The 54,161-nt window shown below is 61.9% G+C and carries 59 protein-coding genes and 1 pseudogene (2 of these 60 cut by a window edge); 27 read left to right on the forward strand and 33 right to left on the reverse strand.

Going from position 1 to position 54,161, the window contains the following annotated elements; genetic code table 11:
• A protein-coding gene (locus AC1XDK_RS18945; RefSeq protein ID WP_483351525.1) for a thiamine pyrophosphate-binding protein crosses the window boundary here: on the reverse strand, positions 1-714 show its 5' end (the start). It extends 1,008 nt beyond the left edge of the window; only the first 714 of its 1,722 coding nucleotides appear in the window; it begins with the start codon at positions 712-714; its stop codon lies beyond the left edge, outside the window.
• A gap of 114 nt (positions 715-828) precedes the next feature.
• Positions 829-1,485, reverse strand: coding sequence for a helix-turn-helix domain-containing protein (locus AC1XDK_RS18950; protein WP_483351526.1), 657 nt, complete (start codon positions 1,483-1,485; stop codon positions 829-831).
• A gap of 135 nt (positions 1,486-1,620) precedes the next feature.
• Between AC1XDK_RS18950 and AC1XDK_RS18955 the strand changes: the two genes are divergently transcribed.
• Both AC1XDK_RS18955 and AC1XDK_RS18960 read left to right on the forward strand, forming a co-directional pair.
• Positions 1,621-1,947: a DUF7344 domain-containing protein gene (locus tag AC1XDK_RS18955; protein ID WP_483351527.1), complete on the forward strand. Its 327-nt coding sequence runs from the start codon at positions 1,621-1,623 to the stop codon at positions 1,945-1,947.
• 97 nt (positions 1,948-2,044) lie between these two features.
• Positions 2,045-3,310 carry an MFS transporter gene (locus AC1XDK_RS18960; protein WP_483351528.1) on the forward strand — a complete coding sequence of 422 codons (1,266 nt, stop codon included), beginning with the start codon at positions 2,045-2,047 and terminating at the stop codon, positions 3,308-3,310.
• Here the strand turns inward: AC1XDK_RS18960 and AC1XDK_RS18965 are convergent.
• Entirely contained in the window at positions 3,296-3,991 is a 696-nt protein-coding gene (locus AC1XDK_RS18965) for a helix-turn-helix domain-containing protein (RefSeq protein ID WP_483351529.1), read from the reverse strand. The genes AC1XDK_RS18960 and AC1XDK_RS18965 overlap by 15 nt on opposite strands.
• A gap of 163 nt (positions 3,992-4,154) precedes the next feature.
• On the opposite strand from AC1XDK_RS18965, the gene AC1XDK_RS18970 reads away from it, so the two are divergent.
• Genes AC1XDK_RS18970 through AC1XDK_RS18990 form a run of 5 tightly spaced genes read left to right on the forward strand, consistent with a single transcriptional unit; the run spans position 4,155 to position 10,184 of the window.
• Entirely contained in the window at positions 4,155-5,855 is a 1,701-nt protein-coding gene (locus AC1XDK_RS18970; RefSeq protein ID WP_483351530.1) for an ABC transporter substrate-binding protein, read from the forward strand.
• On the forward strand, positions 5,856-6,809 hold the full coding sequence (locus AC1XDK_RS18975; RefSeq protein ID WP_483351531.1) for an ABC transporter permease: 954 nt from the start codon (positions 5,856-5,858) through the stop codon (positions 6,807-6,809).
• Positions 6,806-7,822 (forward strand): ABC transporter permease, encoded by a 1,017-nt coding sequence (locus tag AC1XDK_RS18980; protein ID WP_483351532.1) that lies wholly within the window; start codon positions 6,806-6,808, stop codon positions 7,820-7,822. Before AC1XDK_RS18975 ends, AC1XDK_RS18980 begins: the two co-directional genes overlap by 4 nt.
• Positions 7,819-8,871 carry an ABC transporter ATP-binding protein gene (locus tag AC1XDK_RS18985; protein ID WP_483351533.1) on the forward strand — a complete coding sequence of 351 codons (1,053 nt, stop codon included), beginning with the start codon at positions 7,819-7,821 and terminating at the stop codon, positions 8,869-8,871. The genes AC1XDK_RS18980 and AC1XDK_RS18985 overlap by 4 nt, the downstream gene beginning before the upstream one ends.
• Positions 8,868-10,184: an ABC transporter ATP-binding protein gene (locus tag AC1XDK_RS18990; protein ID WP_483351534.1), complete on the forward strand. Its 1,317-nt coding sequence runs from the start codon at positions 8,868-8,870 to the stop codon at positions 10,182-10,184. The genes AC1XDK_RS18985 and AC1XDK_RS18990 overlap by 4 nt, the downstream gene beginning before the upstream one ends.
• Before the next feature lie 125 nt (positions 10,185-10,309).
• On the opposite strand, the gene AC1XDK_RS18995 is transcribed toward AC1XDK_RS18990, so the two are convergent.
• A complete protein-coding gene (locus tag AC1XDK_RS18995) occupies positions 10,310-10,714 on the reverse strand; it encodes a DUF5788 family protein (protein WP_483351535.1) in 405 nt (134 codons plus the stop codon).
• 122 nt (positions 10,715-10,836) lie between these two features.
• On the opposite strand from AC1XDK_RS18995, the gene AC1XDK_RS19000 reads away from it, so the two are divergent.
• The gene (locus tag AC1XDK_RS19000) at positions 10,837-11,721 is read left to right on the forward strand and encodes a DUF7351 domain-containing protein (RefSeq protein WP_483351536.1); all 885 of its coding nucleotides are present in this window, start codon (positions 10,837-10,839) and stop codon (positions 11,719-11,721) included.
• Between the two features lie 48 nt (positions 11,722-11,769).
• Here AC1XDK_RS19000 and AC1XDK_RS19005 read toward each other — a convergent pair whose 3' ends face one another.
• Together AC1XDK_RS19005 and AC1XDK_RS19010 are read right to left on the reverse strand one after the other, a co-directional pair.
• A complete protein-coding gene (locus AC1XDK_RS19005) occupies positions 11,770-11,991 on the reverse strand; it encodes a DUF1272 domain-containing protein (RefSeq protein ID WP_483351537.1) in 222 nt (73 codons plus the stop codon).
• 97 nt (positions 11,992-12,088) lie between these two features.
• Complete coding sequence (locus AC1XDK_RS19010; protein WP_483351538.1) at positions 12,089-12,745, reverse strand: DUF1028 domain-containing protein; 657 nt, start codon at positions 12,743-12,745, stop codon at positions 12,089-12,091.
• A gap of 87 nt (positions 12,746-12,832) precedes the next feature.
• Between AC1XDK_RS19010 and ggt the strand changes: the two genes are divergently transcribed.
• Complete coding sequence (gene ggt, locus AC1XDK_RS19015; RefSeq protein WP_483351539.1) at positions 12,833-14,503, forward strand: gamma-glutamyltransferase; 1,671 nt, start codon at positions 12,833-12,835, stop codon at positions 14,501-14,503.
• A gap of 1 nt (position 14,504) precedes the next feature.
• Here ggt and AC1XDK_RS19020 read toward each other — a convergent pair whose 3' ends face one another.
• Together AC1XDK_RS19020 and AC1XDK_RS19025 are read right to left on the reverse strand one after the other, a co-directional pair.
• The gene (locus AC1XDK_RS19020) at positions 14,505-14,837 is read right to left on the reverse strand and encodes a hypothetical protein (protein ID WP_483351540.1); all 333 of its coding nucleotides are present in this window, start codon (positions 14,835-14,837) and stop codon (positions 14,505-14,507) included.
• 130 nt (positions 14,838-14,967) lie between these two features.
• On the reverse strand, positions 14,968-15,216 hold the full coding sequence (locus tag AC1XDK_RS19025; protein ID WP_483351541.1) for a Sec-independent protein translocase subunit TatA/TatB: 249 nt from the start codon (positions 15,214-15,216) through the stop codon (positions 14,968-14,970).
• Positions 15,217-15,481: 265 nt separating this feature from the next.
• Between AC1XDK_RS19025 and AC1XDK_RS19030 the strand changes: the two genes are divergently transcribed.
• Positions 15,482-16,048 (forward strand): DUF7978 family protein, encoded by a 567-nt coding sequence (locus AC1XDK_RS19030; protein WP_483351542.1) that lies wholly within the window; start codon positions 15,482-15,484, stop codon positions 16,046-16,048.
• A 26-nt stretch (positions 16,049-16,074) separates the two neighbouring features.
• Here the strand turns inward: AC1XDK_RS19030 and AC1XDK_RS19035 are convergent, their stop codons facing one another.
• Both AC1XDK_RS19035 and AC1XDK_RS19040 read right to left on the reverse strand, forming a co-directional pair.
• The gene (locus AC1XDK_RS19035; protein ID WP_483351543.1) at positions 16,075-16,413 is read right to left on the reverse strand and encodes a thioredoxin family protein; all 339 of its coding nucleotides are present in this window, start codon (positions 16,411-16,413) and stop codon (positions 16,075-16,077) included.
• A 73-nt stretch (positions 16,414-16,486) separates the two neighbouring features.
• Positions 16,487-17,218, reverse strand: a complete 732-nt coding sequence (locus tag AC1XDK_RS19040; protein WP_483351544.1) for a sporulation protein — start codon at positions 17,216-17,218, stop codon at positions 16,487-16,489.
• A 97-nt stretch (positions 17,219-17,315) separates the two neighbouring features.
• On the opposite strand from AC1XDK_RS19040, the gene AC1XDK_RS19045 reads away from it, so the two are divergent.
• Positions 17,316-17,735, forward strand: a complete 420-nt coding sequence (locus AC1XDK_RS19045; protein WP_483351545.1) for a DUF7988 family protein — start codon at positions 17,316-17,318, stop codon at positions 17,733-17,735.
• 159 nt (positions 17,736-17,894) lie between these two features.
• On the opposite strand, the gene AC1XDK_RS19050 is transcribed toward AC1XDK_RS19045, so the two are convergent.
• The 3 genes from AC1XDK_RS19050 to AC1XDK_RS19060 all read right to left on the reverse strand — a co-directional run bounded on the left by AC1XDK_RS19050 (position 17,895) and on the right by AC1XDK_RS19060 (position 19,290).
• Complete coding sequence (locus tag AC1XDK_RS19050; protein WP_483351546.1) at positions 17,895-18,125, reverse strand: hypothetical protein; 231 nt, start codon at positions 18,123-18,125, stop codon at positions 17,895-17,897.
• A 190-nt stretch (positions 18,126-18,315) separates the two neighbouring features.
• Positions 18,316-18,792: an Lrp/AsnC family transcriptional regulator gene (locus AC1XDK_RS19055; protein WP_483351547.1), complete on the reverse strand. Its 477-nt coding sequence runs from the start codon at positions 18,790-18,792 to the stop codon at positions 18,316-18,318.
• A 57-nt stretch (positions 18,793-18,849) separates the two neighbouring features.
• The gene (locus tag AC1XDK_RS19060; protein WP_483351548.1) at positions 18,850-19,290 is read right to left on the reverse strand and encodes a hypothetical protein; all 441 of its coding nucleotides are present in this window, start codon (positions 19,288-19,290) and stop codon (positions 18,850-18,852) included.
• A gap of 107 nt (positions 19,291-19,397) precedes the next feature.
• On the opposite strand from AC1XDK_RS19060, the gene AC1XDK_RS19065 reads away from it, so the two are divergent.
• Positions 19,398-20,078 carry an MBL fold metallo-hydrolase gene (locus AC1XDK_RS19065; RefSeq protein WP_483351549.1) on the forward strand — a complete coding sequence of 227 codons (681 nt, stop codon included), beginning with the start codon at positions 19,398-19,400 and terminating at the stop codon, positions 20,076-20,078.
• Between the two features lie 436 nt (positions 20,079-20,514).
• On the opposite strand, the gene AC1XDK_RS19070 is transcribed toward AC1XDK_RS19065, so the two are convergent.
• Positions 20,515-21,198, reverse strand: coding sequence for a haloacid dehalogenase type II (locus AC1XDK_RS19070; protein WP_483351550.1), 684 nt, complete (start codon positions 21,196-21,198; stop codon positions 20,515-20,517).
• 103 nt (positions 21,199-21,301) lie between these two features.
• Here AC1XDK_RS19070 and AC1XDK_RS19075 point away from each other — a divergent pair, with 103 nt between their 5' ends.
• Positions 21,302-21,649, forward strand: coding sequence for an SHOCT domain-containing protein (locus tag AC1XDK_RS19075; RefSeq protein ID WP_483351551.1), 348 nt, complete (start codon positions 21,302-21,304; stop codon positions 21,647-21,649).
• A 3-nt stretch (positions 21,650-21,652) separates the two neighbouring features.
• Here the strand turns inward: AC1XDK_RS19075 and AC1XDK_RS19080 are convergent, their stop codons facing one another.
• Both AC1XDK_RS19080 and AC1XDK_RS19085 read right to left on the reverse strand, forming a co-directional pair.
• On the reverse strand, positions 21,653-22,384 hold the full coding sequence (locus AC1XDK_RS19080; protein ID WP_483351552.1) for a DUF4396 domain-containing protein: 732 nt from the start codon (positions 22,382-22,384) through the stop codon (positions 21,653-21,655).
• 145 nt (positions 22,385-22,529) lie between these two features.
• Positions 22,530-23,504, reverse strand: a complete 975-nt coding sequence (locus tag AC1XDK_RS19085; protein WP_483351553.1) for an aldo/keto reductase — start codon at positions 23,502-23,504, stop codon at positions 22,530-22,532.
• Positions 23,505-23,676: 172 nt separating this feature from the next.
• Here AC1XDK_RS19085 and AC1XDK_RS19090 point away from each other — a divergent pair, with 172 nt between their 5' ends.
• Entirely contained in the window at positions 23,677-25,899 is a 2,223-nt protein-coding gene (locus AC1XDK_RS19090; RefSeq protein WP_483351554.1) for a PAS domain S-box protein, read from the forward strand.
• Between the two features lie 23 nt (positions 25,900-25,922).
• On the opposite strand, the gene AC1XDK_RS19095 is transcribed toward AC1XDK_RS19090, so the two are convergent.
• On the reverse strand, positions 25,923-26,963 hold the full coding sequence (locus AC1XDK_RS19095; protein WP_483351555.1) for an enolase-like domain-containing protein: 1,041 nt from the start codon (positions 26,961-26,963) through the stop codon (positions 25,923-25,925).
• Positions 26,964-27,042: 79 nt separating this feature from the next.
• On the reverse strand, positions 27,043-27,828 hold the full coding sequence (locus AC1XDK_RS19100; RefSeq protein ID WP_483351556.1) for an HAD-IIA family hydrolase: 786 nt from the start codon (positions 27,826-27,828) through the stop codon (positions 27,043-27,045).
• A 165-nt stretch (positions 27,829-27,993) separates the two neighbouring features.
• On the opposite strand from AC1XDK_RS19100, the gene AC1XDK_RS19105 reads away from it, so the two are divergent.
• Complete coding sequence (locus tag AC1XDK_RS19105; protein WP_483351557.1) at positions 27,994-29,673, forward strand: potassium channel family protein; 1,680 nt, start codon at positions 27,994-27,996, stop codon at positions 29,671-29,673.
• Between the two features lie 6 nt (positions 29,674-29,679).
• Here AC1XDK_RS19105 and AC1XDK_RS19110 read toward each other — a convergent pair whose 3' ends face one another.
• Complete coding sequence (locus tag AC1XDK_RS19110) at positions 29,680-31,221, reverse strand: stage II sporulation protein M (protein ID WP_483351558.1); 1,542 nt, start codon at positions 31,219-31,221, stop codon at positions 29,680-29,682.
• A 189-nt stretch (positions 31,222-31,410) separates the two neighbouring features.
• Positions 31,411-32,286, reverse strand: coding sequence for a hypothetical protein (locus AC1XDK_RS19115; protein ID WP_483351559.1), 876 nt, complete (start codon positions 32,284-32,286; stop codon positions 31,411-31,413).
• A 98-nt stretch (positions 32,287-32,384) separates the two neighbouring features.
• Here AC1XDK_RS19115 and AC1XDK_RS19120 point away from each other — a divergent pair, with 98 nt between their 5' ends.
• Positions 32,385-32,540 (forward strand): hypothetical protein, encoded by a 156-nt coding sequence (locus AC1XDK_RS19120; protein WP_483351560.1) that lies wholly within the window; start codon positions 32,385-32,387, stop codon positions 32,538-32,540.
• 43 nt (positions 32,541-32,583) lie between these two features.
• Here the strand turns inward: AC1XDK_RS19120 and AC1XDK_RS19125 are convergent.
• Positions 32,584-32,724 (reverse strand): annotated as a pseudogene (locus tag AC1XDK_RS19125) (3-oxoacyl-[acyl-carrier-protein] synthase III C-terminal domain-containing protein); the annotation flags it as partial.
• Between the two features lie 139 nt (positions 32,725-32,863).
• On the opposite strand from AC1XDK_RS19125, the gene AC1XDK_RS19130 reads away from it, so the two are divergent.
• Positions 32,864-33,733: an SDR family oxidoreductase gene (locus AC1XDK_RS19130; protein WP_483351561.1), complete on the forward strand. Its 870-nt coding sequence runs from the start codon at positions 32,864-32,866 to the stop codon at positions 33,731-33,733.
• A gap of 95 nt (positions 33,734-33,828) precedes the next feature.
• Here AC1XDK_RS19130 and AC1XDK_RS19135 read toward each other — a convergent pair whose 3' ends face one another.
• The 3 genes from AC1XDK_RS19135 to AC1XDK_RS19145 form a co-directional block, all read right to left on the reverse strand.
• A complete protein-coding gene (locus AC1XDK_RS19135; RefSeq protein WP_483351562.1) occupies positions 33,829-34,050 on the reverse strand; it encodes a hypothetical protein in 222 nt (73 codons plus the stop codon).
• 562 nt (positions 34,051-34,612) lie between these two features.
• Entirely contained in the window at positions 34,613-34,816 is a 204-nt protein-coding gene (locus AC1XDK_RS19140; RefSeq protein WP_483351563.1) for a hypothetical protein, read from the reverse strand.
• 131 nt (positions 34,817-34,947) lie between these two features.
• Positions 34,948-35,403 carry a cupin domain-containing protein gene (locus AC1XDK_RS19145; RefSeq protein WP_483351650.1) on the reverse strand — a complete coding sequence of 152 codons (456 nt, stop codon included), beginning with the start codon at positions 35,401-35,403 and terminating at the stop codon, positions 34,948-34,950.
• Positions 35,404-35,519: 116 nt separating this feature from the next.
• Here AC1XDK_RS19145 and AC1XDK_RS19150 point away from each other — a divergent pair, with 116 nt between their 5' ends.
• The 3 genes from AC1XDK_RS19150 (at position 35,520) to AC1XDK_RS19160 (ending at position 38,170) form a co-directional block, all read left to right on the forward strand.
• The gene (locus AC1XDK_RS19150) at positions 35,520-36,863 is read left to right on the forward strand and encodes an MmgE/PrpD family protein (RefSeq protein ID WP_483351564.1); all 1,344 of its coding nucleotides are present in this window, start codon (positions 35,520-35,522) and stop codon (positions 36,861-36,863) included.
• Between the two features lie 369 nt (positions 36,864-37,232).
• Positions 37,233-37,562 carry a hypothetical protein gene (locus AC1XDK_RS19155; protein ID WP_483351565.1) on the forward strand — a complete coding sequence of 110 codons (330 nt, stop codon included), beginning with the start codon at positions 37,233-37,235 and terminating at the stop codon, positions 37,560-37,562.
• Positions 37,563-37,885: 323 nt separating this feature from the next.
• Complete coding sequence (locus AC1XDK_RS19160; protein WP_483351566.1) at positions 37,886-38,170, forward strand: hypothetical protein; 285 nt, start codon at positions 37,886-37,888, stop codon at positions 38,168-38,170.
• 23 nt (positions 38,171-38,193) lie between these two features.
• Here AC1XDK_RS19160 and AC1XDK_RS19165 read toward each other — a convergent pair whose 3' ends face one another.
• Positions 38,194-38,676 carry a DUF8108 domain-containing protein gene (locus AC1XDK_RS19165; RefSeq protein ID WP_483351567.1) on the reverse strand — a complete coding sequence of 161 codons (483 nt, stop codon included), beginning with the start codon at positions 38,674-38,676 and terminating at the stop codon, positions 38,194-38,196.
• Between the two features lie 125 nt (positions 38,677-38,801).
• Between AC1XDK_RS19165 and AC1XDK_RS19170 the strand changes: the two genes are divergently transcribed.
• Both AC1XDK_RS19170 and AC1XDK_RS19175 read left to right on the forward strand, forming a co-directional pair.
• Positions 38,802-39,629, forward strand: a complete 828-nt coding sequence (locus tag AC1XDK_RS19170; protein WP_483351568.1) for a phosphosulfolactate synthase — start codon at positions 38,802-38,804, stop codon at positions 39,627-39,629.
• Between the two features lie 66 nt (positions 39,630-39,695).
• Positions 39,696-40,514: an aldo/keto reductase gene (locus tag AC1XDK_RS19175; protein ID WP_483351569.1), complete on the forward strand. Its 819-nt coding sequence runs from the start codon at positions 39,696-39,698 to the stop codon at positions 40,512-40,514.
• A 22-nt stretch (positions 40,515-40,536) separates the two neighbouring features.
• Here AC1XDK_RS19175 and AC1XDK_RS19180 read toward each other — a convergent pair whose 3' ends face one another.
• From AC1XDK_RS19180 to AC1XDK_RS19190, 3 genes are all read right to left on the reverse strand, one after another.
• Entirely contained in the window at positions 40,537-41,460 is a 924-nt protein-coding gene (locus AC1XDK_RS19180) for a phosphorylase family protein (protein WP_483351570.1), read from the reverse strand.
• An 80-nt stretch (positions 41,461-41,540) separates the two neighbouring features.
• A complete protein-coding gene (locus tag AC1XDK_RS19185) occupies positions 41,541-43,118 on the reverse strand; it encodes an acetolactate synthase large subunit (RefSeq protein WP_483351571.1) in 1,578 nt (525 codons plus the stop codon).
• A gap of 24 nt (positions 43,119-43,142) precedes the next feature.
• A complete protein-coding gene (locus AC1XDK_RS19190) occupies positions 43,143-43,721 on the reverse strand; it encodes a twin-arginine translocation signal domain-containing protein (RefSeq protein WP_483351572.1) in 579 nt (192 codons plus the stop codon).
• A 158-nt stretch (positions 43,722-43,879) separates the two neighbouring features.
• On the opposite strand from AC1XDK_RS19190, the gene AC1XDK_RS19195 reads away from it, so the two are divergent.
• The 3 genes from AC1XDK_RS19195 (at position 43,880) to AC1XDK_RS19205 (ending at position 46,887) form a co-directional block, all read left to right on the forward strand.
• Positions 43,880-44,773: a succinate dehydrogenase/fumarate reductase iron-sulfur subunit gene (locus tag AC1XDK_RS19195; protein ID WP_483351573.1), complete on the forward strand. Its 894-nt coding sequence runs from the start codon at positions 43,880-43,882 to the stop codon at positions 44,771-44,773.
• Positions 44,774-44,944: 171 nt separating this feature from the next.
• Positions 44,945-46,675 carry a cytochrome c oxidase subunit I gene (ctaD, locus tag AC1XDK_RS19200; RefSeq protein WP_483351651.1) on the forward strand — a complete coding sequence of 577 codons (1,731 nt, stop codon included), beginning with the start codon at positions 44,945-44,947 and terminating at the stop codon, positions 46,673-46,675.
• Positions 46,675-46,887 (forward strand): DUF6684 family protein, encoded by a 213-nt coding sequence (locus AC1XDK_RS19205; RefSeq protein ID WP_231186965.1) that lies wholly within the window; start codon positions 46,675-46,677, stop codon positions 46,885-46,887. Before ctaD ends, AC1XDK_RS19205 begins: the two co-directional genes overlap by 1 nt.
• 19 nt (positions 46,888-46,906) lie before the next feature.
• Here AC1XDK_RS19205 and AC1XDK_RS19210 read toward each other — a convergent pair whose 3' ends face one another.
• A complete protein-coding gene (locus AC1XDK_RS19210; protein ID WP_483351574.1) occupies positions 46,907-48,109 on the reverse strand; it encodes an MFS transporter in 1,203 nt (400 codons plus the stop codon).
• A gap of 105 nt (positions 48,110-48,214) precedes the next feature.
• Here AC1XDK_RS19210 and AC1XDK_RS19215 point away from each other — a divergent pair, with 105 nt between their 5' ends.
• Complete coding sequence (locus AC1XDK_RS19215) at positions 48,215-48,721, forward strand: DUF3592 domain-containing protein (protein WP_483351575.1); 507 nt, start codon at positions 48,215-48,217, stop codon at positions 48,719-48,721.
• Positions 48,722-48,780: 59 nt separating this feature from the next.
• Here AC1XDK_RS19215 and AC1XDK_RS19220 read toward each other — a convergent pair whose 3' ends face one another.
• From AC1XDK_RS19220 to AC1XDK_RS19235, 4 genes are all read right to left on the reverse strand, one after another.
• A complete protein-coding gene (locus AC1XDK_RS19220; protein ID WP_483351576.1) occupies positions 48,781-49,806 on the reverse strand; it encodes a Gfo/Idh/MocA family protein in 1,026 nt (341 codons plus the stop codon).
• Positions 49,807-49,922: 116 nt separating this feature from the next.
• Positions 49,923-51,548, reverse strand: a complete 1,626-nt coding sequence (locus AC1XDK_RS19225) for an ArnT family glycosyltransferase (RefSeq protein ID WP_483351577.1) — start codon at positions 51,546-51,548, stop codon at positions 49,923-49,925.
• A gap of 287 nt (positions 51,549-51,835) precedes the next feature.
• On the reverse strand, positions 51,836-53,098 hold the full coding sequence (locus tag AC1XDK_RS19230; RefSeq protein WP_483351578.1) for an ABC transporter permease: 1,263 nt from the start codon (positions 53,096-53,098) through the stop codon (positions 51,836-51,838).
• A gap of 182 nt (positions 53,099-53,280) precedes the next feature.
• The gene (locus AC1XDK_RS19235; protein WP_483351579.1) at positions 53,281-53,709 is read right to left on the reverse strand and encodes a universal stress protein; all 429 of its coding nucleotides are present in this window, start codon (positions 53,707-53,709) and stop codon (positions 53,281-53,283) included.
• Between the two features lie 151 nt (positions 53,710-53,860).
• Between AC1XDK_RS19235 and AC1XDK_RS19240 the strand changes: the two genes are divergently transcribed.
• Positions 53,861-54,161, forward strand: the start of a protein-coding gene (locus AC1XDK_RS19240; RefSeq protein ID WP_483351580.1) for a cytochrome ubiquinol oxidase subunit I. The gene runs 1,097 nt beyond the window's last position; 301 of the gene's 1,398 nt are visible here — the first part of the coding sequence; it begins with the start codon at positions 53,861-53,863; its stop codon lies off the right edge, out of view.

Genomic DNA, 54,161 nt, shown 5'->3' on the forward strand with positions numbered 1-54,161 from the left:
GTCGTAGGCCCCTGCCGAGTGAACGCCGTTTCCGGCGACGATGACGGGTCGTTCCGCGGATTCGAGCGCATCGACCGCCGCGGTTACGTCCCGGTCGGTCGGCTTGGAGTCCCAATTTCGAACCTGCTCCTCGCTGTCCCAGACGGGCGGCATCGGATTTTCGGGGACTGTCCCCGTTATCGCGCTCCCGTCGAGGATGACGGCGGTCGGCCCCGACCGGCCCGCCGTCGAGTGTTTGAACGCTAGTTGGACGCTTCGTACGGTTTCTGTCGGCGTGCGCGGGAACCAGTGTTCCTTGGTCACGCCGTCCAAAATCTTCGGGAGCGAGAGGCCGCCGTAGTCGCCGCGCGACTGCTGATACGGGGCGAGCGTCGAGTAGTCGCCGCGCTCGCTCGCCTCCGTCAGGACGACCATCGGCGAGGAGGCGAGTCGCGCTTCCATCTGGCCGATGACGCCGAGGCTTCCTATCCACGGTCCTTGCCCGGTCAGCACCGCGGGTTTGCCGTGGAGACGGCCGTACATTTCGGCCATCACGCTTCCCTCGCGTTCGTCGCGCGGGCGAACCACGTCCACGCTCGATTCCGGAAGGTCGTCGAGCAGTTCGATGACGCGCCCGCCCGGATAGCCGAACACGTACTCCACGCCCAGCGATTCGAGGACCGAAACTAACGCTTCGCTCGTCGTCTCCCCCTCGCTGCCGTCAACGCCTGTCATGTCACTGAAAGCCACCCGCTCCCGTCCCTTGGTTCTGTCGATTATCACGGTCGAAGATGCAATACATCGTTTCCGGTGCGAGTTCGAAATTTCGCACCGGGACGCCGGATGGGACTACGTTCGCTCTTCGTCCGGATACATCGTACACTCGATGAGCGTCTTCACTCCCCGACGGAAGCGTTCCGACGCCGCGGTTTCGGAGATGTCGAACCGGTCGCTCAGTTCAGCGAGCGAGTTCTCCCGCGGAATCTCCAGATACCCACAGTCGACGGCCGTTATCAGGGTCTCCCGCTGGGGGTCGGTCAGTCCGAACTGCGGAGTGTCCAGACTCCCTCGTTCTTCGTAGAATCGGTGTAGCACGACCCCGATTTCGTGGTCCCGACAGTGCTCACAGAAGCGACTAAATCCCTCCTTGGTGGGAAACGCCACGCGAAACTCCCACCCGCGATGCGTCGCGGTGACGTGTTGAAGGACGCTCGCCTCGTCGAGTAGAACCGGGTAGATGCTCGCTCGTTGTCCCTCGTCCTTTAATTCGACGCGGTACAGCCGTTGGTCGCTGATTTCGATGGCGAGTTCCGAGGCCGCGACGGTCGGGTCCGCTTCGAAGCCGTCCTCGAAAGCGTCGAAATCGCCGTTCTCCGCCCAGAAGAGTATCTGATGGCGACCTTCTTCCGTCCGATCCGACCGTTCCCACGTGATCTTCATTTCGGGGACGACGCGCAACGCTTCACGGAGGATCGGGTAATCGAGCCGAAATTCCACGATTATCATGTCGACCACTCCCGATTCCGATGACGGAATCGATGTCTCTTGCTAGCTGCTAGCAATTCGCAATACAGGGTTAAAAAGACTATGAATATTTGTGCGCATTCGTTATCCTACTACACCGAAAAGTGAACGGTGAACGTGAACACGGATTCGAAAACGATAGACGAGATGTTCGACCTCTTCAGCAGCGACCGGCGACGGCACCTGTGGCGCTATATCACCGATGCTGACGGCGAGGTATTCTCGTTCGAGGAACTCGTAGACCACCTCACGATACTCGAGACGAATGCGGGCGCGAGAGGAGATACCTGTCGAACTTCTATCAGAGTCGGTCTTCACCACGTCGACCTGCCGAAACTGGGTGATTTCGGCCTCATCGAATACGACGCGAGAAGCGGAACGGTTCGGTGTGACGACTCCGAGATGAGGCATTTCAGTGAGGACCTGATTCGAATCGGTCGATAGTCGAGTCTCTATTTTCGTGGGCGATGCCCGGAAAGCGACCCGACGCCCGGTTCGATTCGGGCGACGGTTTATGCACGAGAGCGGCTAAAATATCCCAGTGAAGCGAAACGACCGAACCATCCTCGGACTCACCATGCTCGCCCACGGGATGGTCCACACCTACGAACTCTCCCTCCCCATCCTCATCCCGGTTTGGCTCGCGGAGTTCGGCGCGTCGAAAGCCACCCTCGGCGTCATCCTTTCGCTCGGTTACGCGCTGTTCGGTGTCGGTGCGTTACCCGGCGGCGTCCTTTCGGACAGCTACGGCTCCCGACGACTCATCGTCGCGTGTCTGCTCGGGATGGGCGGGTCGTTTCTCCTCCTCTCCTTTGCTCCTTCTCTTCCCGTCATCACGCTCGCGCTCCTGCTCTGGGGAACGGCGGCAAGCGTCTACCATCCCTCCGGCCTCTCCCTGCTCAGCACCGGCATCGACCCCGAGGAACAGGGGAGCGCGTTCGCCTACCACGGTATCGCCGGAAACGTCGGCATCGCGTTCGGCCCGTTGGCGACGACGCTCCTTCTGCTCGTCTTCGGATGGCGTCTCGTCGTCGCCATCCTCGCGGTCCCCGCGCTCCTCGCCGCCGTGGTCGCCGTTCGAACCTCCATCGACGAGACGGCCGCGGTAGAGGAGGAACTCGCGGAACAGGGTGAAGGCGAGGAACGTGTCGCTCGCACCGACGGGGGCCTCGCCTCTATCACGAAACTCCTCGCTGCCTCCCGGTCGCTCTTCTCCGGGTGGTTCGTCGCCGTCTTCTTCGTCGTCATGCTCTCCGGACTGTACTACCGCGGCGTGTTGACCTTCCTCCCCGACCTGCTCTCCGGACTTCCGCTCTTTGCACCCGTCGACGTCGCCGGAAAATCGCTCGAACCGGCCCGCTACCTCTACGCCGGACTCCTCACCGTCGGCATGGTCGGCCAGTTCGCGGGCGGCAAACTCACCGACCGGGTGGAGAACACGGCCGCAATCGCCGTGGCGTTCGCCACGCTCGCCGCCATCGCTCTCGTGTTCGTTCCCGCCGCGAACGCCGGACTCGCTCCCGTACTCGTCGTCAGCTTCCTCCTCGGGTTCTGGCTGTTCGCGGTGCAACCGCTGTATCAGGCCACCGTTGCCGAGTTCACGCCCCCCGACGCTCGCGGGCTTTCCTACGGCTACACCTACCTCGGCGTGTTCGGAGTCGGGGCGCTCGGCGCGGCCATCGCTGGCTACGTCCTCCAGTACTACTCACCGACGACGCTGTTTTTCGTCCTCGCAGGATTCGCGGGTGGCGCGTCGCTCCTCGGCGTCCTCCTTACGCTTCGTGGCCCCTCCTCAGAACGTGCTTGAGTTCACGTGTTTGCCGACTTCCTCCATCACCTTCCGCTCCGCGCGAGCGAGGTGTTCCCACGCCGTCGTGGACGCGATGCCGACCGTATCCGCGATGTCCTCGATGCTGGTTTCCTTTTTCGGGCGGTAGTAGCCGAGGTCGATGGCCGTCCCGAGCACTTCGCGCTGCCGTCCCGTGAGTTCGTGGACGACGCGCGAGAACTCCAACTGCTCCTGTTCGGCGACCGTCCCGAGTTCGACGTTTCGAACGAGGTCGGTTTCGTTCCCTGCGCGTTCGAGCGACACGACGATGTCGTTCAGGTCGTCGTCGTCGGACAGGTACAACGTCCACCGCTCCCACCCCGCATTTATGGTCGCTCCGGTACGGTAGTGAACGCCGAGGTCCGTCAACCGCTGGGCGATGCTATCCCATTGGTAGCTGTCGATAGTGACGGCGACGAGGACGCGTGAGACGTCGAGCGGCGTCAATACGTCTATGTCCAGTACCGGTGAGGCGGCTTCGAACTCGCTGAGAAATCCCGCAATCGACGCTTTCGGGCCGGTTATCTCGATGATGCGCTTCCGTTCCGCGGCGCTTCCGGTCATCGAGGAGACGGAGCGAATCGTTATCGCCGGGTAGTCGGCGCTGATATCGCTCTCCGGCTCGTCGTGATGACGTATCCGAAGCGTCACTTCTCGCATACGTGTAATCGAGGAAACCGAACGTGTTTAACCTTTGTATCCAATCTAGTTACTCTTCTGAATCAAACATGGGATGATTCTATCATTTTCTTCGTCGATTTTTGCCCAACCGAATCTATCCGGGTATACAACGAAGTGGTTTGTTTCTCTGTACCATACTAACATGGGAAACAGTGACAAAATCTCGGACGAGGCCCTCAGCGGGCCGGTTATCGACCGTCGGACGACCGTGAAACTCCTCGGTGCGGCAGGCATCACCGGCTTGGCTGGCTGTACCGGCGGTGGCGACGACAACGGTGACGGTGGCAGTGGCGGAAGCGGCGGCAGTGGCGGAAGCGGGGACGATGGCGGCGACGAAACGACGGAAGTCCCGTCGAACGACCAGCGCGGCGGTCGGTTGACGGCCGGATGGTTCACCGGCAGCATCGACGTGCTCGACCCGCCGTACATCAGCGTCGGACAGTACTTCCAAGTGGCCGCGAACGTGTTCAACGGCCTCGTCACGCTGAAAAAGGACCTGACCATCCGCGGCGACCTCGCCAAGGACTGGGAAGTCAGCAACGACGGCAAAAAGATCACGTTCGACCTGCGTACGGGCGTGAAGTTCCACAACGGTTCGGACTTCACCGCCGCCGACGTGAAATACACCATCAACCGGACGATTTCGGAGGAGGCCCCCGCCGCCTCGAAACTCGGGTCGCTCAAGCCGGTTGACGACGGCGGCGTCGTGGTCAAGGACGACCACACGGTCGAACTCAACTTCGAGGAACCGATGGCACCCGCCCTCGTCTACCTCACGCGTGGTCCGGGACGCGCGGCGACCATCGTCAACGAGGAGGCCATCGAAAAGATGGGCGCGGACCAGTACAAGGTGACGCCGGTCGGGACGGGTCCGTTCGAGGTCTCGAAACACGAAATCGGCTCCGGTATCACGCTCGACGCCTTCGAGGACTACTTCGAAACCGACAGCGACGGAAACGCGCTCCCGTACTTGGACGGCATCGACATCAAGCCGATACCCGAACCCGCAACGCTCGTGAACGCGCTCCGGAGCGGCGACATCGACTTCGCGAACCTCGTGCCGCTTCAGAACGTGAAGAAGGTCGAGTCGGCGAGCGACGTGACGAAACTGGAAGCGCCGGGAATAAACTGGTATGGGTTCGCGATGAACGAGCGCCGAAAGCCGTTCGATTCGAAGAAAGCCCGCATGGGTATCGCGAAATCCATCGACAATCAGGCCTACGTGGACGCGGCCTACTTCGGCAACGCGCTTCCCGACACGGGTCCCATCAACAAGGCGACGAACTGGGTCTGGCGGGACGACAAACCGACCGACCAGCAGTACGACCCCGAGACGGGCAAACAACTCATCGAGGAGGCGGGTGCTGACGGGGCGTCCTTCTCCATCCTGACGACCGAAAGCAGCCTCCGCGGCGCGAAGGCGATGCGCCAGCAGCTGAACAAGGCCGGGTTCGACGTGAGCATCGAGCAGGTGACGAGTTCGTCCTACTGGGAGCGCTACGAGAAGGGTAACTACGACACGACCATCAGCGGGAGCGTCGGCGACCCCGACCCGGAGCAGTCGCTCTGGAACTTCTACCGCAAGCCCGACGACGGGGGTGCGTGGAACTGGGTGAACTTCGAGGACGACAAGGCACACGACCTGCTGGCCGAACAGCGGAAAGCGCTCGACCGGAACGAGCGCAAGAAGCTCCTGCAGGAACTCGAAGACCACCTCATCAAGCAGGTCCCGCACGCCTACCTGATGCACCAGAACGACATCGCGGCGAAACGCTCGAACCTGAAGGGGTTCGTCCACATCCCCTTCATGCGTAACTTCCACACGGCGTGGGTCGAGGAATAGATGCGCCGGTACGTCGTCAAACGGGTCGCACACGCCGCGTTCATCATGTGGTTGGTGGCGACCACGGTGTTCTTCGGCCTGCGGCTGATTCCGGGCGGTCCGGTTCGGACCATGCTCGGACAGGAAGCGACGCCCAAAGCGGTCGCGGCACTTCGAGCGAAACTCGGCTTGAATCAGCCGCTGTACGTCCAGTACTTCGACTGGTTGAAGGAGATGGTCACCCTGCATTTCGGCCAGAGTCTGAGCACGGGCCAGCCGGTTTCGACGTTGGTTTCGCAAGCAGCACCGAAGACGCTCTCCATCGCGATTCTCGCCATCGTCATCGGTCTCGGCGTCGCCGTACCGACGGGCATCCTCAGCGCGACGCGCAAGGGTGAACCGATGGATTACCTCGCGACGGTGACGGCGTTCCTCGGCGTTTCCATGCCCGCCTTCTTCGTCGGCATCCTCCTCGCGCTGGTGTTCGGCGTCTGGCTGAACCTACTTCCGGTCTTCGGTTACACGCCGCCCAGCAAGGGCATCCGTCCGTGGTTGGAGAGCGTTCTCCTCCCCGGCATCGCCGTCGGCCTGCCGTACGCCGCCGTCGTCATGCGGATGATGCGGTCGTCGTTACTGGAAGTGCTGAACGAACCGTACATGCGAACCGCCCGCGCGAAGGGCGTCAACGGACGCGTGATGTTGTTCAAACACGCGCTCCAGAACGCGCTCATCCCAGTCATCACCGTCGCGGGGATTCAACTCGCGTTGGTCCTCGTCGGCAGCGTCACGGTCGAACTCGTCTTCGGCATTCAGGGACTCGGCAGACTCCTCGTCGATTCGATGCTCGACCGTAACTATCCGGTGACGCAGGCGGTCATCCTCATCGTCGCCGCGGTGATGGTGTTCACGAATCTCGCGGTTGACCTCGTATACACCGTCATCGACCCGCGTATCGGCTACGGAGGGAACCAATGACGGAACACTCCGATTCTGGAGTCGGCCACAACGCGGCCAACGAACCCAACGCTCCCGCGGATTCCGGTCCAATCGACGTTCCGCCGGAATATCGAGAGGAGGAACACTACGAGGAACACAAATCGACGCGCCAGCGCCTCGTCGAGGGCATACTGGCCGACAAGATGGCGCTGTTCGGTGCCGTGGTCGTCGTCCTGTTCGTTCTCGTCGCAGTCTTCGCGCCGGTCGTCGCGCCGCACGACCCCGAGGCCACGTTCGGCTTCATGAAAGCGCCGAACTCCCATTCGGTCGGCAACTACGACGACGCGCCCGGAACCGAGTCCGTGTGGCACCCGCTCGGGACGGACTCGTTCGGCCACGACATCCTCTCGCGCATCATCTACGGTGCGCGGGTGTCGCTGCTCGTGGCCCTCTCGACGGTCGCCGTCGCGTTCACGCTCGGAACGTCCATCGGCCTTCTCGCCGGATTTTACGGCGGCTGGGTCGATAGCGTGCTGATGCGCTACATCGACTTCCAATGGGCGTTTCCCGAACTCATCCTCGGAGTCGGCATCATCGCCATCTCCGGCGGGTTGGGCATCACGAACGTCGTCATCGCCATCGGTATCGCGTACATCGACGACTTCGCTCGCCTCGTTCGGGGCGAGGTGCTGTCGCTCCGCGAGGAGGAGTACGTCATGGCTGCCCGCGCCGTCGGCATGACCGACAGGCGCATCATGACACGGGAAATCCTGCCCAACGCCGTCGCGCCGCTCATCGTGCAGTCGACGCTGATGATTCCGCTCGCCATTCTCGCCGAAGCGGGCCTCTCGTTCCTCGGTCTCGGCGTCAAACCGACGACGCCGACGTGGGGACTGTTGCTCTCGGACGGGCGGCAGTTCATCGGTGAAGCGTGGTGGATCAGCGTCGTGCCCGGCCTCGCCATCATGATGACCGTCCTCGCGTTCAACATGCTCGGCGACGGTCTCCGTGACATCTTCGACGTGAGCGACGGGGAGGTCGAGAGCCGATGACCGTCCTCGAAGTCGACGGGCTTCACACCCGCTTCCCGACCCCGCGAGGGACGGTGGACGCGGTGAACGAGGTGGACCTTCGCATCGAATCCGGGGAAATCCTCGGCCTCGTCGGTGAAAGCGGGTCGGGAAAGAGCGTCCTCGCATCGAGCATCATGGGTATCGTCGAGGAACCCGGCGAAATAGCGGCGGGCGACATCCGACTCCACGGCGAGTCGTTGCTCGACCTGCCGGAGTCGGAACGTCGCAAGATTCGCGGCGGGACGATTTCCATGGTGTTTCAGGACCCCATGAACAGCCTCAACCCGACGCTCACCGTCGGCGAACAGGTCGCCGAGATGGTCCGACTCCACCAACCCGTCGGCGAATCGGTCAGCCTTCCGGCGGAAATCAAGCGCAAACTCGTCGGGTCCTCGAAGAACGGCCCGGCGTGGCGAAAGGCCATCGAGATGCTCGAAAGCGTCGAGATTCCCGAACCGGAGACACGGGCGAACGACTATCCGCACGAGTTCTCCGGCGGCATGCGCCAGCGAGCGATGATAGCCATGGCGTTGGCCGCCGAACCGGACCTGCTCATCGCGGACGAACCGACGACGGCGCTTGACGTGACGATTCAGGCCCAGATTCTCGACGAACTCCGGGAGTTGAAGGACGCCTTCGACACGTCGATTCTGCTCATCACGCACGACCTCGCGGTCGTGTCCGAGGTGTGCGACCGCGTGAACGTGATGTACGCCGGGGAAATCGTCGAGCGGGCAGACGCGGACGAACTGTTCCGTAACCCACAACACCCCTACACGCAGGGACTCATCGCCAGTACGCCGCGTCTCGACGCGCCGACGGATAGCCTCGAACCGATAGACGGGAACGTCCCCGACCTCATCGACATCCCCTTCGCGTGCCACTTCGCGCCGCGTTGTCCCGAGGCCACGCGGGAGTGTTACGAAATCGAACCGGACTTCAGACCGGTCGGCGCGGACGAGCAGTTCGACTCGAACGGCCACGTCGCGGCGTGTCTGCGTCGCGGCCCGATGGAGGAGCGACTATGAGTATGCAGATGACGAGCACCGACGAAACGTCCGCCGCCGAACCGTTGCTCGCCGTTCGCGGCCTGAAAAAGCACTTCGACCAGTCGGGGGGCGTCCTCGACAGACTCGTCGGCGAGACGGCCAGCGTTCGCGCCGTCGATGGCGTCGATTTGACGGTTCGAAAGGGCGAGACGCTCGCAATCGTGGGCGAGTCCGGTTGTGGCAAATCGACGCTCGGGCGGACGATTCTCAACCTCCACGACGCGACCGACGGGACCGTTGAGTACCGCGGCACGGACCTCGCCGACCTCTCACAGCAGGAGATGCGGCCGTACCGGCGCGACCTACAGATGATATTTCAGGACCCCTTGGCGTCGCTGAACCCGCGCCAGACGGTCGGCGAAATCATCACCACGCCGATGGAGGTCCACGGTATCGGCGATAGCGACGAGGACAGGCTGGAGCGGACGAAGGACCTCCTCCGGCGCGTCGGGCTGAAGGCCGGACACATCGAGCGCTATCCGAACCAGTTCTCGGGCGGGCAACAACAGCGCGTCGGCATCGCTCGCGCGCTCGCGCTCGAACCCGAGTTGATAATCGCGGACGAACCCGTCTCGGCGTTGGACGTGTCCGTGCAGGCCCAAATCCTCAATCTGTTGGAGGAGCTTCAGGACGACCTCGGCCTGTCGCTCGTCTTCATCGCGCACAACCTCTCGGTCGTGCGCCACGTCGCGGATCGGGTCGCCGTGATGTACCTCGGTCGAATCGTGGAAACTGCACCCGTTTCGGCACTCTACGAGAACCCGCAACACCCCTACACGAAATCGCTCCTGTCGGCGGTACCCCGCATCGACCCGGCGGACCGCGACGAGCGAATCATCCTCGAAGGGTCGGTTCCGTCGCCGCTGGACCCGCCGTCCGGCTGTCGGTTCCACACGCGCTGCCCGATGGTGATTCCACCCGAGGGGTGGTCCGGCAGCGACGAGGAGTTCCGCGCGGCCTTCGCGTTCAGAAACCGCGTGTTGTCGGGCGAACTCGACCCCGACGCCGCACGGACGCGCCTCGAAGCGGAAGGACGCGGGACGGACGATTCGAGTGTGGCGTCGTATCTCGTGGCGCAGTTGCTTCCGGGCGACCCAGAAGCCCTGCCGTCGGATGCGACCGAGGCCGTTCGTTCGGCGGCGGACGCGCTCGCAAACGGCGACCACGAACGCGCGAACGAAATCGTCGAGAACGCGTTTCCGTCGCCGTGCGAGCGCGAAACGCCGCAAGCGACGGACGCGGGTGACGGCCACGCCGCGGCGTGTCATCGCGTGATTCCGCGGGATTCCTGACGAAATCGTGGAGTCACACCGTCGTCCCCGACCGGACTCATCTGTCATCCATCCGTCCGGTCTCACGGTCGTCGTGCCGGACCGGGGACGGCGACGATTCAGCGAACGTACTCTGCGGTGTCCCGCTACTGACTCTGTCTGATGAGGGAGAGGAGTTCCCTCGCGTCCTCGAGCTTTTTCAGTCGCATCTCCTCCTCGATGTTCGGGGTGTCCAATCCCTCCAGTGCGGTGAGGGCGCGGTCGATGCCGTGGATGCTCCGAACGAGTCGCTCTCCCTCTTCCTCCGTTATCTCTTCGCGTTCGATTCGCTGTTTTCTGGCGAGACGCTCGCGCTTGAGTTTCGTCTTCATCTCCTCGATGGCGTCGCGTTCGCTCTTGGGAATCGATTCGAGGCGCTTGCACTCGAAGACGAACTCCTGTACGTCTATCGTCGTGCCTCGTATCGTGAGTTCGTCGACCATCCGTTTCCCGACGGTCGCCGAGGGGCGCTGAATCCGGTCGAGGAGTCGTCGTCGTTGTCGTTCGTTCATGGCTTGGGTGGTTCGGCCTCATCTGTCAGTTCGACTGACGGAGAAATATTCGTTCGGAGCAACGAACTCCTCTAGATTAACTGACACTAACGTTTTCATTCCGAGGGCCGAACCTGCGAACGATGACCGACGGCGAATCGAACTCGACCGCGGCTCTCGACTCGGTGAGCAACTCGACCCGGGTCAAAATCCTGCGAGCGCTGGCGGACGCATACGGCGATTCGCTGACCGACCCGTGGCTCGCGTACAGCGAGCTTCAGGAGGCGGTCGGTATTCGTGACAACGGAAACTTCAACTACCACCTCGACCAGCTCGGCGGCCTCGTCGTGAAGAGTTCGCCGGGGTACAGACTCTCGCGTATCGGGATGTCGGTCGTCTCGGCCATCTCCTCCGGCGTCTTTGACACCGAACGGACGTGGGGTCCGGTGGACGCACCCGGTCACTGTCGCCACTGTGATGACCCATGGCAACTCCGCTACGAGGACGGTATCCTCTGGCTCACCTGCGGAACCGACGAGCATTCCGTCCCGCTTTCGATACCGCCGAGTCTTCTCGAATCACACCCGGAGGGAGACGAGGAGGAAATCGTCGAACGAATCGCGTTTCTCGAAAACAGATGGGGGTCGCTCACTCGCCGTGGAATCTGTTCGGAGTGCCAGGGGTACGTCGAGGGGGAAATCGAGACCATACCCGACGACCCTGACCACTACCATTACCACGGCCTTTGTCGTCGATGCGGATTCCACCACGGGATTCCGGTCGGGATGTTCCTCGCCAGCCATCCCGCCGTGACGAGTTTCTACTACGACCGCGGCGTCGATGTCCTGACCGCTCCGTTCTGGACGTTGGAGTTTTGCACGCCCGGCCACGAGACGGTGCTATCCACGGACCCGTTCCGGCTGAAAGTGGACGTGAATCTGGACGGTGAAACCCTCTCGCTCACGCTGAACCGGGACGGCACTGTCGTCTCGACTGCGATAGCAGGGACGTCCGCCGAAAACCCGTGAAACCGTTAGCGCGGCGTCAGGACTCTCCAAACCGACTGCTGGCGGCCCCTACTCGTCGTCGGTGGTCGCGTCCTCGTTGCTAACGTCGGTCGTTTCCGACTCGTCAGCCAATGGAACTACCGTTCCACCACACTCCGGGCAGGCGTCGTGGTTCGTGTAGAGGGACGTTCCGCACTCCGTACACTCGTAACTCGCCTCCTTGGCCGCGACCGCCTCGGAAGTCTGCTTGAACTCCTCGACTTTCCGGCCGATATTTTTGAACAATCCCATCGTTACTCGGACAGAGGTGCATCGGACGGTTAAGTCTTGGTGAGCCGAGAGCTATGCGATACTCGTTCGAACGACGAACCGAATCGCCGCCGCCGATTCAGTCGAAAATCCGTTCCTTCGAGGACTCGCTGAAGCCGTCGCTCGCCTCCCTCGCCGTCTCGTAGACGCGCCGGAGTTCGACGATGGGTTTCTCGTGGGCGTCGACGCGCAAGTCGTGGAAGGCGGTCGTTCGCGGCGCCTTGACCATCACCGCCGCCGAGGTGTGCCCGCGTTTGTCACCGCCCGCGTCCTTTCCTGCCGCGAGGGCGTCGATGAGCCGGGACACGAGGCCCTCCTCGTCGTCACCCGCCGCGAACGTTTCGGCCAATGCGTCCAGCGTTTCCTCGCCGACGAGCATGTTCCCGGCCACGGTGAGGTCGTTTTCCTCGTGGACCTGATGTCCGAACCAGCCGTCACAGCCGTCCCCGGAGTGAGCGAAGGCGTTTCCACGCGCGTCGAGTCCGTGTACCTGCCGGAGGTGGCTGTGGTCGTCCTGTTCGAGCAGTCCCGACAGCGCGTCGTCCACGCCGAGGTCAGGGAGGAGCGCGACGCCCCGACGCCCGAGACGGACGTTGACGAAACTCTGCGTGCTGATAACCCCGTCGTGAGTGACACACGGCGCGAGCGCGCCGACGGCAGGTGCATCCGTGGCGACGGCGACGCCGAAACTGGTTCCCTCCGCTCGTTCCTCTCTGACACAGATGGAGAACGTCATTGGTATGTCATTCGTTCACATACGCATAAGACGCACCCCGGACCTATTTGGTATGTATTTTAGGCCCGCTTCTGAGTATGACATGGTATGACGCAACCCGATTTGGACAGGTTTACCTCGCGACGTTCGACCGTTTACGCGCCGAACGGCGTCGTCGCCACCAGTCAACCGCTCGCCTCGCAGGCGGGCGTCTCGATTCTGCAGCAGGGGGGGAACGCCTTCGATGCCGCCGTCGCCACCGCCGCCGCGCTCAACGTCGTCGAACCGACGAGTACCGGACTCGGGGGCGACGTGTTCGCGCTGTATCGTACCGCGGACGGCGACGTCGGTGCGATGCGGAGCTGTGGCGGTGCGCCAGCGGAGGCGACCATCGAAAACGTCCGCGCGTCGTTGAAGGAACACGACGACTCGACGGCGTGGTATCCGGAAAACCGCGGCTACGCCGTAGACGGAACCGAGGACACCGACGACCTCGGCATGCCGTTTCTCGGACCACACGCCGTCACCGTCCCCGGAACTGCTCGCGGATGGGAAGCGACTATCGAGCGGTTCGGAAACCTCTCCCTCGATGACACGCTCCAACCCGCCATCGACTACGCCATCGGTGGCTATCCCGTCTCCGAAGTCATCGCCTCCCACTGGGTCGGCGCGGAGACGCTCTTCAAAACGGACCACGCCCGCGAGGCGTATCTGAAGGACGGCAAGGCACCGAAAGCGGGCGAAACCATGACGCTTCCCCGCCTCGGCAAAAGCCTCCGTCGAATCGCGGAGGAGGGCGCGGACGTGCTGTACGAGGGCGACATTGCGGAGAAAATCGCGGCGGAAGTCCAGTCGCAGGGCGGCTTCCTCACCGTGGACGACCTCGCGTCGTTCGAACCCGAGTTCCCGGACCCGGTTTCGACGACGTACAACGGCGCGGAAATCTACGAACTGCCGCCGAACAATCAGGGGCTCATCGCGTTAGAGGCGCTCAACATCGCCGACGAACTCGGCGCGAGCGACCACCCCATCGACTCCCCCGAACGCGTCCACTACTTCGCGGAGGCGATGAAACTCGCGTTCCACGACGGCCACCGCTACATCACCGACCCCGAGTACGAGGAGGCTCCGCCGCTGGCGTCCGACTCGTGGGCGGAGAAGCGGGCGGCACACGTCGGCGAGAGTGCGAACCACGACGTTTCGTTCGGCGTCCCCGACGCGAACGCGGAGGACGCGGACACCGTCCTCCTCTGTGTCGCGGACGACGAGGGCAACGTCGTCTCGTTCATCAACTCCCGCTTCGCCGGGTTCGGCTCCGGGCTGGTCGCCGGAGACACCGGTATCGCGCTCCAGAACCGCGGCGCGTCCTTCTCGCTCGACCCCGACCACCCGAACCACCTCGAACCCGGAAAACGTCCGTTCCACACCCTGATTCCGGCGCTCGCAAAATTCGACGACGACGACTGGGCCGCCTTCGGCGTGATGGGCGGGTACATGCAACCGCAGGGTCACGTCCAAGTCGTCTCGAACATCGTGGACTACGACCTGCCGCTACAGGCCGCACTCGACGAACCTCGCTGGCGCTACCGTGAGGACGGCACCCTCGCCATCGAGGGGAGGATGGACGGCAACCTCGCCACGAAACTCACTCGAAAAGGACACGACGTACGCGTTCTCGCGCCGGTGCTCTTCGGCGGCGCACAAATCGTGAGAAACGATAACGGCGTCCTCTCCGGCGCGACCGAACCGCGGAAGGACGGGAACGCGTCCGGCTACTGAACTACTCTTCTTCTTCTTCGTCTTCGTCGTCACTCTCCGCATTCGCCGTCTCTTCCTCATCGCCGTCTTCGTCCGCCGCTTCCTCCGACTCCTCGGCGGCGTCTGTCGTCGCGCCCGCGTCGGTGTCGTGAATCTCGATTTCCATCGGGCCGGTTCCCGACTCGCCCAGTTCCTCTAACTCTTCTTCGAGGCTCGATTCGCTCTGGCTCTTCCCGACGATGTAGCCCGCGATGAAGGAAACTCCGATGAGGGCGAGCGTTTTGAGTCCCGACCCGGAACTCCCCGCGTTCTCGGCTTCGGCTTCCGCTTCCTCGTCTGTCGTGTTCTCGGACATACCATCCGGTTTGCGGGTGAGTGACTTTTCCGTTGTGGTCAGAGATAGAGATTCGACTGCCGTCGCTCGATATCGAGCGCAGAAAAAATCCGGTTCGGGCCGGGTAGTTCCCCGAACCCCCCAAAACGCGTTACTGTGCTTCCGCTTCGGTTTCGACCGTCGGGTTCTGCTCGGTTTCGCTACCGGACTCCTGCATCTCGGCGAGTTCCGTCTCGACTTCCTCGCGGCCTTTCTTGAACTCGCCCATGGCTTCACCCGTGGAACGCGCGAGTTTCGGAATCTTGTTTGCACCGAACAGGAGGACCGCGATGAGCAAAATCACCGCGAGTTCCATCCCACCGGGAACCGGCCCGAACAGCGGAATCATTTCGACTACCATCTGTGTTAAACGATACCGGACGGTTATTTATAGGCTTTTTGCCTCGTGCTAACTGTTACCACGACTCTGTTCGTGGCGTGTCGTGGACGGCTGATGAGTATGTATCTGTATGGTTTCATTTCTCGCCTCCCCGTCTCTCGTTTTCTCTGAAACTGCAATAGATGGCTCTTTCAAACGGTCTGTACGGACCATTTCCCATCAACAATCCAATCCCTATACGGACAAATAAAAATATTTATATATCTTCTCCGGCGCGAAACTGGATATGGAGTCACCTACTTCGTCGGAAACGGGTACGCAGAACTTACAGTCGAACACCCTCGCGTCGTTTTGTACTCGCGGGGTCACGTTCGGTCTCCTCTCGTATCTCGTCGGCTACCTCCTCGTCGCCGCGCTGTTCGTCGTCGGTCCCGCGAACGTCGAGGGAACGCTCGATGTCCAACTCAAGTGGTTCGGGTTCGCCTTCTACAACGCTCACTTCATCCCGATAGTCGTCGGGAGCCAATCGTACAACTACATCACCGAGGCCACGAACCCGGCAGTTCCGTCGTTCGTGTACTTTTTGATTCCGGTCGTTTCGCTACTCGCGGTGAGTGCCGTGTTCTCCTCGCGCAATCAGTTGGGTGAGACGGTCGAAACCGTCGTCTACTCCGGCGCGAGCGTCACCGTCGGTTACGCAGTGATTGCCGTCCTCGTGGCGCTCATGCTCACCCTTCACGTCGACTCGATCACGGCGCAACCGGACCTCCTCAAATCGGTCGTCATCGGTGCGGCGTATCCCGTCGTGTTGGCGACCGTCGCGGCATTCGCGGTCACGTTCCTGCGGCGATAACTTCCTCGAACTCTCACCGCTCGCGGTTACGCACTGCTCTCTTTTTCGACGAACTCGACCACCGCTTCCGTCCCCTGAAACCCGTCCGCCATCCGAGCGACGAGTTCGCCCTCCTCGAACAGTAGAAGGGTTGGTACGCTCCGAACGTCGTACTGCTCGACCAACGAGAGGTCGTTGCCGGGATTGACCATCGCGACCGTGGCGTCGGTCACGCGAGCGACGTTCCCGACCACGGGTTCGATGGCCTGACAGAGTGCACAGCCGTTCGTGTAGCAATCGACCAAAAGGAGGTCGTGGTCGTCGATTACCCGGTCGAGTTCGTCGCCGTCTTCGACCCGCAGCGGCTTCGTGTCGTCCTCGTTCACGGTCGAGCTAAGTGTGCCGCGCACTTGGAGGGCTCGTTTCCGGAATCCCGTGCTCCCTGTTCTCGGTCGTCGCTTACGCGTGGCGTTCGATTTCCGAACGGAGTTTCGTTTCCATCTCCCGCGCACCTTCGCTTGCGAACGAGAGCTGTGACCACCGCTCGTCGATGTCGGCCATCTCGGAGAGGAGACTGCCGCGGCGGTCGATTTCCAACTTCACGTCGAGACCCGTTTCGGTTTCGGTGGCGATGACTTCGAGTTCGTCGAGTTTTCCGGCGAAGGGTCCGGCGTGGGGGACGAACTCCAACTCCTGGACGAACTTCCCCGAGAATACCGAACCCGGTGCCTGCTCGCACTGAGCCTTCCGGAGCCTGAATCCGAGCGAGTCGAGCGCGTCCATGAACGCGCCGAGTTTCGGGCCGGGTTCGACCTGAATCGGGTCCCGGTCGTCGGGGTCCACCGACCAGTCGATGTCGAGGCCGGTTTCGAGCCACACGTCCGTCCGACCGGCCGTGATGGGCGTATCGAGGGGGACGTCGATGGTGACGTGGAACGTCCGCTCCTCGTCCGGGCCGACGGTGAACGGGTCGGCAACGTGGAACTTGTCGATGACGCCGGTCCGTACGTTGTCGTCGGTTTCGTACCGGGTCAGTAGCGCGAAATAGATGGCATCGACTTCCTGTTCGGCGGAGCCACCTTCGATGCGGACCTCGGCGTCGACCGACTCACCGGCCGTGACCGTCGTTTTCGGGAGGACTGTATCGACGCGGGCGGAACCAATGCCAACGCGGGAAAGGATTCGTTTCATTCCACCGGACACTTGCTCCATTTCCGATATAAGCTTTCTCGATGTGGGTCGGTGCCGTTCGACACGGCTTTGTGTCTCGACACCGCCCTTTCGAGCGATGTCCATGCCGGAACGCGCCGTCCGGGAATATCTTCATTCCGAGGGGAGGGAAACGATTCTCGCTACGCTGCGCTGTGCTGACCGGGTTGCGAAAAGATGGGGCGGCGACTCGACCACGTCTCGGAACGCTGTCGTCGGACCACTCTCGCGGGAACTTCGGGAAACAGGGTTGCTGTCTCGATTCCCGGACCTGCTCTCGGCGGCAGTCGCGGCTGCCGGATTCTCGCTCCCGGCTCGGCCGGTCCCTGCGCCGCCGTACGTCGTCGTTACCAGTCGGGGGCCGGTCCTCCGCGCTACGCTCACGGAGGGTCGTCTCGTCATCTCCTTTTGCCTCTTCGACGTGATTCGTGGAGGTGAAACTCGGTACGTTCGGGCGACGAACGACCACCGGTCCGCTATCTCCGTCGAACTCAAATAGAACGTTTCGGTGGGCTGTCGATACCTGAATGGACTTTCCCCCATCGAGTTGACTGTAGGAGTCGGTTTATGTCTCTTCCTCGTCGCCTTCGAGGAGAGCGAGTAGTTCTAGCAGTCGCTCCGAATCCCCTGATAGCCGAACCACGTCGTTCTCCCGTTCTTACTCCACGACACCGTGGTCCACCATCCGAGGGATATCGTTGTGGTAGAGATTCAGGTAGACGGATATAACCTCGTCGTCGTCGGTTTGGGGAAGCGCTACATCGTGCTGATTCAGGCGTTTTACGATGAGGCGTCGCCGTCGCTCCTCGAACAGGCTCAGTACCGTATCGACCGATAGCTCGTCGGGCAGCGGGTCGGCCAGCTCGTCAATTCTGGAATCCGCAACCATATCTCTAGTAACGCCCCCGAACTGGAAAACGTCATTGCGGAAACCACACCTCAATTGGTACGGATTCAACAGAACAACTCCGATTTCATGCCGGTTTTCACAATCCGAGTTACGGACCGACTCGGACGAAATCACGTTCGGTTCGAGGGGGCGGAACGAGTCCGCGGAGGTTCGCGGCCGCTGTTACGGATTACTCCTCGGTAGCTTCCTCACCAAAGTGGTCGAACGGTTGGACGCGTTCCGTTTTCACGATATCCGTACTCACGATGTCCATCCCGAGTTCGTGTATCCGTTCGGTTATCGAATCGACCGTATCGGAGTCGACGGCGACAGCTTCGACGTGCAGGTTTTCGGTTCCGGTCAACAGTTCCCGGACGGTGACGACTCCGGCCACTCCCATCACCCGGTTGGCGAGTTCCGACCGCTCGGACGGGGGCGCGCGGCAGACGATAATGACGTACAACTGATAGTTGGCCCGCTCGTAGTCGATATCCGGGTTGTACCCCTTGATCACCCCGGCCTCCTCCAATCGCTGGATGCGGTTTCTGACGGTGCTCGCCGACATGCCGACCGTTTCCCCCATCCCGGCCGCCGTGCTGTTTCGTGCGTCCTGTTGAAGTGCGTGAAGTATCCCCCGGTCAACGTCGTCGAGTCGAATCGGGCCCATGAACGGGACAACAGCGTTTTGATTGATGAGGCTTGTGTCGGTTTCGCCGCCCGATTCCTACGGCGGTTCGACGCTCACGGTTCCCGCCGCGCCGCCCGCGATTGCGCCTTCCACTGCAACGATTGCCCCCGCGAGGAGGGGGAGAGCGATACCGAGTTGCGCGTCGTACGCGGCCACCCAGAGCGGGATGCCACCCGTCGCTATCAGGTAGTTCATGCCCCACAGCGCGCCCACTTCGCTCCCCGGTGTCGCCATCGTATAGCCGAGGACGACCGCGAGCATCGCACCGCCGATTACTCCCGAAACCAGGCCGTGGCGAAGTCCGTCGCGCCAGTTTCCTCCCGCGAACCATCCGGCGATGTACCCACCTGCGAGACCGACGCAGAGGAGAGCAACCGCTGCCGACGTACGGACGCCTCGTGGGAGCGGTATCGTTGCACCGACGGCGACCGCGAGCAGGTCGACCAGCACCCCCGCACCGACCGCTTCGAATCGCATGCCCCACACTGGGCGTTTCGCGCGGGAAGGCGTTTCGGCTTCCCTCGGCCCGATTCGAACGCTCGATGGGGTTCGAACGTTAAGTGTTCCCGCATCGTCGTTCCGGTATGGTCCGGCAACTCGCGCCCGGCGTGTGGCTGCTCGAACTCGCGGTCCCCGTCGTCGGTGCGAACGCCTTCCTCGTGGACGACGGCGAGGTGACGCTCGTGGATGCGGGCTTGCCGCGATTCGGGTTGCGCCGTGAACTCCGCGATGCGGGCTACGACGCCAGCGACATCGACCGCGTGCTGGTCACCCACTACGATATCGACCACATCGGCGGCCTCCGTGACCTCCCCGTCCGCGACCTTCCGGTGTTCGTCGGCGAGCGGGATGCGGACCTCCTCGCCGGGACGTACGACCCGCCGCTCTTCCATCACAAGGGCGCATTCCACCGTCTCGCCCGTCGGGTCGTTTCCATTCCCGCCCGCTTCGACATGCGCCCCGTCTCGAACGGTACGCGAGTCGGCGGGTTCACGTCTTACCACACGCCCGGCCACAATCCGGGCCACACGGCCTACGTCCACGAGGAGTTCGGTCTCGGCCTCCTCGGCGACCTCGTCTGGGAGCGCGACGGAGCACTGACACCCCCCGAATGGTGGGACTCCTACGACACCCGCGAAATCCGGCGCAGTATTCGGTCGTTCGCCGGTAGCGTTCCTCCCCTCGACCTCCTCTGTATGGGACACGGAACGCCCATTCTCCGCGGTGGGTCGGACGCGCTCGCGTCGTTGGTTCGACGATTGTGACGCATTTTTCCATTTCTCGCCTCCAGCGTACGTTCTGCCGTTCGAAACTATCGGTTCCTCTCAGCCGCAACTCCGACCGCTAAGGTCCGTCCGCCCCGATTCTCGGCTTTGCTCGGGACCCCGCGTCCCTCACTCTGTCTCGTCTCCCGCTTCGCTTCGGTCGGGAGAGCAATCGTCCGATATCGGCATACGGATTTTCGGTCTCTCACACTCGTCCGCTTCACTACCGGGGTGGTACGCCGGGCGGACCGAGCGGACGCAAAGCGTCCGCGAGGGGAGCAGGCGGTGGGGTGGGTGGTCCCTAGCGACTGCAATCACCATCGTCGTCGTTGGGCAACTTCACTCGACTCCTCCACTTCTCTGACCGACCTCACCACTTCTCGGAAGGGGGATTCCCACTCCATCGTTCCGAAGGGACTCTCGCTCACACGACCGCTTAAACGCCGAGTTCATCGGCGACGTCGTACAGCGAATCGGCGGTCAGGTCGGGGTCACCGTCGAACGGTTCCCACGGCATGTCCTTCCGATTCAGCCACACGCCCTGCATCCCGGCGTGACGTGCCCCCATCACGTCGAACCACCCCGCGGTGACGTGGGCGAGTTCCTCGATTGGGTCTCCGATTCGGTCCGCGGCGTGGCGGTACAGTTCCGCGTCGGGTTTGAACGTCGCCACCTCGTCGGCGCTGATGGTATCCGAAATCAGGTCGCCGATGTCCGCGTGCTCGACCATCGATTCGAGCATCTCGGGGTTGCCGTTGGAGACGACGTAGCAGTCGTACCCGCCGTCTCGCAATCGCTGGACGCCGTCCCGAACGTCGTCGAACACGTCGAGTTCGTGGTAGACGGCGAGGATTTCGTCGCGCTCCTCGGCCGAGACATCGGCGTCGTGTACTGATAGGGCGTATTCGAGCGCGTCACGATTCATCTCGTAAAACGGCTGGTAGGCGTCCACGTGGTTCGCGACGAAGGTGTATTCGAGCGACCGAGCGCGCCAGAGTTTCGAGACCGGTTCCGGGTCGGAAACGCGCTCGGCAAGCGCTTTCTCCGCGGCGTCCACGTCCACTAACGTGCTGTACGAGTCGAACGTCACCGCCGAAACGCGGTCGGGGTCGAAGGTCATGTGTCGAGTCGATTTGGGTGGCGGCGAGTTAACCGCTGGGGCGCGGGAGCGGTGGGAGAGGGGGCGACAGTACGATTATTCTCTTCCCCGTCGTACAACGCTCATGACCACGACAACAGGCGATTCGCTCCTTCGGCTACTCGTCGTTGCGGTTCTCGTCCTGCTGTTGGTACCGATGTTAGTGATGGTGTTCGCGTTCCCGATGATGGGCGGGTGGATGATGGGCGGTCGGTACGGCGGATACGGCGCGATGTCCGTCTGGGGATGGTTGATAGTGTTTCTCCCGTTCGGCCTCCTCGTCGCCCTCGGCGTTCTCGTCTACCGAATACTTCGTGACGGCGAGTTCGGAACCGACCCCGCGCTTTCCGAACTGCGGATGGCGTACGCTCGCGGCGACATCTCGGAAGAGGAGTTCGAACGACGCCGGGAGCGACTTCGCGGTGAGGAATGACGATTAGTCGGCGGCGTGGCCGCTTTCGTCCCGCATCTTCTTCGGGTTCATCATTCCCTCCTTGACTCCGAACCGGACGAGCGCGGCGTTTACGGGATACGCGAACAGGAACCCGACCGAGAGCGAGAAGACGAGCGACCCCCAGAAGAGGGGTTCGCCGAACGTCGCCCCCCCGGCGAGCAGGAGGTCCGTACCGATGGCGGCGATTTCCATGACGGTTATCGACGGCGTCTCGCTGTAGAAAGCGTCCATGAACGCGGACCGGAACCCTTCACCCTCCTGCATCAGGGGACCGACCGTCAGGGCGTAGCCGAACACGTATGCGAGCGCGAACGTGCCGACCGCCTGTACGAGCGTGCTTCCGATGGCAAGCGCGCCCGCGATGGCGACCAACCCGACGACTTCCCCCGCACCACACCCGGAGTAACAGTGTGCGGTGGAGCGGAAGCCGCGACGCCACAGCGAGTCGTGGGATATCTGGGTTCGTCCGGCGAACCAATAGATGGCCAGACCGAACGGCCCGGAGTACAGCACCACGAGCGTCCAGACGAACTTCATCAGCGACGGAAGCGCTTCGTTTCGCTTTCGGATGTCCCACCAGAGGACGCCGACACAGACGAGGAGAAGAAGTCCCCACGCACCGAGTATCGTCGGACTCGACAGTATGGGCTTCAACAGCTTTCTCGCCGGTTCGAACGCGTGTTCCACCTGCTTTAGGGCGTGTGTGAGTTGCATTCGATGGACACCTCTCTTTCCCGCGGTCGGATTCAAACGTATGTGACGGCGCTTTTATACGATTCTGGCTAATAAAGGTGAAAAACGGGCCGTCGAAACGCCGGAATCCAACCCCACACCCGATTCGTGGCTCCTGCCGTCCTTTTTATTGGTGGCCGGACACGCGAACCGGTTCGTAGGGCTCTTCGAGATACGCCATGTCGCCGGATGAGAGGTCGATGTCGAGCGCTTCGACGGCCTCCTCCAAGTGCTCGATGCTGGTCGTCCCGACGATGGGGGCGTCCACGGCGTCCTTGTGGAAGAGCCACGAGAGCGCGATTTGGGCCATCGTGACGCCCTTCTCGGCGGCGAGTTCCTGCACGCGCTCGTTGATTTCGTCGCCGCCGCCTTCGGCGTACGGGTGTTCGTGTGCGTAGTCGTCCGTCTTGCCGCGGGTGGTGTCCTCGAACGCCTCGTGCGGGCGGGTGAGGAAGCCACGGGCCAGCGGACTCCACGGGATGACGCCCATCCCTTCCTTCTCACAGAGCGGCAGCATTTCGCGCTCTTCCTCCCGATACGTGAGGTTGTAGTGGTTCTGCATCGTGACGAACCGGTCCAGTCCGATTCGCTCGCTGGTGTACAGCGCCTCGGCGAGTTGGTGTGCCCACATCGAACTCGCGCCGAGGTAGCGCACCTTCTCACGCCGAACCGCATCGTCGAGTGCCCGCATGGTGGTTTCGATGGGCGTGTCGGGGTCCCAGCGGTGAATCTGGTAGAGGTCGATGGTGTCCATCCCGAGTCGCTCACGGGAGTTGTCGAGTTCCTGTTCGATGGCCTTCCGCGACAGCCCTCCGGAGTTGGGGTCGTCCTCGTTCATCTGGAAGTAGCCTTTCGTGGCGACCACCATCTCGTCGCGTCGGCCCTCCAGTGCCTTCCCGAGGATTCGCTCGCTTTCGCCCCTCGAGTACATGTTCGCCGTGTCGAAGAAGTTGATACCGAGTTCGATGGCACGGTCGATAATGGGCATACTTTCCTCCTCGTCGAGAACCCACTCGCGCCAGTCACTCGACCCGAAGCTCATGCAGCCGAGACAGATTCGGCTGACCTCCATTCCGGTGTCACCGAGCGTCGTATACTCCATGTACGCTCGCTCGTTTCCGCCGAGCAAAAAGCTACGGGCAACGGTGATTCGTTCGCATAGACGCTCGACTTTCCTGTCGGAAATTTAACAATTCGGGACGGACGACGCCATTGATTTCGATAATACTAATTATTAGACAACGAATACGATAGTTGACAGGCTAGTTGAAACAATGATCGATGACATCCGCGTACTATCCGTTAACCCTCTCTCGGACGCGGGTGTTTCCTCGGTCCATCTCGCTGACGCCGCCGAGAATTTCTCCGTCTTGGAAGCACAAACCGCCGATGAGGCACTCGATATGCTGGACGAGTGTCGTATCGACTGTGTTCTCAGCGCGTACACGCTTCCAGAATCAGACGGTATCGAGTTACTACACGCGGTCAGAGAGACGCGGGCCGATCTTCCGTTCCTCCTCTACACCGAATCCGGAAGCGAACGAATCGCCAGCGAAGCTATCTCCGCCGGTGTGAGCGATTATCTCCGTGCCGAAGAGATGGACGCGGAGACGCTTGCAGAGAGAGCAGAACAGTTGATACATCCGTCCGATACGAACGGAACGGACCGACGATTCAACCATTATCGGTCTATCGTGCAAGCGATGGGTGATGGGGTGTACATGCTGGATACCAACGGATACATGACCGCCGTCAACGATACGCTCGTCGACATCTCCGGGTACGAACGTGACGAACTTCTCGGCCGACACGTTTCGGTCCTGCTGGCCGCGGAGGACGTGAGACGTGGGACACGCCTCATCAAGGACCTCCTCGATGGCAGCGACGACGTTGGCCAGTTACAGGCGATACTCCATACGGCGGACGGGCGGACCATTCCGTGTGAGGCCCGTATCGGGTTGCTCGTTCACGACGACGTGTTTCGCGGGACCGTGGGCGTCTTCCGCAGTATCGAGGAACACGAACACGTCAAGAAGGAACTCCGCGATGAGAAACGACGAATCGAGGAACTGCACGAGGTCGCATCCGAGATGGAGACGTGCCAGACGACGACCGACATCTGTGAGTTGACCGTCGAGGCAGCGGAAAGTATTCTCCAATTCGATATCTGCGGCGTTGACCTCGTCAAGGACGACCACTTCGTCCCGGCCGCGATTTCGACCGGCATGACGGACGATGGATACACCAAACTCCGCACCGATGAAGGAATCGCCGGGAAGACGCACCGGAACCACGAAACCTACGTTCTCGACGACGTGCGAACGGTGTCGGATGCGGTTCCGGCACAGGCAGAATATCGGTCCCTCCTCAGCGTCCCTATCGGCGACGTTGGCGTCTTTCAGGCGGGTTCCCGCGACGTCGCTTCGTTCGACCGAGACGACGCCGAACTGGCCGAACTGCTGCTTTCACATACCGTAGAGGCGCTTCGGCGAATCAGCTCTCAGACCGCGCTCCGCGAGAGCGAGGAAAAGTATCGCACGCTGGTCGAACAGAGCCACGACGCGATTTACATCTATCGCAACGATATGTTCGAGTTCATAAATCAGCACGTGTGCGAGCTGTCCGGGTACACGCGGGACGAACTCATGGGGATGGAGGTTTGGGACTTGATACACCCGGACGACCGCGAGGAGGTACAGCGCATCGCAAGCGTTCGGAGTCGGGGCGAACACTTCCCTCACTACGAAGCGCGTGTCGAGACCAAAGGAGGCGACATCCAGCACGTCGAGTTCAGCGTCCGAGTCATCACGTACGACGGCGAACGGGCGTTCCTCAGTTCCGCCCGCGACGTGACGGAGCGAAAACAGCAAAAGCAGGAGCTCAAGCGGCAGAACGAGCGGTTGGAGGAGTTCGCCAGCGTCATCTCTCACGACCTGCGCAACCCGTTGAACGTCGCACAGGGGCACCTCGAACTCGCCAGAGAGCGCGGGGAGGACGTCCACTTCGAGAAATCCGAAAACGCCCTCGACCGCATAGAAACCCTGATCGCCGACCTCTTGACGTTAGCACGACAGGGCCAGGTCGTCAACGAAACGGAGTCGGTCGAACTCCCGAGAATAGTACGACAGGCGTGGTCCAACGTCGATACCTGCGAAAGCGTACTCGTGGTGGACAAACTCGGCTCTCTCGATGCCGACCCCGGTCGTCTGCAAGAACTGTTCGAAAACCTGTTTCGGAACGCCGTCGAACACGCCGGGGACGAGACGACCGTTCGCGTCGGCGAACTCGCGGACGGCTTTTTCGTCGAGGACGACGGTCCCGGAATTCCGCTCGAAGACCGCGAGGCCGTGTTCGAGCACGGGCACACGACGACAAAGAGCGGGTCGGGATTGGGGCTGTCGATAGTCAAGACCATCGCCAACGCCCACGGGTGGTCTATCGCCGTGCGCGACGGACCGGGCGGCGGGGCTCGGTTTCGGATTTGCGAGACGCAGTAGTCCCGCAACTCCCGTTTATCGACCTACACCCACCGGAACCCTTCCACGGTCGGCGCTGGCAGCGGACTCGATTGTAACCCGGCGCTCGGTTCCGGGTCGTTGTATCCCCGGGGAGCCACGTCGTTCGGCCCGTCGGGGTAGAACAACGACGCCAACAGTTGAATCTGCCCGCGGCCGACGCCGAGTTCAAACTGTCCGCCGCCGTACAGGCGAACCCCCCGTTCGGTACAGTAGTCGAGCGCGTCGAACAGCGACTCCACGCTCCCGAAGCGCGACGGCTTGATGTTCAACCATCGGGGTTCGAACGGGCGCGATTCGATGCTTTCGACGCCCGTAATCGGTGCGTCCCACGACACGCGCTCGCTTACGGAATCGAGCACGGCCGCCGTTTCGTCGGTGTACGCGGGGTCCTCGATGACGGCGTCCGGTAACGTGTCCGCTACGCGCTCGTACAGCGCCGCGTTCGGAGATTGACCGACCTCAGCCTCGCCGTACTCCGCTTTCATGTCCACGATGCGGACCCGCTCCGTCGCGGCCAGTTCCGAGACGAGTTCGTCGTCCCACTCCGGCGTGGCGTCGAGTTTGAACCCCGTTTCGGGGTCGATATCGAGCCACTCGCGTACCCGCTCGGCGCTCGGCGGGTCTCCCAACCGCGTACTCACGACGAACCGCACCTGTCCGGGCGTACGGTCGAGGAGGGATGCGAGGTCCGTATCCGCCTGCCGAAGTGCGAGGTCGAGCGCCGCGCTCTCGAAGGCCCACTGACGGTAGTGTCGGAAGTCCTCCCGAGACGGTCCGACTGGGAACAGGTCGACTTTCGATAGCTCCGTCGAGAACTCGTCGAGGGTGAAGGAACCGGTCAGACCGAACTCCAACTCCTCCAATCCGTACTGGTCCTCGGCGTCGTACGTTACGTCCTCGCCCTTGCCGACTTCGTCGCCGCCAGCGAGCGCGATTTCGGTCGTGACGCGCGTGAAGTCACTCGACGTCTCGCGTTCGTGCGGTTCGAACGAACAGGAGTCTATTTCGAGCGGTAAATCTGCGACTGACTCGTAGAGTGTCATCGTACGATAAAACGAGCGGAATGGGGATAACTTCCGGGTCGGGGTCGTAATCCACGAGTGCGGTTTCCATGCCGTCAGTTCAGTCCGCGAGCACTTCGCCTATATCCCTAACCGAGTCGAGTACGTAGTCCGGCGTTACGTCCGATTCGGCGAGGGCCGCCGCCGTCGTCACGCCCGAACGCACCAGCACCGTCGTCGCCCCGATTCGCTCCCCGAGTGCGATGTCCGTGTCGAGTCTGTCGCCCACGACGAGACACTCCTCGGGCGACACGCCGAGGTGGGACAGTGCGGCCTGCCCCGCGTCCTTCGACGGCTTTCCGAGGACGTGGTCCGGGTCCCGCCCCGCCACGCCCGCGATAGCCTTGAGGATGGCACCCGACCCCGGAACCAGTCGTTCGCGGGCGGGTATCGTCACGTCGGGGTCCGTTCCGACGAACCATGCTCCGTCTTCGAGCGCCCAGAACGCCTCGGTGAGCGCCTCGTAATCGAACTCGCGGTCGATGGACGCGACGACGACGTCGGCGGCGTCTGGGTCGTCGCGAACCGCGAACCCGCGCGCTTCGAGCAACTCGCCGAGATACGCCTCTCCGACGACGAAGACGTCTTGCCCGGCGTGTTCGGCTTCGAGGAACTCGGCCGTGACGAGCGCCGAGGTGAGTACTTCCTCGGCGTCGATGGCGATGCCGTTAGCCGCGAGTCTGTCGACGTAGTGTTCCGGCGGTCGGGTCGGATTGTTCGAGAAGAAGAGGGGCGTGATTCCCGATTCTCGCAGCGCCCTCACGGCGTCCGCCGCACCGGGCAGGCCGTCGTCGCCGCGAACGAGCGTTCCATCCACGTCCACAACCGCGCCGCGATAAGTCGCCATTGCCGGGGTAGACGAACCCCGAGGTGTTGAGTCGTCCGGTGGAGTGATGGCCGACGGACGTGGCGGTTCAGCGCAACTCCGCCGTCCGGAACTTCGTGTGACTCCCGCGACGGATTCCATCCGAGGACGGCAGAATGAAGTCATCCGACTTACAGTCTTACGATAATGGCCGACCGACCCGGGCGCGTTCCGTTCACCGTCTTTCCGTCAGTCTCACGGCAGCGACGTCGGGCGTTTCTCTATCTCGCCTCGTTTGCGGGGGTACTCGTGCTGTACACCGTCGCGTACATGTGGGGGATGGCGATGTTCGAGGATGCACCACGGACCGTTCTACAGGCGTTTTCCGTCGTCATCGAGACGTTCACGACGACCGGCTACGGCGTCGATGCGGGCAATTGGACGACCCCACAGATGCGCCTGCTGATGGTGACGATGCAGATATCCGGAGTCGTTCTCATCTTCATGGCCCTCCCCGTGTTCGTCGCGCCGTGGGTTCAGGAGGCGCTTCGAGTCAGTCCACCGACGGCCCTCGACGACGTGGAAGACCACATCGTCATCTGCGGCTACTCGCCGCGCGCCGAGACGCTCATCGACGAGTTTCGCTCGTGGGACCGCGAGTACGTCGTCGTCGTCCGGGACCGAGAGGAGGCGCTCGATTTGTACGAGCGGAACATCACCGTCGTCCACGGCGATCCCGAATCGGCGGATACGCTCCGGAGCGTCCACGTCGAGGACGCGGATGCCGTCGTCGCGGACGCGACGGACGAGCAGAACGCCAGTATCGCGCTCGCGGTCCGCGAGGTGTCCGACTCGGTTCGCGTCATTACCCTCGTGGAGAACCCCGATTTGACCAACTATCTCCAGTACGCCGGTGCGGACCAAGTGATATCGCCGCGCCACCTCCTCGGTCACAGCCTCGCGGAGAAGGTCACGGCGTCCGTGACCGCCGACCTCGGCGAAACCGTGACCATCGGCAAGGACTTCGAAATCGTCGAACTCTCCATTCAGGCCGGGTCGGAAATCGACGGCACGAGGCTGGACGAAAGCGGCATACGGGAGCAAACCGGCGCGAGTATCATCGGCCTGTGGCGGCGCGGGGAGTTCCAGAGTTCGCCCTCCCCGGAGACTGAACTGGACGGAAACACGATCCTCCTCGTCGCCGGTCGGGAAACCCAACTCGAACGGCTCAAGGAGATGACCCTCTCGGAGGGCCGGGGGCCGATTCGCGGGTCGGTCATCGTCGCAGGATACGGCGAAGTCGGTTCGACGGTGGAGGAGGCCATGGAATCGAAGTCCATGCGAACGACGGTGGTGGATAAAGCCGACAAGGACGGCGTGGACGTGCTCGGCGACGTCACCGACGAGAACGTCCTGCAGGAGGCCGGGGTGAAGTACGCCAACGCGCTCATCCTCGCGCTCGCGGACGACACGACGACGATTTTCGCCACGCTCATCGCGCGCGAACTCGCGCCGGGGGTCGAAATCGTCGCCCGAGCGAACGAGACGGACAACATCGGAAAGCTGTACAGCGCGGGTGCGGACTACGTCCTCGCGCTCGAAACCGTCAGCGGGCGGATGCTCGCCTCGACCATCCTCGAAGGCGAGGAGATAATCTCCCCCGACAAGCAGATAGAAATCCTCAGGACGACCGCACCGCGGTTGAGGGGTCAGAGTTTGCGGGACGCCGCGGTCAGAACTCGGACGGGGTGTACCGTCATCGCAATCGAACGGGACGGCGAGGTCATCACCGACTTGGGTCCTGATTTCGTGATTCGCCGCGACGACCAACTCATCATCGCGGGAACCGACGACGACACGAACGAGTTCGCGGAAATCGCACAGTGAGACTCCTCAGACGACCGCCGAGGCGACCCACCACGTCACGAACGCCTCGATGAACGCCGCGACGATGAAGACGGGGAGCAATCCGAGGAGGACGTAATACGCGCGGACGAGTTCGGTCGCGAACCCGTCGGCCGACGACCGACCGCGAACGTAGGACCACGCCACGCCGCCGAGGTGGAGGCCGAGCGCACCCGCGACGGACAGGCCGGGGATTTCGATGATTCCGTGGGGAAGGATGAGCGCGAGGGCGAACGTCGGGTCCGGGAGGAGGCCGATGACGGCACCGACCACCGCGCCGTTGAACAGGAGCGCGACGAGCGTCGGGACGCCGAACCCGAGACCGGCAAACGCCGCCGAGATGGCGACGAACCAGTTGTTCGCGGCCAGTTTGACGAACACGTCCAGCGGGAACGCCCCGAACACGTTGGTCGTCAGGTCGGGGCGAACGCTTTCGAGCGTGAACGGTCGCACGGCCGCCCACCCACCGAGACCACCGACCGCGAAGAGCGAGAGAGCGGCGAGAACGAGCAGGGGCTTGCGTGCGATGAACGCCCGCAGTTCGTTGATGCCCCGGCCGAACGCGCTGCGGACCGACCCCCGACCGTGGGGTACCGTTGCTTCCGAGTCGAGATACAGCGCCGTCTTGAGCACGGAAAGCGCGGGTAACACCCCGAAGAAGAGAAGGATGGCGGCGATCCGACTGATTCCGAGGAAACTCAATCCGGCGGCCACGGCACCGAACACGCCGAACGACGCGACCACGACGACGATGTAGCCCGCGACGCGGGCCTTGTGACGTCGGACGAACCCGCCGCTTCGCCGCAGTCCGCCGCGAACGTCGACGCCGTCGACGACGATTGCCTGCGGGACGAACAGGAACAGCAGATAGACGAGGAGGCAGGCAACGAAGAGCGCGACAGCGACCACCAACGTACCGAGAATGCTGACGATGGTGCCGGCGCTCAACACCGCGGCCTCCACGACGCCGAACGCGACGAAGACGAGGAGCACCGCGACTATCCGGGCTAACGAAAGCAGGACGAACGTGACGCCATCCGTTCTCGTTCCATCGACTCCGGCCGCAACCGCTCGTTCGGTCCGAAGCGTCGTCGGGAGGGGAACGGTGGCCACGTCGTGTCCGTCGTCCGCACCCGTGCTTGCGTTCCGCAGGGCCGCCGTCACGGCGTGTACTTGGGACGCGCCGACGAGGGCACGAGCGACGAACACGACGACGAGACTGCACAGGAAGGACGCGACGAGGAGGACGATAACTTCGGGCGTAAATGCGCCCATAATCGCGTCCCGCAGTCGCTCCACGGCGGCGGGGTTCGTCTCGACTCCGTTCAAATCCGTCCGTCGAAGCGCGGCGAACACGGCGTCGAGTCGTCCGGTCCCGGCGAGGAGCAGAAATGCCAGCGCGATTCCCACTATCGGGAACGTCTGTGCCATCAGGTTGATGCTCGCACCGGCGAGGAACAGCGGGAGGACCGACGCTGGGCGGCCGAGGAGGACTGCTCGTACCGACGAGCTAGCGTCGCTGAACTTCATACGGGGAACCTCTCACTCGAATTAGATATGTGTGGCGGTGGTGATTGGGGTGGGGGAAGGGTGTCGCGGCGGTTGTGAGCGTGGTACTGGTAGTGAACGTACTGATGGAACCGATTGTAACGACGGCGGTGATACGACCGACCGTTCCGATAGTAGCGATAGTACGAACGCTAACGGACTGGACGTAGGCTAGCGGTTCGTGTCGTACTCGATGGTCAGGAACTGCTGACCGAACACCCACATCTCGTGTTCCGCCTGAATGCCGTCGCCGTCGGGAGACACCCGGAAGCGCTGGTTCATCGGAAGGGAAACCGCGCCGAACGGCGTGCGAAGATACAACCCCTCGTCGCCCGTTTCCGTTTCGGTCGTCAGTTCGATGCCCGCGTTTCCGTTTTCGTTCCTCTGCCCGTTCGCACGTTCGTTTCTATCCGACGTGTCGAGCGTCCGAACGTGCAGGACGGTGCTCAAATTCGACCACGGCAGCGGGACGGCGATGTTGACGTAGCGAATCGCGTCCCTGACGTGACTGGCGTAGATGGCGACGAAGACGGCGGTCCCGGAATCGTCCGTTCGAATCCACGCCCGCGCCCCGTCCCGCGGGTCGTCCTCCGGGTCGATGGCGACGAGTTCGCTCGTGAGGGTTCCGCCGGACGACTGCCCCGGGCCGGGCAGATTGAGTTGTTCGATTCGGCTCGTGAGTCGGGCGGCGAGCGCCGCACCGACTCGAAAGCCGCGATGCCAGCGCACCCGATACGCGATGTCGTAGTCGGCGGTGTGTTCGTAGAACCGGCGGACTTCGGGATGCACGTCGTCGGGGTCGAAGTCGGGGCGGGCGAACTCCTCCATGTCGTCCATCTCACCCGGCAAGTTCACGCCGGTCGTAACGTCGTATCGTTGCAGGTAGTCCGAACCTACCTGCGTTCGGGCGACGAGCGGACTCAACGGAACGTCTCGTGTTCGGTGGAATACCGACCGGACGCGCTGGCCGACGACCACGAGGAGCACGAGAAACGCGACCACGAACGCGACGAGACGTCGGCGTGAACCGGCCGACCATACGGACATGGTATCGGATTAGTCACCTCGGTATTTCAATTCACTCCCGTCCTGTCTCGCGGTTATCGACCGCATAATAAAGTCATCTGAGGTATTTTATTGGTGATATGAGCACCTTTAGAATCGATTGGAAACGAACGGCACGCCGCGAAGCGGGACGGCCGGACGCGACCGAACAACAGGACGACGAGAAACCCCCGCGTCGGTCCTATTCGCTCCGTGCCCTGCTTCCGGGTCCCTACGTGCGCTACCCGAAGGAGTAAGCCGGGTCGGCTACTCGCCGTGCCAGTCCAACACCGTCGCCGCTCACGTGTACCCGGTTCCGGCGGCGAGGAAGCGGACGACGTCGCCCGATTCGACTAGTCTGTTCTCGATGCCGGCGTCCAGCGCGAGGAGTCGGTCCACGCTCTGGACGTGACCGAATTCGTCTAGGTAGTAGTTCGCCGTGCCATCCCGGTTCGTCATACCACCCATCCGGGTGTTACGAGCGGCAAGTACTGCTGGGTCGATATGTGAACTAATCCGAAACCGAGCGGTTCACATATCAACCGGGGATTTTTCCTCGCTACCGCCCGCGTTTCGATGTATGGCAGACGATGCGGCAGACGACGCGGTGACGCCGCCGACGTTCGACCTAGAAGAGGTACTGCTCGTCGAAGACGACCACTTCCGACCCGAAAACGTGGCTATCGTCACGGGTGCGGCCTCGGGAATCGGGCGAGCGACGACGTTCGCGCTCGCCGCGAACGACCTCACGGTGGTCGGGACGGACGTGGACGAGGGCGGATTAGCCGAGACGACCGACCGCGCCGAGGAGTTGGGACTCGCCGAGGACATCGAAACGGTCGCGGCAGACCTCACGGACGAGGAGGAAATCGACCGAATCGTCTCGCACGCGGCAGACGCAGGCACGGTGAAATTCCTCGTCAACGTCGCCGGACTCCAGCACATCGACCCCGTCGACGAGTTCCCGGCCGAGCAGTTCGATCTGCTCCACGACGTGATGGTTCGCGCACCGTTCCTGCTGGCGAAAGCCTGCCTCCCCCACATGCGGGAGAGCGACGACGGAACGGGTTGCATCGGGAACATGGCGTCCGTTCACGGCCACTACACGACCTCGGATAAGGTCGCCTATAACGTCTCGAAGTTCGGCCTTCGCGGCCTCACGCAGTCGATCGCGGCGGAGGGTGATGGCGACGTTCGCGCCTTCTCGGTCAGCACCGGTTACGTGAAGACGCCGCTCGTGACGAACCAGATACCTGACACCGCCGAACAGCGCGGTATTTCGGTCGACGAAGTCGTCGAAGACGTGATGCTCGGACAGGCGCGCACGAAGGAGATGATGACGCCACAGGACGTGGCGAACCTGTTCGTCTTCGGCTTCTCCAAACACGCGAAACATCTGAACGGCGGCGACCTGCTGTTCGACGGCGGCATGACGCTGACCTACGACTGAACGCTCCCATCGACGACGCGCAACTCACAAAAAACCGATACCGCGACGATTTATCGGGCGATTCTCCAGCGACGGTTCTTCGGTGTTCGTCCCGCTTAGCCCCATAGCCAGTCCGAGAACCACACCGCGAGGCCGAGGAATATCGACGCGATTCCAATCGGTTGAAACGGCGGAACGACCATCATGACGACGCCGGCGGCGATCAGGATTATCGCCAGCTCTTCTTCGGCGTACTCCTCGGCGAATTTGACGAACAACGACCGGTTGTCTTCCCGTTCTTCGGAAGTCGTTCTCTGTTCGGTTTCTTCTGTTGCCATATCTGTATTCCTCCGATCGTTTTGCCAGCTCGAGGTCGTCTTCCGTGTCCGTGTCACGGTCGAACTTCTGAGCATGACGAGGCAGGTTCGGATGGGGCCGAGATAGCGCAAACCGTCGTCGTCAGTTTGCGCCATGCTTCGTGCCCTTCCCTCTGGACGGAGGCGTCGTCGTTACTTACCGCCGTTGTTGGTTCACGAAATCAGATGCTATCTGACTCGGTCATCCCTTCGTTACTTTCCTTCGATAACTGTCGATTCCAACGAGGAACGGAGTATGCTCTGATACCGATTTTTGCCCGATGTGTTCGATTCGGCTACCTTCCCGATGTACGTACTTTTCGTCGGTGACGTGGCCGGAAGTCACCGCTACAAAGGCAGTAGTCGTCGGAGGTGTCGATGAACGGGCAGTCGTACTGCTCCGTGTCCATCGTGAGGTCTATCATTATCGTTCGCTCTGTTACCGAGGAACAGACGTAAAACGATTTAAGATAGTTTCCTTATCGCTCGTTGCTAGCTGATTTTCCTCTGACGAGGGTAAGGAAAAAGGCGGAGACTCCGGCGTTCATGGACCGGTTGTGTTCTCCTCGTTTCGCCGCAGATACTGAAAGACGAGTGCGAACGCCAGTCCACCGAAAGCACCCGTAATCGCCGGAACGACTGGACCCTCACCGAAGACGAATTCACCGAGTACGCCCCATATTACCGCCCACATCACGACTATTATGGTCGAGTAGACCCACGGATTTTCGAGGTTGATCATATCCATGACCAAAATTAATTTTCCACTGATATATTTGTGTTGGAAATATTGGTCGCTCACAGATTTTCTTTCGTAGCTATCGAATCTCCCGTCCGACCGGGCGGGACGACGGTTCTGTCGTTGCCGCACGAATAGGGTCACCAAGCGTACCGACCGGTTTCTCCGCCACAAACCTCACAGTGGAACACGACTTCGCCGTCCCTCTCTTCGGGGACTGCCGGCGTCCGCTCCTCACACGACGGGCACGTTCGGCGGAGGTCCATCGGTTCGTCGTCCCGCGGCGCACCGAGCGCGAGGACGGCGAGTCGGTCGTTCCCGCCGTTCCTCCCCTGTTGCCATTCGCCCGGTGCGAACCGTATCAGTTCCCCCGTGCCGACTTCGACATCCCCCTCCTCGGTTTCGAACGTCGCCGTCCCCGAGAGGACGTAAAACACCTCCTCCTGTTCGAGGTGGCGGTGATAGCAATTGCCGATGTGTTTGCCGGGAGCACGTTCGAAGTAGTTGATAGCGAGGCCGTCCGTCTCGAGGTCCCCTGCCAGCGGTTGAAATACGCGAGCGCCCTTGTCGGATTTCTCGATTGCGACTTTCTTCATCCCGTGTGCGTTCGTGATGGTGTAGATAAGCGCTTTCCCGCGCGTCGAAAGTGTCGCCGAACCACCGACCCGCGTCGCCGCTGTACTTTTACCCGTGCCCGTTGCCCACATGACACATGACGACCACAGCAGAACTCGCGGAGTTCGTCGCGGAAACGACCTACGACGACCTCTCGGAGGACACGGTGGACGAACTCGAAAAGCGGGTACTCGATTCGGTCGGAATCGCCGTCGGTGCCATGGGTGAAGAACCCGCGGAGGCGGTACGGGAGACAGTCGAGGAGATGGGCAAGGGGGACTGCACCCTGTGGGGTGGCGGCAGCGCCTCCCCGCCGGATGCGACGATGCTGAACACGGCCTACGTCCGCTACCTCGACTACATGGACTCGTTTCTCGCGCCCGGCGAAACGCCGCATCCGAGCGACAATATCGCCGCCACAATCGTCTGCGGGGAGTACGAAGACAGTACGGGGAAGGATTTCCTCACGGCCATCGCCATCGCCTACGAGGTGCAGGCGGAACTGGCGTGGAACGCGCCGGTTCGGAACAGGGGGTGGGACCACGTCACCCACACCGTCATCTCGGCGACGGCGGGCGCGTCGAAACTCCTCGGTTTGGACCGCGAGGAGACGCGTTCGGCCATCGGCATCGCGGGAACCGCGCACAACGCCCTCCGTGTGACCCGAACCGAGGGGATTTCGGAGTGGAAGGGACTCGCGTCCGCGAACGCCGCCCGAAACGCCGTCTACTCGGCGATGCTGGCGAAAAACGGCGTCGAGGGACCGAAGAACCTCTTCGAGGGACAAAAGGGGTGGAAACAGATAGTCTCCGGCGAGTTCGACGTCGATCTGTCGCCCGGAGAGCGCGTTCACGACGTGATGACGAAACGGTACGTCGCCGAGACGTACGCCCAGTCGGCCGTCGAGGGAATCATCGAGTTGGCGGAGCGCGAGGACATCGACCCCGGCCGCGTGGACTCGATTCACCTCGACACGTTCGCGGGCGCGAAACTCATCATCGGCGGCGGCGAGGGGTCGCGCTACGAGGTGGAGACGAAGGCACAGGCAGACCACTCCCTTCCGTACATGCTCGCCGTCTCGCTCATCGACCGCGAGATGACGAACGCACAGTACGACCCGGAGCGAATCCGGCAGGACGACGTGCAGCAACTCCTCCGAACCGTCGAAGTGGAGGAGGACGAGGAGCTCACGGAGCGTTTCGAGACGGGCGAGATGCCCGCCACCATCGACGTGGTGATGGACGACGGCACGACGTACCACGTCGAGAAGGACGATTTCGCGGGTCATCCGAACAACTCCATGTCGTGGGAGCAGGTCGAATCGAAGTTCGAGCGGATGACCGACCGACGATACGACGAGGAGCGACAGGGGGACATCATCGAGGTGGTATGCGGACTCGAAAACCGCGACGTTACCGACATCGTTCGATTACTCGACTGACGGCGATGTATCAGTCTCCCACTACTCGGGGGGTATGGTGACAATGGATAGCATATAACTGGGATGACAGTCCAATCATACCGATATATCAGCGACATGTTCCGGTTGGTCGGCCGTGCTTTATGCGGTAAGCCCGCTCAGCATATTTGGACCGAAAGGCCTGAATTCGGGCGCTTCGAGCGGTTTATCGTGATTATACCTCGTCGTCGTGGATACTCACCGAGTAACGGACGATGGGGTCGATAGAACAGTCCCCTCCATTGAAATACAGTTGTGGCGACACGAGAAAGTGGACGATGAACACACGACGACGTGTCGGTGTCGTCCATGGTAGATACAATGAAAAAAGGATTCAGAGTTCTCATCGCAATGAGTCTGGTCGCCAGTCTCTTCGTGATGGGCTTCGCCGGAAACGCAGCCGCAACAGATCGACATCACAAGAAAATGAATGGCGACACCAACGTACAGTACAGCGAACAGCACGCGTGGTCTGGAGTGCACCAGGACCAGTACGTCGCTCAGGGCAACGCCAACCACCAGGACGACAATTACGCGGTTTCGGCCTCGGCAGCCTGGAACGGTGGCGAAGCCGAATCCGGTGACGCGTACGCCGTCCAGTACAGCGAGCAGGAAAACAACAACGCACAGGCTGCTTGGTCGAACGCCGAGAACGACAACGAGCAAGAGCAAGAAGACTGACGACGCACGTCGGCCTTCGCGCTTAGAGGGTTATCCCTTGAACCATTCAGATTCGATTTTTTCTGTACCAAACGACGAGTGACGACGCCACGTTCGACGTGGATTCGGTCACCGTCGGAACGCCGAACGAACTGGAACCAGATCCGAAACTGAAACTCGTTTCGATACCGAGACTATCCCGTTCAATCGCCGTTATTGACCTGTTTCAGGGGGACGCGACTCGTCTCCGAACGTCCATCGAACGTGCCGCATAACCGTCGTTATCCCACGACGGGCGGCCGAATAACAAAGAACGAGGGGCGCGTCACCGTTTCCGACCAGTCATGAGTGTCCGACCTTCGTCGCCGAATTCTCGAACGGCCGTGGGCGTTCTCCTCGTCCTCTCGTTCAGCGTGTTCGGTGTCTTTGCGGGCGGGACAGCGAGCGCAACCGACACACGAGTTGGGGACACCCGGACCGCCGCGTGTCCTACCGATGCCACTGAAACACACGGCGTTTCGTGGCATCTTCAACGCTATGGCGCTGGCTGTCACGGAAACGACTACGTTCGATTCCCGGAAGGCGAACAGATAGACCACGTCGGCGAGCCACCGTGGGTTCCGCTGTAGCGAGCCGGGGTTGAACGACCCATTCAGTGGCTTTCGTGTTCGAGTTCTATCGTGCGATTGCGGTCTTTTCCCGAGTTCGCGCTTGGTTCGAATTCGGTATCCGATTCGGGCGACAGACAGCCCCTGCAGTACGCGTTCTCACCCCAGTCGAGCGTCCTGAGCGGGACGCCGAACGCCACTTGCTGTTTCGCGTATCGTCGTCGTTGTCCGTTTTCGGCCGGTTTCCGACAGCAGTCACAGCAAACCCCCTCGTCTGTTTCGATGGGACGCGTGTCCGTGCGGTGTTTCGTCCCGAATGCCGTGGGCGAGTAGGCGACCCGTCCGCGGGAGAACGCCCACGCCATTCCCAGCAGGGTTAATCCCCACGCAACCGTCCCGTCGTCGATTCCGAAGTACGTTTCCGGGCCGATGAACGAGACGGCGAGGACGGCCATCGTCGTGAGCAAGAAGATGTCGTCGAAGCTCATCGACCGCAGTTCCGATGCGAGGGATGGTGGCGAGCCCATCTATATTCGTTTTCCAACTGTTCTCCTTCAACGTTTGGCGAACGCATCTTCTATTGGTAAACTGTCATCCACTACGTCGCCCAACTCCTTTTGTATCTGTTCGTCGTACCCTGTCCGGGGGTTTCATGACCGACAGAGCATTCGACTTTCTGCACGTCAACGAACGCGAATCGAAACCGCGCGACAAAGGGATTACCGAGATGCGCGGGCCGTACTACGACCCGATGGGACCGCGCGAACTACAGGACATCCTCGACACGATGGGCGAGTACGTGGACATCTACAAGTTTTCGGGCGGGTCGTTCGCCCTGATGCCAGAGGACGCGGTGGAGGAACTCATCGACATCTGCCACGACCACGACGTTCAGGTTTCGACGGGTGGCTTCATCGAGAACGTCCTCGTCCGCGACAACGACAAGGTAGAACAGTACATCGAGGAGGCCGGGAATCTCGGCTTCGACATCGTCGAAATCTCGTCGGGGTTCATCGCCATCGACACCGACGACCTCGTGGAACTGACCCGACTCGTTCAGGACCACGGCCTGAAGGCCAAGCCGGAAATCAACGTCCAGTTCGGCGCTGGCGGGGCCTCCTCCGTCGAGGAGTTGGAGAGCGAGGCGGCCATCGACCCCGCGAGCGCGATTCGGGAAGCGGAGCGTCACCTCGACGCCGGGGCGTACAAAATCATGGTCGAATCCGAGGGCATCACGGAGCGCGTCCGCGATTGGCGGACCGACGTGGCCTTCGAAATCGCGAACGAAGTCGGCATCGAGAACTGCGTGTTCGAGGCCGCCGACCCGCAGGTGTTCGAGTGGTACATCAAGAACTTCGGACCCGATGTGAACCTGTTCGTGGACAACTCCCAAATCGTGGAGTTGGAGTGCATGCGTTCGGGTCTGTGGGGCAAGAAGAGTTCGTGGGGCCGCGTGGTGTCGTACAACGAGGGAGGGTAGACCGCCCGTCAGGTACCCCATCAGTCCGCCAGTCGATATTTACCGCCGCGCGCCGACACGAACGATATGGAGTACGAGACGATTCACGGGGAAGAAATTCCGAAAATCGGCCTCGGGACGTGGCGAATGGAGGGTGCGACCTGCCGCGATGCGGTCGAAACCGCACTCGACCTCGGCTATCGACACATCGACACCGCGCAGGCTTACGGCAACGAACGACAGGTCGGCCAAGCCATCCAACACTCCGATGTGGACCGCGAGGAGATTTTCTTGACGACGAAGGTGTGGCCGATGCACCGCAAACGCGCCGATATCGTGAACTCCGTCCACGAGAGTTTGGCGCAGTTGGGCACCGACTACGTCGATTTACTCCTCATCCACTGGCCGAACCCGCTCGCCTCGACGGGCGAGGTGATGCGGACGCTCTCGGACGTGCAGACTGACGGGTTGACACGCCATATCGGCGTGAGCAACTTCGATGCGGAGCAGTTGGAAACGGCACAGAAGGAGGCGACGGTGGACGTGTTCACCGATCAAGTGCAGTTCCACCCGTTCAACCCGCAGGAGGAGTTGCTCGACTACTGCCAGCGAAACGACGTGCTGTTGACGGCCTACAGCCCATTAGCCCACGGCGGAGCCATGCGCGACCACATCCTCACCGAACTCGGGAACAAGTACGACAAATCCCCGGCACAGGTCGCGCTTCGATGGGTGACACAGCAGGACGACGTGGTGACGATTCCGAAGTCCACGAGCGCGGACCATCTGGCGCAGAACCTCGAAATCTTCGACTTCGAACTGACGGAAACGGAGATGTCCCTCGTGGGCCGTCCGTCGCGGCTTCAAACCGGAATCTCGATGCTTCGCGGTCGGTTGGGTCGGTAGACGGCTGCTTTCCCGTTTCACTTCAATCGTCGCGCAGTTCCTCCACGATGGCCGACCCGACACGGCGAACGTTCTCCAGCGTGACGTCGAAGGTTTCGGCTTGCACGCCGTCGTCGAGGCTCTTTCGAATCGACTGTCCGTCGTAGGGTCGGTCGAAGTTGACGACGCCGCGGACGCTCAGATATCTGTCCAACAGTCCGAACCGGTCGAGTGCGGTCGCGGTTCCCATCTCCTCCATTTCGGTCGTCGCGTAGGTTCCGGCGTCGTACCGGTCCACGAGCCATTGTGCCTGCTCGGCGACGGTTTCGCCGTGCCAGAACTCGTCGCCACAGAGCGTCGTTCCGACGTCCACGCTCGGTTTTTCCCGCGCCGTGGCCTGCGAATAGCGATTTCGGTACTCGTCCGTCGCGTCGGAATCGAGGAGTTCGACGGACTCGGCGGCACGGCGAGCGTCCGCCACGAGCCCCTCGTTCAGATGATAGACGTAATCGTAGGGGCGATAGGAGAGCAGTTCGAGCGGCATCTCCCGGTTCCCGTCTTCCTCCCGCTCCCCGTCGCGTTCCGACCAGCGATGTTTCCGGTCCCAATCGACGATGCTGTCCGCGACGAACACCGACCCGAGCGTTCCCACGTCCGGTGGTGCGCCCGCGACGCCGACCGTGACGAAGTACGCTCCCGAGCAGTCGATTTTCGATGTGGCGAGGATGGCCGTCACGGTGGCAGCGGCGTCCGCCTTCCCCATTCCCGTGGACGTGATTCCGATTCCGTCGTCGGTGTGATAGACGGGCATGTTCGCGCCCGGTATCGACATCGAACTCTCGAACTCGTAGCTCTCGCGCCACAGTTCGAACTCGTCCGGTAAGTCCTTCTCCACCTCGAAGTCGTCCGCCGCGAAGGCCGGAAGCAAGAGGACGTCGAGGGCCATCGGCTCCGTCGTACCAGTCATCCGAGAACTCGTTCGACGGCGTTCGTATAGGTGATTTCGGTCGGACCACCCGTCGACACGATTTCGACGCGGGTTCGCGCTTACCGCACCGGTATCTCGACCAACGTCATGCCGTCGCTTTCGACCGCATCGGTCAGCGCCGCGTCGATTTCGTCCCACGTCTCGGCCCGCGTGGCGTCGATGCCGAAGCTTTCGGCGAACGTCACGAAGTCGGGGTTCGTCAGGCCGGTCCCGAAGTGTTCGCCGAACTCCTCCTCCTGTTCCTCGGTGATGAGCCTGTACTCGTCGTCGTTGAAGACGATGATGGTGTACTCACACCCGAGTCGGGTCGCGGTGTCGATTTCGGCCGCGTTCATCAGGAACCCGCCGTCTCCGGTGGCGACGACGACGTTGGAATCGACGGCGAGGTCGGCGGCGAGGCCGCCCGGTACGCCGATTCCCATGCTCGCCAGTCCATTAGAGATGATGACCGTGTTCGGTTCGTACGTCGGGAAGTTCCGCGCGATGGCCATCTTGTGACTGCCCACGTCGGAGACGAGGACGTCGTCGTCGGCCATCGCTCCTCGGAGGAACGGAAGGACGTTCTTCACCGTCACCGGGTCGTCCTCCTCGGGGTACCGTGCCGTCTGCTCCGCGATGGCCTCGCGCTGGTCGCAGTACCATCCGGCAGGGCAGGCAACGTCTAATCGCGCCCGGAGCGCGTCGAGTCCGGCGGAGAGGTCACAGACGAGTTCCACGTTCGGGTTGTAGTGTTCGTACACCTCGGCGGGTTCGGAATCGAGGTGAACGATGTCCTTGTCGCGGTCCGGATTCCAGTTCTCGGGGTCGTGTTCGGCGATGTCGTATCCGAGCGTCAGTACGCAGTCCGCCTGTGCGATGGCGTCCGCGGCCTCCCCGTTTTCGCCCGAATCGAGCGTGAACAACGAGTGTTCGTTGGCGTCCGAGAGCGCACCCTTGCCCATGTACGTTCCCACGACCGGAATCGCGGTTTCGGAGACGAATTCACGGAGACCCTCCGCCGCCCGCTCCCGAACCGCGCCGTTCCCGGCGATGACGAGCGGTCTGTCCGCCGCCTGGAGGAGTTCCGTTGCGTGTTCGACCGACTGTTCGTCCGGGTCGGGTCGCCGGATTCGTCGGGTGGATCTGAGCGGTTTCGCGCTGGTCTCTTCTGCTGCGACGTCCTCCGGGAATTCGAGGTGCGTCGCGCCGGGTTTCTCGTACTCCGCGAGTTTGAACGCCTTGCGGACCGACTCGTTGATGGTCTCGGGGTCGGTCATCTGCGTGTTCCACTTCGTGACCGACCGATACGTGTGGAGTATGTCGAGGAGTTGGTGGCTCTCCTTGTGCTGTCGTTCCAGACCCGCTTGTCCGGTGATGGCGACGACGGGACTCTTGTCCACGTGGGCGTCCGCAACCCCCGTCAGAAGGTTCGTCGCGCCCGGTCCGAGTGTCGAGAGACAGACACCCGCACGTCCGGTCACGCGTCCGTGTACGTCCGCCATGAACGCCGCGCCCTGCTCGTGCCGGACGGGGATGAACTCGATGTCCGAATCGCGGAGGGAGAACAGCACGTCGCCCAACTCCTCGCCCGGCAGACCGAACACGTACTCGACCCCTTCCTGTTCCAGACAGTCCACCAGCAAGTCGGATGCTTTCATCGGTCGAAATACGGTGAAGAACGATTAGTGCCTGTCGGCGGTTCCACAGCCCACCGGCTTCACGCTGTCCATGGCGAGGAGGCGACACCCGCTTCCCGTCTCGGCCTCGAGGAGCAGGGTTCGGTCGGTGGAACACAGTTCGAGGTCACAGCTACAGACCTTGAGCACGGTGTCCCCGTCGCCGTCGCCGTCCACGTCCCTGACGTTCACGCGACACGGCCGTGCGAATCGTCCGTCCGTTTTCGAGAGCAGGTCGTCGATGTCCGCACAGGAGACGTGCTTCCATCTCGGGTTTCGATACTTCTGGCAGTTCCGCGTTTCGAACATCGGCGGGGCCGGCGACGGCACCAACCGGATGCTCTCTGGTTTCACGTTCGGCCATCCGACGTAGATGGTGACGAGTCGGTTCTTCCGCGCGTGTATCGGGTTCGGGCAACAGCCGGGTTTCACGTCCATCCAACAGGTCTTACAACACTCCTGCGCGCCGTCCCGTGCGCTCGCCGCTCCGGCGAGCGACGGAACGCCAAAAGCTACCCCCGCGGCGGCGAAGGCTCCTCGTTTGAGGACGTCTCGTCGGGTTCGTGTGTGTCGTTTCGATTCCATGCGAGTCGCTCCGAGATGGTCGTGCGACATGTTACCATTTTTGTCGGTTTCGTGGAGATGTCCCCTTTTCCCATCGTTTTCGCGGTTCGACGAAGGTCCATACCGACGACGGGATTTATCCTCGTTCGGCCCGTGATACGGGTGAACGGGGGTTTCCGATGAGTCAACAGGAAGGGGATGTAGGGCGGTCGGATTCAGAGGGTGTACAGGAGGGCGAGACGCAAGCGGGAAGCGATATTGCGTCGCCACAACAGGACCGATTGGACCGTAAAGCGCGGCGGCGTGAGCGTGCGGCGGAGGTCGAACGCGAGACGGAACCGGAGAGCGAGCGTATCCACCTCAAGGTGTTTCGCTACGACCCGGAGGTTCCGGAAAAACGAAAGCCGCGCTTCGACCACTTCTACGTCCCCGCCACGCGAGGGCTGACGGTCCTCGACGCGCTCATCTACGCCCGCGACCACTTCGATACGACGCTCACGTTCCGCCACTCCTGCCGGCAGGCCATCTGCGGGAGCGACGCCGTGTTCATCAACGGGTCACAGCGACTCGCCTGCCAAACGCAGGTGTCGGAACTCGACAGTCCGGTGCAGGTCGAACCGCTTCCGCATCAGGACGTCGTCAAGGACCTCGTGGTCGATATGGAACACTTCTACGACCAGATGGCGGCCGTCGAACCGTACCTCCAGACGGACGAGAAACCGGACGATGACCTCGAAGAACAACGTCAGAGCCGCGAGAACCGGGAGGAAATCAAGATGTCCACGCGCTGTATCTGGTGTGGTGCGTGCATGTCCTCGTGTAACATCGCGGCGGAGGACAACCAGTACCTCGGCCCGGCGGCCATCAACATGGCCTATCGATTCGCCATGGACGAGCGCGAAGGCGAGTCCATGACGGACCATCGACTGAATCAGATGGACCAAGAACACGGCGTCTGGCGCTGCCAGACGCAGTTCTCCTGTACGAACGTCTGTCCGAAGGACATCCCGCTGACACAGCACATTCAGGAACTCAAGCGGGAAGCGGTGAAGAAAAATCTCTCCTTCTGGTGACCTGAAACTCCTCTCTTTTCGCAGAACAGTTCACGTCGTACACAAATCAGGTCATAGATGGGACCCGAGTCGCCCCGCAAATAATGACAGACGACCGAAACGAATTACTCCCTCGCTCCCGACCATTGTATGATGGCAGCGCTTACCACATCATTGGCGCTCACCGTCCTGATGGGTGGGTTCCTCCTCGTCGTCCTGTACTTCATTCTACAGGTCGAGGACTGGCGGTCGTACACACCCACGGGTGGGGGGGTGGGTCGAGGTGAAGAGCAGCGGTCCGTCTACGAGCAAAAGCCCTCGGGGGTTCTTCGGTGGCTGACGACCGTCGACCACAAGGACATCGGGATACTGTACGGCGTATTCTCGATGGTCGCGTTCGTTTGGGCCGGTATCGGCGTGCTGTTGATGCGAATCGAATTGCTCTCTCCGGACACGCTATTCCTGCAGGCACAGGCGTACAACGCCCTGCTGACGACACACGGCATCAGCATGCTGTTCCTGTTCGCCACGCCGATGATAGCGGCGTTCGCGAACTACTTCATTCCGCTGCTCATCGGCGCGGACGACATGGCGTTCCCGCGCGTGAACGCCATCGCCTTCTGGCTGTTGCCGCCCGCCGCAATCCTCATCTGGATCGGCTTCCCGCTCGGGGCTATCGGGTCGGGAATCCAGCCTGCACAGACGAGTTGGACGATGTACACGCCGCTTTCCGCCCAGCAACCGAGTCCGGCGACCGACTTGATGCTTCTCGGACTCCACCTTTCGGGCATCAGTACCACGATGGCGGCGATAAACTTCATCGCGACCATCTTCACCGAACGCGGCCCGAACATCGGGTGGGAGAACCTCGACATGTTCTCGTGGACGGTCCTCACGCAGGCGGGGCTCATCCTGTTCGCCTTTCCGATGCTCGGCAGTGCGCTCATCATGCTCCTGTTGGACCGGAACTTCGGGACGACGTTCTTCTCCCCACAGGGGGGTGGAAGCCCGATTCTGTGGCAACACCTGTTCTGGTTCTTCGGCCACCCCGAGGTGTACATCATCGTCCTCCCGCCGATGGGGCTGGTCAGCCTCATCCTCCCGCGCTTCGCGGGACGGAAACTGTTCGGGTTCAAGTTCGTCGTGTATTCGACGCTCGCAATCGGTGTGCTCTCGTTCGGCGTCTGGGCCCACCACATGTTCGCCACCGGCATCGACCCGCGTATCCGCCTCAGCTTCATGGCGGTGTCGTTAGCCATCGCGGTGCCGAGCGCCGTCAAGGTCTTCAACTGGATTACGACGATGTGGAACGGGAACATACGCTTAACCGCACCCATGCTGTTCTGTATCGGCTTCGTTCAGAACTTCATCATCGGCGGTATTACGGGCGTCTTCTTGGCCGCGATTCCGGTGGACCTCGTGCTCCACGACACCTACTACGTCGTCGGCCACTTCCACTTCCTCGTGATGGGTGCCATCGCCGTCGCGCTGTTCGCGGCGGTGTACTACTGGTTCCCCATCGTCACCGGACGGATGTACCAGAAAACCCTCGCTCACTGGCACTTTTGGCTCACGATGATCGGGACGAACGTGACGTTCTTCGCCATGTTGTTCCTCGGCTACGGCGGCATGCCGCGCCGGTATGCGACCTACCTTCCGCAGTTCACGACCTGGCATCAGGTGGCGACCCTCGGGGCGCTCATCCTCGGATTGGGCCAACTCATCTTCGTCTGGAACATCGTCCAGTCGTGGCTCGAAGGTCCGGCGGTCGAGAGCGGCGACCCGTGGGCGTTGGAGGAGGAGGGCATGCTTTCGCCCGAATGGGCGTGGTTCGAGAAGCGACGCGAAACCGCACTCGCCGACGGTGGCGATGGCGACGGATTGACCGACGGCGGTACGGAGGAAGCGGGAGGCGATACCTGATGTCGTACTCCCCGTTCGACCGCGAGACCATGCTCGACATCGTGGTGAACATCGTCCCGATGCTCATCCTCCTGTTCTTCATCGTCTTGGCCTTCGTCTGGACGCCGTGGCACGGAGAACCGCTTATCTCCGCGATGGCGCACCTCTTGACCATCATCCCGTTCGTCCTGCTCGGACTGTTGACGTGGATAGCAGCACGGTACGTCGGGTAGGCGAGACGACGTTCCCGCCTTACCGTTCGATGAGTTCGGTGAGTACGGCACAGAGCACTGCACCCGCCATTACGATAGCGAGGAATCCGAACGTGGCGGCGAATCCCGCCGCATCGGAGAGGACGCCGACGACAGCGGGGGCGAGCGCGCCGACACCCATCAGGAGGGTACGCACCAACCCGAGGCCGCCGCCGGTCACGTCGTCGGGAATCGTCTCCGCGAGGTACGTGCCACGAATGGGGCGGAATCCGTGACTTCCGACGCCGAACGCGACGACGATACCGCCGAACACGACCGGACTCGCCGTCCCGACCATCGAGAGCGCCCCGAGCGCACCCGCCGCGACGGTGAGGACGGCGATGGCGAGTGGAAGTCGTCCGATGCGGTCCGACAGGTCGCCGGTGACGACCTGCACTAAACTCACGGCAAACAGCGCGCTGTAGACGAACGACGCGTTCGACTCCGACAGACCGTGGTCAGTGAGATAGAGGGGGAGGAACGCGACGACGCCGTTGTACGCGAAACTGAAACAAAACGTCGCGCCAACGAACGCCGAAAGTCGGCGGCTTCGAAAGAGCGCGAGATACTGCCGAAGCGCGAGCAACTCCGTCGAATCGTCGCCGTCGTCCGCGGAGTTCGGCGTCCGTCGTGGAACGAACGCGAGGACGCCGCCGGCGAGCGCGAACCCCATCACCGTTCCGACGAGAAAGAGGAGGTGCCAGTTTCCCACGTCGGTTACGAGGACGACGGCGGCCGGCGCGGCCACGCCGCCGAACGCGCCGAGAGTGTCGAACAGGCCGAGCGCTCGTCCCGTTCTCGTGGGGTACACCCGCGACAGCAACCTGATGGAGACGGTCTTGTGGATGCCCGTCCCGAGGCCGACGAGGAGCATTCCACCGACGAGTACCGTCAACGGCGCGCTGATTCCGAGAATTAGTGCACCCCCGCCCGCGATTACGGCACCGGCAGCGATCACCTGTACCGCGCCGAACCGGTCGGCGAGGACCCCGCTCGGAAACTGCATGAGCGAATAACAGAGCATCGTGACCGTGAATATCGTTCCGAGGAAGGCGTTCGAGACGCCGAACTGGGTCCGAAAGGTGGGAAACAACGCCGGAAGCGCGTACCGGAGGAACTTCGCGAGAAACCAGAGCGCGGCCGTCAGCAGGAGCGTGTCGTACTTCGACATCCGCGGGAAATCGCTCCGAACTCGGGTTCTCATTCGAATGTTGGTCCTCGATGTACCGAGAAAAAACGGAGGGAACCGGCGAAGTTCGACCCCGAGTCGTTCACAATAGTTATAACTTTATAATTGTCATTTACTGCCGTGTCCCCGGATTCGAACCCCTCCGACGTGTTGAATAAAATCGACCGTACCCACTTCGGGGCGTTACTGCTGGTCGTCGGCCTCGCCGTCGCCGGCTACGGCGTCTACGACTACACCCAGCAATCCGACGCCGTTGCGGAAGCGGTGACGGTAAACGCCACTATCACCGATACGGGTATCGAACGCATCTCGAGGCGTCGTAGTAGCCCTGACTACGAACCCACGGTCACGTTCGATTACCGCTATCGCGGCGAGTCCTACACGGCACACGACATTTACCCCGCTGCTATCACTCCGAGCTACGATACGAAATCGAAGGCTCGGTCGGTCATCGACGGATACGAGACGGGAGACACGGTGACGGCATACGTCGTCCCTTCCTCCCCCGGAAACGGGTTCCTCGAAGACAGAACGACGAACGAACCGCTGAAGTTCGTGTTTCTCGCCGGTGGCGCATTGATTCTCATCGGCGGTACACACGTCGTGAAGGGACTCGGAGGGACCTAATCCGGGCGGAGAGTGTCACGGACGGCGCGAAGTCCACGTTTCCGTCTCCGTCCAGACGGTCAGTCGAGCGAGATATCCACGCGTTCGCCGCTCCGTGCCGATTCGTAGGCCGCCTCGGTCAGTGCGGTCACGGCGTACGCGTCGCGGGCGGTAGCGGGCGGCGTCTTCCCGCTCTCAATACAGTCGATGAACACGGCGGCCTTGTCGCCGCTTCGGTGCTGGTCGATGTACGGAGCGACCGTCGTCCCGTCGGACCGGACCTCGGTCAACTGTCGCGGCTCCCACTGCCGTCCTTCGAGATAGATGGCCCCCTCGTCGTCCCAGATGTGGATGTGTTCGCGGACGCTGGGAGCGTCGCTGAACACCGAAATGCTCGCCGACGCGTCGTTTTCGAATTCGACCGTGAGTTGTGCACGCTCGTCCACCCGATTTTCCTCGTCGGCGAACTTCATATCCGCCTGTACCGACGTCGGCGTCAGGCCCGTCGTCCACAGCACCGCATCGACGAGGTGGCTCCCCGTGTCGTAGAGGTTCCCGCCGCCGGAGAGGTCGGGGTCGGTCCGCCACGCCTCCTCGAACCGGGAAATCCAGTTCTGCGTGATTTCCGCGGTGATGAATCGCGGCGTCAGGTCCGAGTCGGTCCATCGCTCCCGTGCCCGAACGAACGCCTCGTTCAGATGGCGCTGATAGCCGACCATCAGCACTTGGTCGTCGAGTCGCTCGTTGCGTTCCACGAGTTCCCGCGCCTCCTCGGTGTCGATGGTGAGCGGCTTGTCACAGAGTACGTGAAGGCCGTGGTCCAGCGCCGTCGTTATCTGCTCGTAGTGGAAGGCGTGTGGCGTTCCGATGAGTACCGCGTCCAGTTCCTCCGCGTCCAGCATCTCCTCGTACGCTTCGTATCGGGAGCCTTGGCCGATATAAAGCGTGTTTCCGGCTTCCTCGCGCGCCGCCTCGCTCACGTCCGCGAGGGCGACGACCGTCGAACGCGGGTCTTCCTCGAACGACCGACCGACGGTCGTTCCGATGAAACCGCCGCCGATGACGCCGATACGATACTTTTCGGGGGTTGGGGATTGTCCTGCCATAAATTATTCTCTCGTGAAGTAATTCCTACGAACGGTCGATACGCACGCCCCCGTCTTATCTCTCGTGGCGGCTTCCGCCAAACTTGGTTCCGTCGGGTTCACCGTTTCCGTCCCTCTCAAACCGGGACCGGTCCGCTCGTTCCCGGTCCCGGCGGGTACCACCCGTCGGACATCTCGAAGATGGCCACGTCCTCGTTCTGGAACACGAGATGATACTGCGGCGACGAGAGCATCGTCGACATCATCTCCGGCGGTTGGTGGTGGCGCATTCCGCGAATCGTGTACGCGCCTTTCGGGACGTAGACGTACTGCGGATGGACGTCCATCCGCATCAGCTCCGCCGTCAGACAGTTGTCACTATGGCACCGCGACAGCTCTCGGAACTGATGGAGTTGATAGCCATACTTCTGGTCTCCCTTCCACTCGACTCCCCACGGCCCGATGGAAATCGTCCTGTCCGTCTGCTGTGGGAACCACTCGGCGGCGTCACCGAGGACCAAAAACTGTGCGGAGGGGTCCGTGTGGTCGTTCGCCCACGTCATCGCCTCGACGTCGTTGCCGTCGACGAACTGGGGAAGCGATGGGCTTCCGGCGTGGGCGTTCATACCCCCCATCGCGTACAGCATCCCTCCGCTGAGCCCGATGGTCGCTAACAGAACGACGGAGAACGTGACGATTTCGTTCCGGTCGGCGGACGAGGAAGTCTCGCGAATCCATCGAAAGATCCCGTCGAAGACGAACCGTGCGCTGATGAGTGCGCCGATGAGAAACACGAAACGCGCCTCGTCCATCGTCGCCGTGATGACGACCAACCACGCGGGGAGGAAGTATTCGCGCCGTCGTATCAGCCAGAGACACCCGACCGCCGGAAGCAGATGCCACGCCGAGAGGAACGGCGGTTCGTTGATCTGTTTCCGCAGCAACTGCTTCAACGCCGGAATGGCACCGCCGAGGCCGCCGTGGGTGCCCGCCGCTCCGCTGAATACCGACGACCCGTGCATCGACATCACCGACAGCCACCACGGGGCCGTGAGAACGACGCCGCCGAGGCCGACTATCAATCCGTAGGTGAGTCCGCGAACCGACCGGTCGAACCGGACGTAGAGGACGAGGAAACTGATAACGAAGAATATCGTGTACATCGGGTGGGTCAGCACCGTGAGCGTGAACGCGATGAGGGACGGGACGAGGAACCGCCGGTCGTGGTCCCGAAAGAGGTGGAGTCCCGCGTAAATCCCGGTCAGCGAAAAGAGCATCGCGGGAGCGCGGACGATGCCGCCCGCGGAGATGTGCCACTGGAGAATCGGCGGACTGACCGCGACGATGAGTGTGGCGAGCGACGCCTGTGGCCGCGAGCCGAACAGGTCCCGTGCGAGGAAATACAACGGAACGAGATAGGCGATGGAGACGAGTCCGGGAAGAAATCGGGCGATGGTGAACGCACCGAGACGCGTCGTATCGAGGACGAGCGCCAAGATGTAGAACATGAACGGCGGATACGCGAAGGGAACGCCGTCGGGCGTGTAACCGGGAATCGTCTTCGGGAGGACGTATCCGTTCTTCTGTATCTCCTCGGCGATGTGGAAGTACAACCCCGCACCGAAGGACGGGAAGGGATGGCTTCCGACGTAGAGATAGAGGACGCACGCTCCGGCGAAGAGCGCGGGGACGAGCCATGGCAGTTCGTAACTCAAGCCTCTCGATTCCTGTGCCGTCTTCGAATCCGTCTGATGACTAGCCATGGTTGTGTGTGGGGAGCGGCCGCTCCGAGATTGGCAGCGGCAGCGTTCTCGTTCGGACGAAACTATCGCAGGATTCACTCTTTGTTATCCAGTGGCTATCCCCGAGCTAGCAACGAATACTGACTACGAGCGAACGGTAGGTACGAATTCCAGCAGTAGTAACACGGGGTTGTGAGAGCGTCGATTTCGAGACAGCGCGGCGAAAACCGTTCGCTCCGTCGTCCCTCGTTTTGGAACGGACGAAACAGTTCCGTGAACAGTTTCGCCGCCCGAGTCGTCCACCGCGGTCACTCGTAGCGGAGCGCGTCGATGGGGTCCGTGTGGGACGCGTCCCACGCCGGATAGATTCCGGCGAGAATACCGACGAGGACGCCGACCACGACGGCGATACCGAACCATTCGGCTCGGAACGCGACCGGAAGCCCGATGAGTTCGGCCGCGATGTAGCCCCCGCCGAAGCCGACGACCGCGCCCAGCGCGGACCCGAACAGGCCGAGCAACACCGCCTCGAAGAGGAACAACTGGAGGACGTCGGTACTCTGTGCGCCGACGGCTTTCATGATGCCGATTTCACGGGTGCGCTCGGTCACGCTCACCAGCATGATGTTGGCGATGCCGATGGCCCCGACGATGAGCGAGATGAGCGCGATGCCGGAGATGTACGCCGTGAACGTGTCGCTGACCCGCTTGACCTGATTGACGAGTTCCTCCTGAGTCGTCACCTTGAATTTGTAGTTCTCCGATTTCAACTGGTTCGCGTCCGACCGTTCGCCGAGATACGTGTAGACGCGCCCCTGTACCGCGTCCACTTGGGCGGGGTCGCGCGCGAGGACGAGTATTCGCCCGTACACGCGCTGGTTCCGGTTGGTGGACGGACTGTGTACCGTTCGCTGATAGAAGGGGTCCGTCGGCGCGAACACCCGCGGCGTCGGTCCGCTACTGATGCCTAACGAGGTTTCGTCGGACGGTTCGACGATGCCCGTCACCGTCGCGTTTATCTCCTCGCCGTTGACGGCACGCGTAACGGTGATGTTGTCCCCCACGGAGACGTTGCCGCCGCCGAACATCCGCGCCGCCGGCCTGTTCAGGACGACTTCGCGTTTCCCGCTCTGGAACGACCCGCCCTCGACGAACCGTTGATTTTTCACGTCGAAGTACGGCGGCGACGTCACGACTATCCACTGTCGACCCACCGTCGAATTGTTGTACGCCACCGTCGAGGCGGCGATGCCGCTCTCCGGGACGGCGGTCTCGACGCCCCTGAGCGACCGAATGCCGTCGAGGTCGTGTTCGGTGAAAATCGTCTGTCCGCCGCTGCTCCCGAAGTTCGGAACCCCGCTCTGGCTCGGCGACTGTGCCGAGACGTACATGGTCGCCGCGTTTCCGCCGGCGACCGTGTTGACGATATCCGCCTGCAAACTCGCACCGAGCGTGACGAACGTGATGACCGCCGCCACGCCGATGATGACGCCGAGCGTCGTCAGCGTCGACCTGAGTTTGTGTTCGCGGATGTTTCGCCAACTGATTCGAACGCTTTCGAGAACGTTCATCCGCACGTGTCAGTCTGCGTGTCGGTTCGCGTGTCGTTCATGTTCTCGTCTACCCGAAAGCGTCTACGGTTTCATCCGACAAAAGTCTATGACGCGAAACGTCGTCTTAATCGCCTGAAATGCCAAATTATACCGGATTCGACCGTTTCGAAAGTGTTCGGTTTTCCGTGCGAATCGTTTCGTTAGTTCTCCCCCATTCGAACCGTCAACACCGGAACGTCAGACAGGCGGACCACCTTCTCCGTGACGCTTCCGAGGAGATAACGGTCCAGTCCGCGGCGACCGTGGGTTCCCATGACGACGCAGTCGATGTCGTGTTCGTCCACGTAGTCGAGGATGAGCCTGTACGGCGTCCCGTGCTGAACGGACGTTTCCACCTCGATACCCGCTTCGGTCGCCGCGCGCTCGACTCTCGTGACCGCGTTCGTACACTCCCTTTCGAGTTCGTCGGAGAGGATGTCGGACCGAACGTCCGGCGGCATCGTGGTCCGGTCCACGACCGACAGGACGTGAAGGCGCGCATCGGAAATTTCCGCGAGGGAGAGCGCCTGTTCGACGGCTTTGTCGGTGGACACGCTCCCGTCCGTGGGAAGAAGGATTCGTTCGTACATGCACGTACGACACGTCACCGACCTGCAAAGCTATACTGGTGGGAAGTGTTACTGGAGACGACAGTTCGATTCTCGGAACGTGGTTATCACGGGGTGGGAATCAGCCTTATTCTGAAATCGATACTGCGCGAAGTTTGGAACGAGGGATATCATGCTCGATCCAACGACCGCAAGCCGTCTTCAGTTCGCGCTGACGACCATCGTTCACATCGTGTTTCCGGTGGTGAGTATGGGACTCGCACCCTTCCTCGTCTACTTCACGTGGAAAGAGGTTCGAACGGGCAAGGGGATTTACGAGCAGTTACGCCGATTTTGGATACGGATATTCGCGGTCAGTTTCGTCGTCGGCACCGTCACCGGACTCGTGTTGGAGTTCGAGTTCGGGACGAACTTCGCCTCGTTCGCCGCGACGACCGGGGAGTTGTTCGGCGGGCCGTTGGCCGTCGAGGGGA

Source organism: Haladaptatus sp. HS23 (genome assembly GCF_056892285.1).

Excerpts from the sequence above, each read along its gene's own strand:
- AC1XDK_RS18950 (WP_483351526.1), bottom strand. The coding sequence starts at position 1,485 with ATGATAATCGTGGAATTTCGGCTCGATTACCCGATCCTCCGTGAAGCG.
- AC1XDK_RS18965 (WP_483351529.1), bottom strand. The coding sequence starts at position 3,991 with ATGCGAGAAGTGACGCTTCGGATACGTCATCACGACGAGCCGGAGAGC.
- AC1XDK_RS18970 (WP_483351530.1), top strand. The coding sequence starts at position 4,155 with ATGGGAAACAGTGACAAAATCTCGGACGAGGCCCTCAGCGGGCCGGTT.
- AC1XDK_RS18975 (WP_483351531.1), top strand. The coding sequence starts at position 5,856 with ATGCGCCGGTACGTCGTCAAACGGGTCGCACACGCCGCGTTCATCATG.
- AC1XDK_RS18980 (WP_483351532.1), top strand. The coding sequence starts at position 6,806 with ATGACGGAACACTCCGATTCTGGAGTCGGCCACAACGCGGCCAACGAA.
- AC1XDK_RS18985 (WP_483351533.1), top strand. The coding sequence starts at position 7,819 with ATGACCGTCCTCGAAGTCGACGGGCTTCACACCCGCTTCCCGACCCCG.
- AC1XDK_RS18990 (WP_483351534.1), top strand. The coding sequence starts at position 8,868 with ATGAGTATGCAGATGACGAGCACCGACGAAACGTCCGCCGCCGAACCG.
- AC1XDK_RS18995 (WP_483351535.1), bottom strand. The coding sequence starts at position 10,714 with ATGAACGAACGACAACGACGACGACTCCTCGACCGGATTCAGCGCCCC.
- AC1XDK_RS19000 (WP_483351536.1), top strand. The coding sequence starts at position 10,837 with ATGACCGACGGCGAATCGAACTCGACCGCGGCTCTCGACTCGGTGAGC.
- AC1XDK_RS19005 (WP_483351537.1), bottom strand. The coding sequence starts at position 11,991 with ATGGGATTGTTCAAAAATATCGGCCGGAAAGTCGAGGAGTTCAAGCAG.
- AC1XDK_RS19010 (WP_483351538.1), bottom strand. The coding sequence starts at position 12,745 with ATGACGTTCTCCATCTGTGTCAGAGAGGAACGAGCGGAGGGAACCAGT.
- ggt (WP_483351539.1), top strand. The coding sequence starts at position 12,833 with ATGACGCAACCCGATTTGGACAGGTTTACCTCGCGACGTTCGACCGTT.
- AC1XDK_RS19020 (WP_483351540.1), bottom strand. The coding sequence starts at position 14,837 with ATGTCCGAGAACACGACAGACGAGGAAGCGGAAGCCGAAGCCGAGAAC.
- AC1XDK_RS19025 (WP_483351541.1), bottom strand. The coding sequence starts at position 15,216 with ATGGTAGTCGAAATGATTCCGCTGTTCGGGCCGGTTCCCGGTGGGATG.
- AC1XDK_RS19030 (WP_483351542.1), top strand. The coding sequence starts at position 15,482 with ATGGAGTCACCTACTTCGTCGGAAACGGGTACGCAGAACTTACAGTCG.
- AC1XDK_RS19040 (WP_483351544.1), bottom strand. The coding sequence starts at position 17,218 with ATGAAACGAATCCTTTCCCGCGTTGGCATTGGTTCCGCCCGCGTCGAT.
- AC1XDK_RS19045 (WP_483351545.1), top strand. The coding sequence starts at position 17,316 with ATGTCCATGCCGGAACGCGCCGTCCGGGAATATCTTCATTCCGAGGGG.
- AC1XDK_RS19050 (WP_483351546.1), bottom strand. The coding sequence starts at position 18,125 with ATGGTTGCGGATTCCAGAATTGACGAGCTGGCCGACCCGCTGCCCGAC.
- AC1XDK_RS19055 (WP_483351547.1), bottom strand. The coding sequence starts at position 18,792 with ATGGGCCCGATTCGACTCGACGACGTTGACCGGGGGATACTTCACGCA.
- AC1XDK_RS19060 (WP_483351548.1), bottom strand. The coding sequence starts at position 19,290 with ATGCGATTCGAAGCGGTCGGTGCGGGGGTGCTGGTCGACCTGCTCGCG.
- AC1XDK_RS19065 (WP_483351549.1), top strand. The coding sequence starts at position 19,398 with ATGGTCCGGCAACTCGCGCCCGGCGTGTGGCTGCTCGAACTCGCGGTC.
- AC1XDK_RS19070 (WP_483351550.1), bottom strand. The coding sequence starts at position 21,198 with ATGACCTTCGACCCCGACCGCGTTTCGGCGGTGACGTTCGACTCGTAC.
- AC1XDK_RS19075 (WP_483351551.1), top strand. The coding sequence starts at position 21,302 with ATGACCACGACAACAGGCGATTCGCTCCTTCGGCTACTCGTCGTTGCG.
- AC1XDK_RS19080 (WP_483351552.1), bottom strand. The coding sequence starts at position 22,384 with ATGCAACTCACACACGCCCTAAAGCAGGTGGAACACGCGTTCGAACCG.
- AC1XDK_RS19085 (WP_483351553.1), bottom strand. The coding sequence starts at position 23,504 with ATGGAGTATACGACGCTCGGTGACACCGGAATGGAGGTCAGCCGAATC.
- AC1XDK_RS19090 (WP_483351554.1), top strand. The coding sequence starts at position 23,677 with ATGATCGATGACATCCGCGTACTATCCGTTAACCCTCTCTCGGACGCG.
- AC1XDK_RS19095 (WP_483351555.1), bottom strand. The coding sequence starts at position 26,963 with ATGACACTCTACGAGTCAGTCGCAGATTTACCGCTCGAAATAGACTCC.
- AC1XDK_RS19100 (WP_483351556.1), bottom strand. The coding sequence starts at position 27,828 with ATGGCGACTTATCGCGGCGCGGTTGTGGACGTGGATGGAACGCTCGTT.
- AC1XDK_RS19105 (WP_483351557.1), top strand. The coding sequence starts at position 27,994 with ATGGCCGACCGACCCGGGCGCGTTCCGTTCACCGTCTTTCCGTCAGTC.
- AC1XDK_RS19110 (WP_483351558.1), bottom strand. The coding sequence starts at position 31,221 with ATGAAGTTCAGCGACGCTAGCTCGTCGGTACGAGCAGTCCTCCTCGGC.
- AC1XDK_RS19115 (WP_483351559.1), bottom strand. The coding sequence starts at position 32,286 with ATGTCCGTATGGTCGGCCGGTTCACGCCGACGTCTCGTCGCGTTCGTG.
- AC1XDK_RS19120 (WP_483351560.1), top strand. The coding sequence starts at position 32,385 with ATGAGCACCTTTAGAATCGATTGGAAACGAACGGCACGCCGCGAAGCG.
- AC1XDK_RS19130 (WP_483351561.1), top strand. The coding sequence starts at position 32,864 with ATGGCAGACGATGCGGCAGACGACGCGGTGACGCCGCCGACGTTCGAC.
- AC1XDK_RS19135 (WP_483351562.1), bottom strand. The coding sequence starts at position 34,050 with ATGGCAACAGAAGAAACCGAACAGAGAACGACTTCCGAAGAACGGGAA.
- AC1XDK_RS19140 (WP_483351563.1), bottom strand. The coding sequence starts at position 34,816 with ATGGATATGATCAACCTCGAAAATCCGTGGGTCTACTCGACCATAATA.
- AC1XDK_RS19145 (WP_483351650.1), bottom strand. The coding sequence starts at position 35,403 with ATGAAGAAAGTCGCAATCGAGAAATCCGACAAGGGCGCTCGCGTATTT.
- AC1XDK_RS19150 (WP_483351564.1), top strand. The coding sequence starts at position 35,520 with ATGACGACCACAGCAGAACTCGCGGAGTTCGTCGCGGAAACGACCTAC.
- AC1XDK_RS19155 (WP_483351565.1), top strand. The coding sequence starts at position 37,233 with ATGAGTCTGGTCGCCAGTCTCTTCGTGATGGGCTTCGCCGGAAACGCA.
- AC1XDK_RS19160 (WP_483351566.1), top strand. The coding sequence starts at position 37,886 with ATGAGTGTCCGACCTTCGTCGCCGAATTCTCGAACGGCCGTGGGCGTT.
- AC1XDK_RS19165 (WP_483351567.1), bottom strand. The coding sequence starts at position 38,676 with ATGGGCTCGCCACCATCCCTCGCATCGGAACTGCGGTCGATGAGCTTC.
- AC1XDK_RS19170 (WP_483351568.1), top strand. The coding sequence starts at position 38,802 with ATGACCGACAGAGCATTCGACTTTCTGCACGTCAACGAACGCGAATCG.
- AC1XDK_RS19175 (WP_483351569.1), top strand. The coding sequence starts at position 39,696 with ATGGAGTACGAGACGATTCACGGGGAAGAAATTCCGAAAATCGGCCTC.
- AC1XDK_RS19180 (WP_483351570.1), bottom strand. The coding sequence starts at position 41,460 with ATGACTGGTACGACGGAGCCGATGGCCCTCGACGTCCTCTTGCTTCCG.
- AC1XDK_RS19185 (WP_483351571.1), bottom strand. The coding sequence starts at position 43,118 with ATGAAAGCATCCGACTTGCTGGTGGACTGTCTGGAACAGGAAGGGGTC.
- AC1XDK_RS19190 (WP_483351572.1), bottom strand. The coding sequence starts at position 43,721 with ATGGAATCGAAACGACACACACGAACCCGACGAGACGTCCTCAAACGA.
- AC1XDK_RS19195 (WP_483351573.1), top strand. The coding sequence starts at position 43,880 with ATGAGTCAACAGGAAGGGGATGTAGGGCGGTCGGATTCAGAGGGTGTA.
- ctaD (WP_483351651.1), top strand. The coding sequence starts at position 44,945 with ATGGGTGGGTTCCTCCTCGTCGTCCTGTACTTCATTCTACAGGTCGAG.
- AC1XDK_RS19205 (WP_231186965.1), top strand. The coding sequence starts at position 46,675 with ATGTCGTACTCCCCGTTCGACCGCGAGACCATGCTCGACATCGTGGTG.
- AC1XDK_RS19210 (WP_483351574.1), bottom strand. The coding sequence starts at position 48,109 with ATGAGAACCCGAGTTCGGAGCGATTTCCCGCGGATGTCGAAGTACGAC.
- AC1XDK_RS19220 (WP_483351576.1), bottom strand. The coding sequence starts at position 49,806 with ATGGCAGGACAATCCCCAACCCCCGAAAAGTATCGTATCGGCGTCATC.
- AC1XDK_RS19225 (WP_483351577.1), bottom strand. The coding sequence starts at position 51,548 with ATGGCTAGTCATCAGACGGATTCGAAGACGGCACAGGAATCGAGAGGC.
- AC1XDK_RS19230 (WP_483351578.1), bottom strand. The coding sequence starts at position 53,098 with ATGAACGTTCTCGAAAGCGTTCGAATCAGTTGGCGAAACATCCGCGAA.
- AC1XDK_RS19235 (WP_483351579.1), bottom strand. The coding sequence starts at position 53,709 with ATGTACGAACGAATCCTTCTTCCCACGGACGGGAGCGTGTCCACCGAC.